Genomic DNA, 54,436 nt, shown 5'->3' with positions numbered 1-54,436 from the left:
GTCGACCGTCAGTGCGCTGTGGCTGTTTGCGTTCAGCGATACCGAAACCTCGACCTCTCCCTTCGGCAGGTCGGGGATGTGTATCCAGTTGCCGTAAAGACGGGCCAATTTCTCGCCATTGATGTAAACATGCGCGTGGCCTTCGCCGTTTACGTCGGCTGTTGACGCGTTTTCCGGGGCAAATCGGAAATTCTGCGGCATGACGTGCAGGTTCCACCCGGCCATCGGGTCCTGGGTCAGTGCGATTGCAACGCTGGGGGCGTCCGCCCCTGCGGGCAGGTTTACCGTGGTCGAATGGTCATGGGCCATTGCTTCGGCATGCGCGCCGCCGTGATGGGACGGATCGCCATGATCGTGGCCGTCAAACGTGACGCCATTGGCCGCCGCCAGCACAAAACCAGCACCACCACCGAACACAAGGCCGATTGCAAAAAGGGCAAGTGAGCGTGCCATTTTTTCTTTCCTTAAGGGCAAAAAGAAACGCGCCGGGCAGAACCCGGCGCGTCATTATGTGAGAGAATCAGGCCGCTGCTTCGACGCGTTTGCCTTCGCTTTGCCAGAAATACCCGGCAAAGGCACCGACCAGAACCCAGGCCACCAGACCGATGCCCAAGGCACGGGCGGCGAACAGGGCGCCGATCTCGGTTGGGACGGGGCCGGTGAACACATCCGGTTCGGGCGCGCCGATCAGATGCGGTGCCATCAACAGAACCGCTGCGATCACATAGCTGATCAAGTTGCCGCCAAAGGCGATCAACCACAGCGCAACAAGTGCGGCACCAACCGTGGCGAACCACCAGACCTGACGGGCATAGACGTCAGCGGCCGCAACACCAGGCACCTCAGGCGCCAGAGTAAAGCCGGGCGCCAGATGAAAGGCTATAAAACCAGCTAGACCCCACAAAACACCGATACGGCCATCAATCGTGTGGCCTTGGCCTTCGGCCACGGACATCAGCGCGACCATCAGCAGCGCATAGCCGGTGTAGGTCAGCATGGTGAAGATGACGCTCAGCGCGTCACGGGTCAGTTCCGAGAACATGCCCGGCAATTCGGGATGCGCCGAGACGGCCTCGGCTCCGAAATGCACCAGCTCACCGGATTCGTAAAGCTCTGCGTGCAGCAAAACAGGTTGCACAAAGACCAACTGCAGCAAGGCGGCAATCAGCCCCGCTGCAGCACCAGCGAACAACGCGCTGGTCAGTATACGACTGAACATGGTCTTAGTGGCAGGGGAAGCCGGTCGCGTGGCGCACGTCGTGTGCTGCGTCGTGCAGCGCCGCGGCCTGTACGTGACCGGTCAGGGTGATGATACCCAGACCCAGAACCACCGCGAACATGACCGGAAGGATACCAGCGCGCGAGGCGGATACTGTTTGCGTTTGTGTTGCCATCTTTAATTCTCCTTTGCCGTCGCACCCGACGGCCGGTGTTACAATTGTCGCCTGGCAGGTCTCCTGGCTTGCGGGTCTATGCCTCTGTTCGCCTTCCCCCTGAGAACAGGAGTGGCTGGTTGAACAGGGGCTCTCCGCTTACAGTCGCGGGGGCGGCTATGGAATTGACTGCCACGGCAGTCGCACCACATTCCCTCTTAGCATCCGGATGTCTCCGGCAGGACCAGACGCCTTCATTTAGCCTCTATGGTGCCGCTGGTGCAATCGTCATTTGCGACCTTTTAGGTCAGATCACGCGCTTTTTCAGCAAATAGATATCCATGATCCAACCATGATCGGCGCGTGCCTTGGCGCGGGTGTCCAGAATCTCCTGCGCCACATCGGTCAAAGCGCCTTTGATCAGGATTTCCTCTTTCATGCCGACATAGGCACCCCACCAGATGTCATAATCGGTCATGTCCAGGGTTTGAAATGAACACTCGCCATCCAACATTACCGCCACTTTCGAGGCATTTGCTGGCCAGCCTTCATCCCTGATCCGCCGTCCAGTGGTCACAACATAAGGCGCGCCCAGATCATTGATCGGGATGGCGTGGGCGGCCGTCAATGCCTGCAGCGCAGTGATGCCGGGGATCACCCGTGTCGTGGGCTGAGGGTCCAGCCGCGACGCGATTCGCAGCGAGCTGTCATAAAGCGACGGGTCGCCCCAGATCAGCAGCGCCACATGCCGCGCATTAGGGTGGGCCGCAATCGCCTCGTGCCAGCGCAGGGCAATGGCATCATGCCAGTCGTCGACCCCGCGCAGATAACCATCGTCGGCCCGGCGCTTGGGAATATCGAAATAGGTGATCTGCGGCGGAGTGTCAGACACAGCTGCAATGATCTCTTCACGCAGCCCAGCCAGATCGGCCTTGTTCTCGCCCTTGCGCGGGATCAGAATCAGGTCGGCATCGCGAATGGCTTTTGCACCCTGAAACGTAACGTGATCCGGGTTGCCGGTGCCAATTCCGATCAGCGTCAGGTCAATCATCATCGAACTCTGCCAGCGGGCCATACAGGATCAGGGCCGGGGCTGTACCGATCTCGGCCTCCAGCTTTTCCGACAGCGCGCCGATGGTTGCACGATGCAGGCTCTGGTCGGGAGTCGATACGGATTCGGCCATTAGGGCAGGTGTCTCCAGCGGCAGGCCATGCTCATGCAGCGCATTTACCAACAGGGGAAAGGTCCGTTTGCCCATGAACACCACAGTCGTTGCATCCGGATCGGCCAGCGCGGGCAGGTTTAGATCTTCGGGCAGTTTGCCACTGACATCGTGGCCAGTGACAAATTGCACCCGCCGCGCGGTCAGGCGTCGTGTCAGGGGGATTCCCGCCGCTGCCGCAGCTGCAACCGCCGAAGGGATGCCAGGGATGATTTCATATTCGATCCCTGCAGCACGCAGGGCAACCAACTCTTCTTCCAGCCGCCCGAACAGCCCGCCGTCGCCGGATTTCAACCGCACCACGCGGGCACCGGTTTTGGCGTAATCCACCAATAGGCGGCTCACGTGATCCTGCTTGGGTGAAGGCCGCCCGGCCCGTTTGCCCACGCCCACCAGATCTGCATCGTCATGCGCATGGCTCAGGATGGGACCACTGCTGAGATCGTCAAACAGCACCGCATCTGCCTTCTGCATCCGGTCGACCGCCTTCAGGGTCAAAAGCTCGGGATCACCGGGGCCGGAACCTATGAAGGATACGAAACCGCTCATGCCGTAGCCTCGGCAATAAGGTGAAAGAACGTGCCAGTGACGTTCTCGCGTACCGATCCTGTTTGCGGCCCTTCAGCACCTTCGGCATCAAACACCCGCGCCAGCGGTGCGTCAGGCTGTTCTATGATAGAGGAATAGTGGAACTCATGCCCCCGCAAAGCCGTCTCAATTGCAAAACCGGGCATCGGGGCCAGCAACTCCGCGCGCCGATATCCCAAATTAAACTTGCGCTTTTCATACGAGGTCACCAGCCCCAACAGACCCGCCATCTGGTGCCGTTCGCCCTCTTTGTCGATCAAGGCCTGGCCCAGCGCCATGTACCCCCCGCATTCCCCATGCACGGGTTTGGATTCGGCGTGCGTGCGCAGTCCCGTCTGGAACGTGTCGGCGGCGGCCAGTGTGCCGGCATGCAATTCCGGATAGCCACCGGGCAGCCAGACCAGATCGGCATCGGCAGCGGGTGCCTCGTTCGCCAGAGGTGAAAACGGCACAATTTCTGCACCCGCCGCGCGCCAGCCTTCCAGCAAATGCGGATAGGTAAAGGAAAACGCGGCATCGCGGGCCAACGCAATCCGTTGCGCCGGAGGGCGCGGCAGCGCGGCTGACGATGGCCCATTGGGGCCTGAGGAAGCCGCCACCTTGATCGCCTCAAGGTCCACATGTTCGCGCAAAAACGCGGCATAACCTACAATCGCGCTTTCCAGATCAGGATGCTCAACCGCCTGTATCAGGCCCAGATGGCGTTCCGGCAGGGTCAGATCACCGCGCCGGGGTAAAACGCCCAGAACCGGCAGACCCGCGCGCTCCATGCCCAGACGGGTCAGACGCTCGTGCCGGGGGCTGGCGCAACGGTTCAGGATCACACCCGCGAAAGGCAGGTCGGGGTTATACATCCGAAACCCCAGCGCCGTTGCCGCCGCTGATTGCGCCTGACCGCCCACATCCAGCACCAGCACCACAGGCCAGCCCATGCGTTGGGCGGTTTCGGCGCTGGACCCGTGCCCCAGCTCGCCCGGCTTGGCGACGCCGTCAAACAGCCCCATCGATCCCTCGGCCACCACGATATCTGCACCCTCAGCCTGTGCCGAAATCGCACTCAGCAACGGGTCACCCATCGCCCAACTGTCCAAATTGAACGAGGAGCGCCCGGCAGCAGCCCTATGAAAAGCAGGGTCGATATAGTCCGGGCCGCTTTTGAACGGTTGCACGGTCAGCCCATCCTCGGCCAAGGCCCGCAGCAGACCCAGCATGACCGTTGTCTTGCCTGTTCCCGAGGACGGGGCAGAAATCAGAAGACCCGGGGGGTTAGTCATCACCGTGGCTCCAGCTTGACCACGGGCTATCGGCACTTTGTGGGCGATAGCGGCGGTCGTAATCCTTTGAATACAGGCAGCTTTCATCGAACCCTTCGCCTGCCAGCGCCGGACCCACCATGATCAGTGCGGTGCGCGAGATGCTTTCATCCAGCGCCTCTTTCAAGGTGTCCAGCGTTGCGCGGATGATCCTCTCATCCGGCCAACTGGCGCGATACACCACGGCCACTGGGCAGTCCGCACCATAGGCTGGGGTCAGGTCGGCAATCACGTTATCCAGATTGCCGATCGACAGGTGAATGGCCAGAGTCGCACCGGTGCGGGCAAAATTCTCCAGCGTCTCACCTTCGGGCATCGAGGATGCACGGCCCGGCGTCCGGGTCAGCACCACGGATTGTGCCAGTCCAGGCAGGGTCAGCTCGGTTCCCAGTGAAGCCGCTGCAGCAGCAAAAGACGGCACGCCGGGGGTGACGCTGACTGGTATGCCCATTTCCTTCAGCCGTCGGATTTGTTCACCCATCGCCGACCAGACCGAAAGGTCGCCAGAGTGCAGGCGCGCCACATCCTGACCAGCCTGATGTGCGGTCTCGATCTCGGCCATGATTTGATCCAGATCCATCGACGCGGTGTTTATGATCTTTGCGTCCTCGGGACAGTGACCAAGGATTTCCTCGGGCACCAGCGACCCGGCATAAAGGCACACTGGGCAAGACGCGATGATATCACGTCCGCGCAGGGTCAGCAGGTCGGCAGCGCCCGGTCCGGCGCCAATGAAATGAACGGTCATGTTTGTCCTCCGATGGCTATGGCGCAGGTGGCCAGCCGGTCGTCTGAGATTTGTCTGGGTGAGGTCAGCCGCGCACCGGAACCGGCGGCGGCAAGGGCGGATGCTTCGGCCACGCTGCCGGTGCCATACGTGGCGCGGCTGCGGTTCGAGCAGGTAAGCGTGCGCTGCCCGGCCAGATCGGCCGGGGCGACGAAATGCAAGGGTAAGGCGGTGGTCGAGGCGAATTCGATCAGCGCAGGATGTCCGTCTTTGTCCGCCACCGTGGCTAGCGCATCCACACGCTGCCCGCCGCTGGCTCGATCAAAGGCTGCGCGCAGGCTGTCCAACGTCGCCGTGGACGAAAATCCCAATCCTGCGACGATCATAGGGTGACGCTCCACTGTACCACCGGATAAGCGGATTTCCAGCCGCGCCGGGGGCCAAGCGCCGAGGCTTGCGCCAACTCGATGCGCAAAAGCTCTCCGCCCAGCTTGTCCTGCCAGTGCGCCAGCAAAGCTTCGCTTTCCAAGGTCACCGCGTTGGCGACCAACCTTGTGCCTTTGGGCAGGGCGGCTTGCAGCCATTCCATCAGTTCGGTGCTGAGACCGCCGCCGATGAAAACCACGTCCGGCAAAGTCAAACCACCCAGTGAGCCCGGGGCCGTGCCATGCACAACGTTCAGCCGGTCCTGACCCAGCGTATCAGCGTTGCGGCGAATGCGTTCAGCGCGATCTGCGCGGGGTTCGATAGTTGTGGCCGTCAGGGTCTGGTCACACATCAGCCATTCGATACTGATCGAACCCGTGCCGCCGCCGATATCCCAAAGGTGTTCGCCCCGCTGCGGAGCCAATGCCGACAGAGTTAACGCACGTACGGGACGCTTGGTGATTTGACCATCGGTTTCGAATATCTCATCCGGCTTGCCCGACGCCTTTGGAAAGGCGCGACCTTCACCTGCAACTTCAAGCCCGACGCAGACCGGATGGTCGAATCCGCCTAGCAGCGCTTCGGTCAGCGATACGCTGCGCGCCCGTTCGCGGGGGCCGCCCAAGGCCTCCATCACATGCAGTCGGGTGTCGGCAAAACCGGTTTCGGTCAAATAGGTCGCCAGTTCCGCCACCGCCTTGCCGTCCCGTAACAGCAGGATGGCGCGCACCCTCGGTGCCAGATCAGGACGCAACCGGGTCAGCGGGGCCGCGTGCAGGCCGAAGGTCAGCGTGGTCTCCAGCGGCCAGCCCAATCGCGCGGCGGCCAGTGAAAAAGTCGATTGGCCGGGCAGGGCCGTCCATTCGCCAGCCTCGAAATTGCGCGCGATAACTGAACCTGCACCAAACCAGAAGGGGTCGCCCGAGGCGAGAACCACAGTCGGACGGCCACGAAAGCCGGCCAGCATCGGAAGGCCATCGGAGAAAGGTATAGGCCACTCAACCCTTTGCGCATCGGTCTCGGGGATCAGCGACAGGTGCCGCGGTGGGCCCATGACGATTTCGGCGCGTTCCAGCACTTGACGGCTTGCCGGTGGCAGGCCATCCAGTCCATCTTCGCCCAAGCCCAGAACGGTCAGCCACGGAGCTTTACGCATGACACACCTCCTGATCCTTGGCGGTACGACCGAGGCCAACGCGCTGGCCAAGACCGTGGCCGAGCAGGGCATTCCGGCAACTTATTCTTATGCCGGACGGGTCGATAACCCCCGCCCGCAACCCTTGCCTGTGCGTGTCGGTGGTTTTGGCGGGACGCAGGGGTTGGTGGAATACCTTCGCAACCACGCGATAACTCACGTGGTCGACGCCACCCATCCCTTTGCCGCGCAGATGAGCCGGAACGTCATTGCCGCCTGCCGCGATACCGGGCTGCCACTGGCTGCGCTGACCCGTCCGGCCTGGACGGCGCAAGACGGGGACCGCTGGCTGCTCGTTCCTGACATCAACGGCGCAGTTGCCTCGCTGTCCGGCGCGCCGCAGCGTGTCTTTCTGGCCGTAGGGCGGATGCATCTCGAGGACTTCGCCGCCCAACCTCAGCATCATTACCTGCTGCGGCTGGTGGATGAACCCAGTGAATTGCCCTTGCCTAATTACGATGTGGTTGTCTCGCGCGGGCCGTTTACCGAAGCGGATGACCAAGCGCTGATGCAGCGCCATGGCATTGAATTGGTGGTGTCCAAGAACGCAGGCGGCACCGGTGCGCGCGCCAAACTGGATGCCGCGCGGGCGCTGGGCGTGCCAGTGCTGATGATCGACCGTCCAGCCCTGCCACAACGGCAAGAGCTGACGAGCGTGACGCAGGTTCTGGACTGGCTGGCTCATTCTTGATCCTTGGCAGGTGTGAACCTCGGGGTGTAGACGATCGGGTTGCTGTCCCGTTCGATCACACGGGTCAGGGATGACCCCACGATGACCACGGTCTGCATGTCTGCCATATCCGGCGTGGCCTCGGCCAGTGTCGATATTCTGATCGCCTCGTCCGCGCGAGATACTGCGCGGGCGAACAGGATCAGACGTTCGGGTTCACATTCCTCGCGCAGGATTTCCAGCGTCTTTACAAAGCCTTCAGGGCGGGATTTTGAGCGCGGATTATAAAACGCCATCGCGAAATCACCCTGCGCTGCAAGGCGCAGACGTTTTTCGATCAGCGACCAGGGTTTCAGATTGTCGCTGAGGTTGATGGCGCAGAAATCATGCCCCAAAGGTGCCCCAGCGCGTGCCGATGCCGCCAGCATCGCGGTGATCCCCGGTAACACGTCGATGGGAATCTCGCGCCACTCGGCAGGGCCATTTTCCAGCGCTTCAAACACGGCGGCTGCCATGGCAAACACGCCCGGATCGCCCGAGGATACAACGACCACGCGTTTACCTTCGGCCGCCATTTGCAGCGCGTGCTGCGACCGGTCAATCTCGACCCGGTTGTCGCTGGCGTGCAGCGTCAGGCCAGGGCGTTCAGCCACGCGGGCAACATACGGGATATAACCGACGATATCCGTGGCTTCGGCCAATGCCGCGGAAACCTCAGGCGTCACGAGGTCTTCGTTTCCGGGTCCAAGGCCCGCGATTTTAACCCAACCGCTCATGGCCGCCGCCCCTGACCATGCACGATGATGATCGAGAAGTAGGGGGTGACCTTGTCACAGGCCTCGGACAGTTTGGTCACGGTCTGGTTCGGCATCTGCGCGAACTCAACGATCCACGCGCGATCATAAAGGCCAGCCGTTTTCAGCGCCCGTTTTACCTTGTCGATGTTGCGCCCGATCTTCATCACCACCAAAGCATCGGTCTGTGCCATGCGTTCTGCCAGAGTATCTTCGGGGAGTGTGCCGACCAGAACAGTAAGGACGTCGTCGCCCCAGGTGATCGGGTCACCGGTTGCCGTCCACGCGCCAGACATACCGGTGATGGCGGGAACGACTTCGACATTAGCTTCGTCACGCAAGCGACTGTAAAGATGCATGAATGATCCGTAGAAAAACGGGTCACCTTCACACAAAACCACTACGTCCTCACCCTGTTCCGACAGGGTTTTCAAATGCGCGGCGCAGTCTTTGTAGAAGGCCGACAGCAGCTCGTTATAACGCGGATCAGTTACAGGGATTTCCGTGGTGACGGGATATTCCATCGGAAATTCCACAGCATCGCCGGGGATCATGCCATTGACGATCTTGCGTGCTTGACCGCTGCGGCCGGGCTTGCGGAAAAACGCCACGTGGCGCGCATTGCGCAGCAGACGGTCGGCCCGAACGCTCATCAGGTCCGGATCGCCGGGGCCAAGGCCGACGCCGTATATCTTGCCCGCGCTCATTCCACGCGGCTCGCGATGGCGTTGACGGCGGCGACGGTGATGGCACTGCCGCCCAGACGGCCTTTGACGATGCAGGATGGCACTGGTTGCGCCGCCCACAAAGCGTCCTTGGATTCGACTGCACCGACAAAGCCCACCGGGCAACCAATGATGGCAGCGGGGCGTGGGCAGTCGGGGTCTTCCAGCATATTCAGCAAGTGGAACAGGGCAGTTGGCGCGTTGCCGATCGCCACAACAGCGCCTTCAAGATGCGGGCGCCACAATTCCAGCGCAGCGGCTGAGCGCGTGTTGCTCATCTCAGCGGCCAGCGGGCGCACACGCTCGTCATGCAGGGTGCAGATCACCTCATTGTCGGAGGGCAGGCGGAACCGGGTCACGCCCTCGCTGACCATGCGCGCGTCGCACAGGATCGGCGCGCCGTTTTCCAAAGCGTTACGGGCAGCAGAGACGAAACCGGGCGAGAAATGCACGAATTCCTCCAGCCCGACCATCCCGGCGGCATGGATCATGCGGACGGCGACCTGTTCCTCGTCGGCGTCGAACCGGGCCAGATCGGCCTCGGACCGGATGGTGGCAAAGCTTTCCTTATAGATCGCCGCGCCATCGGTTTCATATTCATAGGGCATCAGGTCAGGTCCATGGTCATAAGTGTTTCGGGGGTCAGCCCGCGTTGGCAGGGCTCATCCCCTGCGCGGCCGTTTTTGACAAGGTCAAATCGCCCTTCGCGACCGACCAAAGTGACATCCGCTGGTCCTATTCGGGCGCATCCTTTTGAGCAGCCCGAGACATGCAGGCTGCCTTCCACATGCGGTGCCAGCGCTCGGGCGACACCACGGGTTTCCGCCTGCGCCTGCGGGCAGAACGGGGCGCCGGGGCAGGCGTCGGTGGTCATCAGCGGATCGGTGCCATCTGTGACAAAGGCCGGGGCCGGGATCGCCGCCCCGCCTTCCAACAGGAACAGCCGCCAGGGCGTTACACGCAGCGCTGATGCGCCAGTGTCCTCAATCAGGGTGAACAGTCGCCGCGCGGGCAGTTGTCCGAACGTTGCGCCATAGAGCGCGCCCAGTTCACAAATGCCGGGTTGCAGCGGTAAGCCTGCAACGCTGGGCAGGCTGCCTTGCCAGTCCTGAGGCAGGCTTTGGGCTGCGACCACGCGGGCCATGCGGCGGTTGTCCTGGGTCTGGTTTTCGGCAAACCAATCAGCCAGCAAGATAAGCTGGTCGATGGCTTCGGCCTCTGAGACGGCGCGCCCTGTCTCGCACCCATCGGCGCGCAGGATCAGGCCCTCCGCGCCGGTCTCCAGCCGGATATCCGCAGAATCCGCGGCCAGCAGACGGGCCGGGCCGGTGTCGATGGCAAAACCGAATTTTGCAGGCAAGGCGGGCAGATCTGCCAGTCGATGAATCAGGGCTTGCGTCAGCCGTGCGGTCAGATCGCCCGCTTCATAAAGCGGTGAAACCAGAATATTGCGCCGGACTTCAATGCCCGGCTCGGCGTCCAAAAGATCAAGCGCGGAAAGCTTGGCAAGCAACGATTGGTGATCGGCTTCTTTTACACCGCGCAATTGCAGATTGGCGCGGTTGGTCAGGTCGATGGTGCCATTGCCGAACCGCTCGGCCAGTTGGCACAGCCCCAGAGCCTGCGTTGCGTTCAAACGCGCCAACCGGGGGCGCACCCGCACCACCAGCCCGTCGCCTGACATCATTGGGCGATGTGCGCCGGGGCACCAGCCCTGAACAACAGGTTTAGATACGGGGGCGCTCATCCCAAACCCTCCAAATCGGCACGAATTGAGTTCCGCCTCGTGTTCCATAGCCCGGCCTCAAGTAAAGCGCGGAACCGGTCCTGCATGGCTTGATGCGCTTGCGGGTTGGCCTCTTGCAGGAAAGCGTCAACCTCAGCGTCGCCCAACGTGGCATCGTGGTACAGATCAAACAAATGCGGCGCGACCGTGCCGGACAGATGGGCGAATGAGGCCATGTGGTCCAGCGTCGCCGCGATCTCTGCGGCCCCGCGGAACCCGTGCCGTTGCATCCCTGCAATCCAGCCGGGATTTGCAGCGCGGGCATGGACCACGCGGCTGATTTCCTCGGGCAGGGTGCGGGCGCGGGGAGTGTCGGGGTTGGTGTTATCCAGATGGTACAATTGCGCGCTGCCGCCGGTGATGGTCTTGGCTGCGGCAAACCCGGCCTCATGCGTGGCATAGTCGTTGGCCAGCAGCAGGTCGGTCTCGGTCAGGTCTTGCAGGTGGACAAAACTGTCGGCGTTGGCGACGCGTTCGGTGATGCCGGTGACATCCTGAGCGATATGGTCGCCCTCTAATGCAAAGGAGCTTGCCTGCAGCCATGCCTCGCCCGCCTGTACGCGGGCTTCATCGGTATAGATTTCAGCCAGTTGCGTCATATTCACACCATAGCTGCCGGGGGCGGGGCCAAAGACCCGCGCGGCGGGGGCTTGCCCGGCATAGGGATTCCAGTCCGCCGCCTCATCACGGTCGGACAAGGCACGGACGGCCTGACCGAACAGTGCCGAAAGTGTCGGGAACACGTCGCGGAACAGGCCCGATACGCGCAGGGTCACGTCAAGGCGGGGGCGGCTAAGATCGGTGATCGGCAGCACTTCGATGCCTGACACTCGCTCGGACCCCTTGTCCCAGACTGGCTTGACGCCCAACAGGTGCAGCGCCATGGCGAATTCTTCGCCTGCCGTGCGCATGGTGGCCGAGCCCCACAGATCGACGATCAGCCCCTTGGGATAATCGCCTTCCTCTTGCAGATGCCGCCGCACCAGTTCTTCGGCCAATTTCACGCCTTGGGTATAGGCGGCGCGGGTGGGAACCGAACGTGGGTCGGTGGTATAGAGGTTCCGACCGGTAGGCAGCACATCCGACCGCCCACGATAAGGGGAACCAGACGGTCCGGCCTCGATCCGTTTTCCCGCCAGCGCGTCAAGCAGAGCCCTGCGTTCCGCAAGGGCGGAAGGGGCAGGGTCGAAATTACCGGTGACCTCAGGCGCGCGACCAAAGATGTGCAACCCGTCACCGAACTGGCTTTCCTTGATATCGCAGACAAAGCGGTCGATGCGGGTGATTGCCTCGGCGGTGCAGGTGGCCTGATCCAGACCCAGATCGCTTTCCAACCCGATGGCCTGCGCCTCGTCCCGGATATCTTCTTGCAGACGGTCGCGGCGCTTGGGGTCCAGCCCGTCGGCGTTCGAAAACTCGTCCAGCAGAGATTCCAGCCGCACCATTCGATCCGGCGTGCCGCTTTCCTTCATCGGGGGTGGGATGTGACCTAACGTGACCGCCCCGATCCGGCGCTTGGCCTGCGCAGCCTCGCCGGGGTCATTGACGATGAATGGATAGATCACTGGCAGATCGCGGATCAGCGCCTCGGGCCAGCAATTCGCCGACAGGGCGACCGACTTGCCAGGCAGCCATTCCAGCGTTCCATGCGCGCCGATATGGATCAGCGCGTCCGCACCCAACCCTTTGCGCAGCCACAGGTAGAAGGCCACATAGCCGTGGCGTGGGGTGCGTGAGAGGTCGTGGTAATCGTCCTCGCGCAACTCGGGCGTGCCGCGTTCGGGTTGCAGCGCGATCAGCGCGTTGCCGCGACGCAAAGCGGTGAACTGGAAAGCGCCGTCCGCGAACGTCGGGTCATTCTGTGGCTGTCCCCAAACGGTATTGAGGTCAGTACGCAGTTGTTCAGGCAAGTCTGCAAGCGCTGTCTGGTAGTCTTGGAGCGGCCACGTAATCCGCGCATCCATCAAGGTGTCGGCAATGGGGTGGGCAGGGGCGGTGCAGTACCCTTCGCCCTGCAGATCAGCCAACATCGCCTCGGCCGAGGCTAACGCGTCCAGTCCCACAGCATGGGCCATCTGCCAATCCTTGCCGGGGTAAGTGGACAGCACCAGCGCCGGGATTTGATCGGCTTTGGGCTTATCATGCAGGGCCAGCCAGCCGGTCACCCGGTCGATGATGGCCTCAATCCGTTCATCTTCGGACCGGTGGGCAAATCGCGAGTATTCCAGATGTGGATCTCGTTTTCCGGGTTCTTTGAATGAGGCGATGCCCGCCGAAATCCGCCCGTCCACCTCGGGCAGTACGACATGCATGGCGAGATCCGCGGGTGAGAGGCCACGTTCCGCCTCGGCCCAGACCTTGCGGCGTGCAGTTGACAAAGCGACCTGAAACACAGGGACATTTGCCGCGTCTAACGGAGATGTGCCAGACGCACCCTTGCCCGAGAATGAGGTGGCGTTGATGATGGCCGACGGCTGCATTGCTACGATATTTCCGCGCAACCACTCGGCGGCGTTTGGGGCTTTCAGCGATGGCGCGAACAGGCCCACGGCCTCAAACCCGCGCGCGCGCAGGCTGCGGATCAGTGTCGTGACCGGGGCGGTGTCCGCCGAGGTCAGGTACGCGCGGTAGAAACTCACGAGAATGCGCTTCGCATCGCTTGTGAACGCCTTATCCACCGGGATCACGCCACGGTCAGGGCACCAGGCTCCGCATTCGGGGATGGTTTTGGCGCCCATCACCGGCCCGGCATAAAGCCCCGCTGCTAGCGCCATCTGCGCCAGCGCGGCCTGCGCCGCAACCTCGCCGCCGGTATCGCACAGATGCGCAAGCCGCCGCAGAGTGGAAACGGGCAGGGTGGAGTAGTCATCCAACCGCGTGTCTTCGCGCCCGTCTGCGGGCAATACGGCCAATGCGATCCCTTTGGTCTGCGCGAGAGTCAGAACCTGTTGCAGACCATAAGACCAGTAGGGCACACCACCGATCAGACGGATCAGGATACCTTTGGAACCTTCCAACGTCTGTTCAACATAGGTGTCAACGGACAGGGGGTGTTTCAACGCCGTCAGATTGGCCAACCGCATCGTCGGCATCCGCCCCTCAGCCCCGCCACCGCGATGCCAGCCTGCCGCGAAAGCGCCAAGGTCGCTGTCCGAAAAGGACAGCACCACCAGATCCGCCGGACTTTGGCCCAGATCGGTCGGGGTCTCAGTTTCTTCGAGCCCGTGGCTTTCGCGGAAGACGACGTGCATGGCTTACTCGGCAGCCTCGGTCACTCCCACGAGGATATCGCGGATTTCAGCCTCTTTGATGTCGTCATGCTCGGCGATCACCACCAGACGCGAGCGGCGCTCTTCGCCGGATTCCCAAGGGCGGTCGTATTGATGACGAACGCGGGCGCCAACAGCCTGAACCAACAGACGCATCGGCTTGCCTTGAACAGCGGCATAGCCCTTGACGCGCAGGATGTTCAGCTCATTGGCAAGACGTTCGATATTGGCGACCAGTTGGGCCGGGTCTGTCTGTTCCGGCAGCTCGATGATGATGCTTTCGAAATCGTCATGTTCGTGATCATGGTGACCATCGTGATGGCTTGGCCGCGCGTCCATGTCATCCTCGGCGGCTGCCTCAAGACCCAGCACAACGCGCACGTCAACGGCACCTTCGGCGACTTCGACGACGGGCAGCGGGCGTGGAGCCTCGGCTGCGATCACTTCTTTGGCCTTCGCCACACCTTCCGGGCCGGCTAGGTCAGGCTTGGTTAGCAGGATGATGTCGGCGCACGAAATCTGATCCTCGAACACCTCGGACAGGGGCGTTTCATGGTCGATCGAATCGTCAGCCAGGCGCTGGGCGTCGACGGCTTCGACATTCGGGGCAAAACGCCCGGCGGCCACGGCCTCGGCATCGGCCAGCGCGATCACGCCGTCCACGGTGATTTTCGAGCGGATATCGGGCCAGTCAAACGCTTTCAGCAACGGTTTGGGCAGGGCCAGGCCCGAAGTTTCGATCAGGATATGATCGGGGCGCGGTTCCAGCGCCATCAGCGCCTCGATAGTCGGAATGAAATCATCGGCCACGGTGCAGCAGATGCAGCCATTGGCCAGTTCCATGATGTTTTCCGCCGGGCAATCCGGAATGGCGCAGGATTTCAGGATGTCGCCATCGACACCCACATCGCCGAATTCGTTGACGACAACGGCCAGACGCTTGCCCTGCGGGTTCTGCATCAGGTGCTTGACCAGCGTGGTTTTGCCCGAGCCCAGAAAGCCGGTGATCACAGTGACAGGGAGTTTTTCGAGATTGCTCATTTCAGGGCTCCAATCGGGGGAATGCGGGCCGCACAGTTTTTGCGGAAATGTTCGGGACGTTCGCGCCATTTGACCAGACCGTCTTCGGCGGCGAGGTACTTAGTGACGCCTTCGACGATGGTGTCGACATGGTCGGTTTCGTTCAGGTTTTCGTACACAAAGGTCCAGCGGGTCGGACCGCCGCGCAGCACGATGGAACACCCTTGATCGCAGTTCGACAGGCATTCGACCGGTTTCAGCTCGATCCCGTCGGGCAAACCGGCGTCTTCCAGTGCCTTGTGCAGCAGGGTGCCCGGACGCTGTGCATCGTCCTCAATCGGCAGCCCACGACGACAGGTGGTGCAGACCAGCAGCTCGACTGGTGCAGTCTCGGTCACGTCTCTCATCCCCCCAAATCCTCTTCGCAGGGGACGGGGTTTCATGCGGGCCACGTCTGCACATGGACCCGACACCGGATCACCCCGTCCGGTTTCAACTTCGGGCGCTGGCAGGTCTCCCGGCTTGCGGATGTCGAGGCGTTTGCCCCGGCGGATGTCCCGCCTTCCCGGCCTTTCGGGCCAGTGGCATTTGGGCACCCTCTCCGGTCACGGTCGCGGGGGCGGCTGCGTTTGACGGTCACCCGCTGACGCATTCCCTTTTCATCCATCCTAAGATGGACACCAACGCAAGCGACATGCGGCACGGGCAGGGGGCTTGTCAAGCACGAGGCGCGTGGTGAAATCGCTCAAGCCAAAAAAGCGACCAGCCTATGTCAATCCGCGGCATCAGCGGCCAGCCTTTCCCGCAGCCAGGCGCAAAACAACCCTGCCGCAGCGGTCGGTTGGGCAGCGCCTTGTGTACTGATCAGGTAATGCGACTGGGCAAAGGGAATCGCAGGGCCTGCAATTGCAATCGGCGCAGCCTGCCGGATCGCATTCCGGGCGAACCGTTCCAGTACCGTTGCATAGCCCGCGCCGGCCATCACAAGCTGCAGTGCTGCGACCGAGGTGTCCACCGAATGTCGGGGCGGCTGGTCCGGAAGCGCGAGCCCGTTGGCCTGAAAGTACCGCGCCCAGTTGTCTTCGTATCCAAGGATATGAATCAGAGGGCCTTGCCGCAGTACGTTCAGGGTCGCGGGCGAGTCCCCGGCCCGGCATACCGGTACCAGCTTTTCGTCTGTCAGCTTTTCGGACTGAACGCCGGGCCAATCGCCATAACCCAGCCGGATTTCCACATCCACATCGCCGGGGGCCACGCTGTCATTCCAGATGTGCGAGACAAGGCGTACTGGGATCTCGGGGTGGCGAGCGGTAAAGTCGGGCAGTTCCGCCGCGACCCAATAGGTGGCCGTCGATATCGCCGCACGGATTGTCAGGGTCTGGCGCGAGGCAGGGCCGAACAGGCTGTTGGTGGACAGGGCGATGTCGCCAAGCGCACGCCGCACAGTCAACGAATAAGACTGCCCCAGCTCAGTCAGTTCCAACCGGCGGGCATTCCGGGTGAACAGCTTTTGCCCAAGCTCGGCCTCAAGCGACCGGATGTGCAACGAGACCGCCGTCTGCGTCAGGCCCAGCTCTTTTGCTGTGGTGGTAAAATTCAGATGCCGCGCGGCGGTTTCAAAGCTGCGCAACCATGTGGGGTTTGGAAGGCGATCCATATATCACCAAATTATTTTGACCATAATTGGCATTATTAATCATTTTCGTTTCTGGCAGACAACACGGATACTCGGCCCGAATACGACCGTCAGGAGGGAAACATGAAAGTCGGATTTATCGGTTTAGGAAATGTGGGCGGCAAACTGTCCGGCTCGCTTCTGCGCAACGGGATTGACCTGACGGTTCACGACCTTAACCCCGATTTGGTGGCCGAGTTTGTGGCCAAAGGGGCCGAAGCCGCCGAGAGCCCGGCGCAGATGATGCGGGATTGTGATGCTGTTATAACCTGCCTGCCGTCCCCGGCGGCCTCGGACGCAGTGATGCATGATATGCTGCCCGAGGTCGGGCCAGGCAAGATCTGGATGGAGATGTCGACCACCGACGAGGCCGAGGTCAAACGATTGGGGGCCATGGTGATCGAGCGTGGAGGCGCGGCGGTGGATTGCCCGGTTTCGGGCGGGTGCCACCGGGCGGCCACTGGCAATATCTCGATTTTCGCCGGATGTGATCGCGAAACCTTTGAGCGGATTCTGCCGTTTTTAACCACGATGGGGCGGCGCGTGCTGCACACGGGGGAGTTGGGTTCAGCCTCGGTCCTAAAAGTTCTGACCAACTATCTAGCGACCGCAAACCTGATCACCTGTGCCGAAGCGCTGGTAACGGCCAAAGCGGCCGGGATGGATTTGAACACCACTTATGAGGCGATAAAGATTTCGTCGGGCACTTCATTCGTGCATGAAACGGAAAGCCAGGTCATTCTAAACGGGTCCCGCGATATCTCGTTCACCATGGACCTTGTCAAAAAGGATATTGGACTGTTCCAAGACGTCGCCGACCGCGCCGGAGTGCCCTTGGAAATCAACCCGGTGATGATCCGTATTTTCGAAGACGGTATCGCCCGCTATGGTGAACGCGAACTGTCACCGAATATTATCAAGCGGTTGGAGGACGCGACCGGGCTGGATATCACGGCGCCCGGTTTCCCGACCGAGATGCACGATGACGAACCGGAAGAGCCGGGCTATGAAGTTATCCCACAGAGAGGTCAGGCCGAATAGCGCAGACTGCGCGCATTTGAAAACTCGTTAGATAATCAAAGGAGTGGAGGCGAGTACCGGAATCGAACCGGTGTACACGGATTTGCAATCCGCTGCGTCACCACTCCGCCAACTCGCCTTTTCAAGTAAAATCAAATACTTGCCGTGGTGTGGCAGGCGTTTTAACACCTTTCGTCAGGGGCGTCCAGTGGGTTGATTGCAAAAATCCGCTTCCATGTGTTGCGGCATGGCGCGGCGCGACACCAAGTCTCTGCGATCTGGTGTAACTTTCGACGTTGCAGCCGTTGCCGGTTTCTTCTGGATGTGGCAAAAGCCGGACGTACTAGGGAAAAACATGGGCGATCCAATGACAGATTTCGCAACCCGGCGCCGCACGATGGTCGATACGCAGATCCGACCCTCGGATGTAACGAAATTCCCCATCATTGACGCGATGCTGACCGTCCAGAGAGAGAATTTTGTTCCTGACGCTCAGCGTGAAGCGGCCTATGCCGAAGGCGTGATCGACCTGGGGGGCGACCGTTGTCTGCCCGAACCGCGGACGCTGGCCAAAATGCTGGATGCGCTGAATATCTCGAATGACGAGGCTGTATTGGATATCGCCCCGGCGCTGGGCTATTCCACCGCGGTTGCCGCGCGCATGGCGCAGCTGGTGGTTGCCGTGGAAGAAGATGAAGATATGGCCACCGAAGCGCAAACGATCTTGATGGAAGCAGACGCCGACAACGCGATTGTACATGTTGGACCGCTGGCGCAGGGCGCGACCGAACACGGCCCCTATGACGTCATCATGATACAAGGCGGGGTTGAGCAGGTTCCCGAGGCATTGATCGCCCAGTTGAAGGATCACGGACGCATTGCCTGCCTGTTCGTCGAAGGAGAGCTTGGAACCGTTCGGATCGGGCATAAATCCGGCGGTCGGGTGACGTGGCGTCATGCATTCAACGCCAATGCCCCGGTTTTGCAGGCATTTTCCGCCGAGTGTGCATTTTCGCTATAATTTCATCGCTTATTTTTCTGCTACCTTGATTAGTTGAAAACATCGGCGCAAACTACGCCCAGGGCAGCGTAATTTTGATTTGAGAAGGATTTCGACATGCGTTCAAGGACAGGGGGAAAGCTAATAAAGGCGATGGCACTGACCGCGGGGCTCGCGCTCAGTGTCGTACCAGGGCGTGCGGTATGGGCTGATAACCTGACCGACGCGTTTATCGGGGCCTACAATACAAGTGGCCTGCTGGAACAGAACCGTGCCTTGTTGCGCGCGGCTGATGAAGACGTTGCAATCGCGCTGTCGGCGCTGCGCCCGATCATCAACTGGGCGGTTGAGGTCAGTCAGAATTACAATCGCAACAGCACGAGCGCTGGTGTTGTGCGGGATGAGCCAGCCAACTTTTTCACCGGCCTCACCCTGAGCCAGCTGATCTATGATGGCGGCTTCTCGGTTCTGGGCAAGCAATCGGCGCAGGAAACGGTGCTGGCCACACGGCAAACCTTGCTGGATGTTGAACAGGACGTCCTGTTTCGCGGCTTGAACGCGTATTTGGGTGTTCTGCTGCAAGAAGAAACTGTGCAGATTCGCCTGAACAACGTGGATGTGTCAGCCGAAGAATTGCGCGCCTCTCAGGACCGCTTTGATGTGGGGGAGGTGACCCGGACGGACGTCGCGCTGTCTGAAGCACAGCTGGCTAGCTCGCAAGCGGATCTGGCGGTTGCGCGCGGTAACCTGAGCATTGCGCAGGCCGAATATGTGAACGCCGTGGGCAAGGCGCCGGGCCGCACTGCCGGTCAACCAAGCCTGCCGAACCTGCCGCGATCCGAAGGTGAGGCCGTTAGCCTTGCACAGCGCAACCATCCGGCTATTCAGTCAGCGCAACATCAGGTGCGGGCGCTGGATTTGTTCGTTCAACAGCAGCGTGCCAACCTTGGTCCGAATGTCAGGCTGAATGCTGACGCGGGCCTGCGCGAAAGCTATGACAACGATGACAGCCTCGAAGATGCGACTGTCGCGTTGCGCTTTGAACAGCCGATCTATGCCGGTGGCCGTCTGGCCGCCACGGTCCGTCGGGCAATGGCAACACGCGACGCGTCGCGCGCCAATTTGCTGAACGTGCAAAAGGATATCACCCAGGGGGTCGCGGACGCCTATGCCGCCTACCAGGCCGCCAGCGCCAGCCTAAGGGCATCGACAGAGCGGGTGCGGGCCTCGCAGGTGGCCTTTGACGGTATCCGCGAAGAAGCGACCTTGGGCGCGCGGACTACGTTGGACGTGCTGAACGCACAGCAGGATCTACTGGACGCACAACTGGCTGAGGTTGCATCGCGCACCGAAAGATCGCGTGCCGCTTATCAGCTTCTGGATGCGCAAGGTTTGCTGACGGCTGAACGTCTGGGTCTGGCTGTCCAGATTTATGATCCAACCCTATATTACAACTTGGTTAAAAAGGCTCCGGCGCAAGTTAGTAGGCAAAGCCGGGACCTGGATCGCGTCCTCAAAGCCTTGCGTCGCGACTAAGGGCCAATACTACCTGTTGTTAGGACCGGTTTGTTTAGCTACACTCGATCCCGAGGATAGAGCGGTAGAGAACAATGACGGATAAAGTCGTAAAAGCGGGAATCGAGGACGTCTTGTCCTCGATTAAGCGTCTGGTCACTGAAGAAGATCGTAAAATTCCGGGTGTTATGGCGTCATCCAACACGCGAAAGCCCGGCAGGCTGGTTCTGACCGACGCATTGCGAGTCGGTGAAGTGGCCGTGAAAGAGAAGCCTCAGCCAGAAAAAGCGGAACCGGTTTACAAGGCCGAAGATTCTGTCAAACCAATGCTTCTGCGGGCTTGCGATATCGTGAAACATGCCGAACCCGCGGTCGAACAGCAAACCACGACTGAGCCAGAGGACGGCCTGACCGGCAGTCTGAGCGCCAAGATCGAAGCGTTGGAAACCGCAATTGCCCGAACCGAAGATCAGTGGGAGCCGGACGGCGACAGCGAAGATGCTTATTCCGGCACGCCGACGAAGCCACTTGAGTGGGCTGCGGAGGCCGAGACACCGGCAAAACCGCTGGAGTGGGCCGCAGAAGATGAGTTCAACATCACCTACTCGGCAAAGATCAGCCAAGCTGAAAGGATACACGAGGACGTTGACACTGCCACAAAGGCGACCTTTGTCCGCGACCCTGCGGTCGCAGCGTCTGCGCAGGCAGTGAAGTCAGCATCAAAAGAATTGCATGTGCGACCCACTGGCAAAGATGCGCAGATTGCAGGCAAAAACTCGCTGTTGATGGACACAGATCCACTGGCTACGGGACTGGACGCGTTGACCATGGACGAAGACGCGCTGCGCGGTCTGATCGCGCAGGTCGTTCGGGAAGAGCTGCAAGGCGTTCTGGGCCAGCGTATCACCCGCAATGTCCGCAAAATGGTGCGACGTGAGATTTACCGCGCACTGGCCGAGCGCGAAGTTGATTAAACCTTAGGGCCGCTTCGGCGGCCGTGCCATACCCAGCAGGCGATCGAGGTCCATATGCTGTTCCAGATGATCCGCCAGCGCGTCCAGCGTATCCTCGACCCCATCCTCATAAGACAAATCTGATGCCGCGCCCAATTTCTCTAGGTAACGGGCGCGGAAGGTGTCGGATGAAAAGATGCCGTGCAGATAACTGCCACGAATGCGGCCCGTTTTGTCTGTGGCGCCTTCCGGTCGTCCGCCAATCTCAAGCCAGGCGTGGCCGCAATCGGGACCTTCGGTTTGGCCCATGTGAATCTCATACCCGGTGACCGGCTCGTGGCACGGAATAGTGCGTGCCGTGCGCAGGGTAACCTGCTTTTGACCTGCCATGATGGTGGTCACGTCCAACAAGCCCAGCCCGTCAACCGTGCCGGGCCGGCCATCGACGCCATCGGGATCGGCGATGGTCTTGCCCAGCATCTGGTACCCGCCGCACAGACCCAGCACATGGCCACCCCGACGAACATGGGCATATAGGTCGATATCCCAGCCCTGCGCCCGGAAGTAGGCCAGATCACCGATGGTGGATTTGCTGCCGGGTAACAGCACCAGATCGGCATCACCGGGCAGGGGACGACCAGCCGGGATGATCTCAACGGTGACACCCGGTTCGGCGGACAAAGGATCCAGGTCGTCGAAATTCGCCATGCGTTCCAGTTGCGGCACAACCACCTTGCAGGCCCCGCCGCTGTACGAGCGGATGTCCATCATATCCTCTGCAGGTAACCTCCAAGCGTCATGAAACCACGGAACTACGCCCATGCATGGCCATCCTGTGCGGGTGGCGATGTCGTCACGCCCCTCATCAAACAGGGAGACGTCGCCCTTGAACCGGTTGACGGCGAAACCTGTGATCATCTCAAGATCACCGGCATCCAGAACCGCCTGCGTGCCGACGATTTGCGCAATGACTCCGCCTCGGTGGATATCGCCCACCAGAACGACCGGTATGTCAGCGGCACAGGCAAAGCCCATATTGGCGATGTCGCCCTTGCGCAGGTTGGTTTCAGCCGGGCTGCCGGCACCTTCGATCAGCACCAGATCGGCATCGCTGCACAGCCGGTAAAAGCTTTCCAGCGCGGCACCCAGCAGTTTGGATTTGTCTTTACGATAGTCACCCGCCTTCATCGTACCCGAACGCTGGCCTTGAACTATGATTTGAGCGCCAGTGTCCGTTTCCGGTTTCAACAGAATCGGGTTCATATCCGTATGGGTCGGGCGCTTGGCTGCACGCGCCTGCAAGGCCTGCGCGCGGCCAATCTCGCCACCATTCTCGGTCACGGCGGCATTGTTGGACATGTTCTGTGGCTTGAACGGAGCTACCCTCAGCCCGCGCCGCGTATAAGCGCGCGCTAGCCCGGCCACCAAAACTGATTTTCCGACATTGCTGCCGGTGCCCTGAATCATGATGGCGCGAACCATGGTCGTCTCCTATACGTTAGGGCGCAGATGACCTGATTTGACACCAAAGGGAAAGCCCCGGATGAACACGCCCGCGCATCTTTTGATCGGCGCTGCCGCTTTTGCGCGGCCTGCGCGGGGGGCAATTCTGTGGGCTGCGGTGCTGGGATCTGTTCTGCCCGATCTGTCGCTGTATGTCATGGCTGGGGTGTCCTTGCACGTCTTGAACATCCCGCCGCAGATCGTTTTTGACGAGCTATACTTCTCACCGGCCTGGCAGACAGTGTTTGCCATTGACAACTCGTTCATCTTGTGGGGTCTGGCGCTGATGCTTGGGCTCTGGCGTGGATGGCGTTTTTTGACAGTCACAGCGTCCGCAGGGCTGTTGCATCTGTCGATGGATTTTCTGCTGCATGCCGGTGACGGTCGCCCGCAATTTTGGCCGTTGAGCGAATGGGTCTTTCACAGCCCGGTCAGCTATTGGGACAGTTCGCATCACGCCCTTTGGGTGGCACCTGTTTCTGTCGTCATATGTGCAACGTCTTATGTGGTGCTATGGAACAGGGGGCTGTCAGCGCCCGCAAAGCTGTTCTTTGCCGTATTACTGGGGGCCGAGATTTGGGTTGCCCGCCAATGGCTGCTGTTTTTCTGACCGCCAAAAAGAAAAACGCGCCCCAGAAAGCGGGCGCGTTTTTTCCTGCAGATGTCGCCTTGGTTTAAGCGGCTTCTGCCTGCTGAGCGGCATTGCGACGCTCGCTTTCTTCACGCGACAGCGCGACCGAGGTACGCACGCCACGACCAACGAACTCCATCAGTCCGCCGACAACCCGTTCGTTGGGGTCGATACCTGCGCAGGACAGCACCTCGCGACCGTCGCGCGAGCGGGCCCAACGGGCGATCTGTTCCGGGCCATTGCCGTATTTCTTGTCATCGGCAATAGCGTCATCCAGTGCAGCCAGCACAACGGCTGCGAAAAGTTTGCGTGCACGATTGCCTTGCTCATTGTTAAAGGCAGTGCCGTCAACGAAATCTCTCATCTCGTCTTCCTTGTTGTTCTTGCTCTTGCATTTTCGGCGTGACGGTCCTTATGACCTATTAGATGTGATTCGGATACAGCTAAAATGCATAGTTGCGTTGCGTCATTTGCATAGCTTGCTGCAAGTGCAGCACTAGGTCTCGTTGTCTTGTCAGGTGTGGTTACGCCAGATATAGGGACGGGAACTGACGCATCAACCGTTTGTGAAGGATTTATGTCATGCCCAAGATAAATGGGAACGAAATTCGCCCCGGCAACGTGCTTGAGCATAACGACGGGCTGTGGGCTGCTGTTAAGGTCGACCATGTAAAGCCCGGTAAAGGCGGTGCTTTTGCGCAGGTCGAACTGCGCAACCTGCGCAATGGTTCGAAATTGAACGAACGTTTCCGTTCGGCGGACAAGGTCGAGCGCGTGCGCCTGGAACAGAAAGATCAGCAGTTCCTGTACGAATCTGACGGCATGCTGGTGTTCATGGATTCCGAGACCTATGAGCAGATTGAGCTGCCCGCCGAACTGTTGGGTGAACGTCGCCCGTTTCTGCAGGACGGCATGACCATCGTGGTCGAATTCTATGAAAGCGAGGCGCTGAACGCTACGCTGCCCCAAAAAGTGACCTGCAAGATCGTCGAGACCGAGCCGGTGGTCAAAGGTCAGACCGCTGCGAACTCGTTCAAACCGGCGATTCTGGACAATGGCGTGAAGGTCATGGTGCCGCCGTTCATCGGTCAGGATGAGATGATCGTGGTGAACACCGAAAGCATGGAATACTCCGAACGCGCGTAAATCGGCGCTTTGGCGAAACACGAAAAGACCGCGACGGTAGGGGCCGCGCGGTCTTTTTTAGTGCAGTTTTCTGGGTCGGCGATACCGTTCGGGATTGGGGCCGAACAATTCCAGCATCAGTTCGTATTTAATGCGGTTGGCACTGACTTGTCGGTAAAAGGCGATCAAAAAGGCCGTGGGGCCCTGAATGCGGCCAAGACCGCTGGTGGCGGCAACCACGGTGCCCACATCCGTTTTGCCATTCAGAACCAGATACCCGCCCAGCATCAGAACACCGACTGTGCCTGCGCCATTAATGACACTCAGCAGAAATTTGGCCGACAGCTTCCACAAGAACATGCGGCGGCGCGTGTTGTAGATATCGTCGAACTGGGCCTCAATATCGCGCGCCACGGCGTCAATGTCTTCGGTGGTCAGCCTGTCGGTAGAGCTGCGCAATATGCGGACCCGCTCCGCCACAAAGACGTTCACCTTTCGCTGCGAGACCAGCACAATCACGATCTGCGGCACGATCATTGAAAAGGCGATCATGCCCAGCCCGGGTTGCGTGGACGAGATGTAGCCAATGACGCTGATCAGCGTGCCGATCTGCACAACCGGGTCTGAAAAGGCGCCGCCGGCGAACTTTCCCAACTCCTCGGCCTCGGCCGAGATGGCCGTGGTCATGGTTCCTGAGCGCATTTTCTCACCGGTTTCACTCAGGTCGGACGAACGCACCAAAAGCCGCTGGCGGATCATGCGGATCAGATCCTCGCCTAGCGTCCCGGCGCGATAGCCCAGCAACCATTTCAAGGCCAGACTCAGCAGGATGACTGACATCATGCCTGTGCCAAGGTAAAGCAATCGCTCGGTGCTGATATCGTTCGAGGTCAGATGGTTAACGATATCGCGCTGAAACTCCAGCGGCACCGCGGCAAGGCCTGCGATGGCGATGGACAGGAGAATAAGAATGATTTGCCGTCCGGCGCTGGCACGCCAGATCGCAGCGTATAACTTAAGCATATGCGCATCCGTTCAATGGACTGACCACACTGTGGCAGCGCCCCGAATATGTTCAAAGGGTGTCGGGCCGCGCTACGGTTCAGCCGTGCCGGAATGGCAACATGTTAGGTGTCAAGCGTGACGGTGGCCTCGGCGGCCTGCATATCGTCGCTGGCGCGGTCAAACCTCAGATAGGCGATCCCCTGACCGTTCGATTGGGTGAACAAGGTACCGGCCGGTTTGCCGCCAGATGTAATCTCGGTCCCTACCGGTGCCGCGCCATTGACCCGGACACGACGCAGCCCTTTGCGCAACTCAGTCTTGTGTTTCATGCGGGCGGTGACTTCCTGCCCGACATAACATCCCTTTTTGAAGTCGACACCGTTCAGACCTTCGAACCCGGATTCTAGGATATAGCTGTCTGGGGTCAGCTCGATACCGGTTTCCGGAATGCAGTGTCGCACGCGGATGGCGTCCCAATCGGTACCATCGACGCCTTCGGCCTCGGCCGTATACGCCCGCCACCCCATATCTGGATGGCGCGGATCGGGCAGGGCGCCTGCGGGCGCGGTGCGAGTACCGCGTTGCAGGTTAAGGCCGCTATCTTCGATCGAAACATCGGCGCGTAGCTTGTACATGCCCAGCCGCTTGACGAACCCATCGGCGATATCTTCGGCGACATCCAGAAGAACCGTATCGCCGTCGCGTTTCAGAAAGAAGTCCGCCAGATACTTGCCCTGCGGGGTCAGCAGCGCGGCATAGACCAACCCCTGATCCAGTCCGGAAATATCATTGGTAACCAGCCCCTGAAGAAAGCTGTCAGTGTCCGACCCGCTAAGGCGCAGAATACGGCGATTGGGCATGGGGTGGTCCTCGTCTTTTCCCTTGGCCCCGTGATATAGGAGATCGCGCCGCCATGACCAGAGGATATCCGCCTTGCCAGCACCAATCAGCATCGTCATCCCGACCCTGAACGCGGCTGAGGCCTTGTTGGAATCCCTGCCTGCTTTGATGGAGGGTTTGCACACGGGGTTGGTCCGAGAGCTGATTGTTACCGATGGTGGATCGACCGACCAGACCCTTGAAATTGCAGAAGAGGCAGGGGGCGAGATCGTGACCGGGCCATCCTCACGCGGGGGGCAGTTGCGGCGGGGCTGCTCGGCAGCCAAAGGCGAATGGCTTTTGGTCCTGCACGCCGATACAATCTTGCAAGAAGGGTGGAGCAAGGACGTGGCAGAGCATTTGCCCACGGGCAACCCCGCGGCGTTTCGTCTGACCTTTCAGGCCAGTGGGTTTTGGCCAGCTTGGGTTGCGGGCTGGGCTAACATGCGCAGCCGGGTGTTCAGCCTACCTTATGGTGATCAGGGGTTGCTTGTGTCGCGTCGCGCCTATGACAAAGCCTCAGGTTACCCGGACCAACCGTTGATGGAGGACGTGGCGCTGGCGCGCGCCTTGCCACATATCACCCTGTTGAACACCCGCGCGGTTACGAGCGCGGACCGCTATGCACGGGCGGGGTGGATGCGTCGGGGGGCGCGGAATCTGTGGACTCTGGCACGATACTTTCTTGGGGCTGATCCAGAGCGTCTGGCTCAGGCGTATCGGCGATGAGCGTTGTGCGCAGTTCGACAATGGATTTGCCCAATCGGAAAGGCGCGGCAAAGCTGACCAGACATAGGGCGACGATCTGCAACACCAGAATATGCGCGTTTTCCTGTAGGTATTCCCATTCGTCCTTTAGCTTTCCGACCTGATCGACCAGATCATCATAGCTTTGGGCGAGGATCAGATAGTCCCCGGCAATAGCAGGCACTTTCCGGCGCATGTTGTCGATCGCGACCTGTGTTGCATCGTCCAGGGTGGTGAAAACCAGAAACTGGTCAATGCTGAACGCATCGGCCTTGGCGGCCATAGCGCGTATTTCCTCCTGCTCGTCTCTTGCTTGTCCGCCTAACAGGAAATGCAATCCTTGCAAGGGCGCGACCTCATTGGTCACGGCGATGAACAATGGCAGGTCAGCATTACTGGCGGTTGAGGCCGAAAGGAATTCAACCTTATCGCACAAAACGGCGGTGTCCGGGTCATAGGCCGGATCGCAGAACCGCAGTCGGAACCGCGCGGCGTCGCGGTCAAAAGCAAGCGTCGCGGCATAGGCCACATCGATTTGCCGGTCCAACCGCGAACTGTCCGAGGTGTAGAGCCCGGCCAGAACCGCCACCAGCGCGCCGATGCCGCCCAGAACGACCCAGACCAGGTCGGCCAGCTTCCATGCCCGGTGCCCGGCCGGTTTGCGAAATAGAAACGCGGTGCCAACCGAGCCAATAATAAAGAACAAGATCAGCAGGGGCAGTTGATTATCGGTCACAAATGTCATGACACCAAAGTGACCGCGTGCCAGCGCGCTGGCAACACTCCTCACGTTCAGTTGTAGAGATTTCGCATCAACAGGGCTTGGCCTGCAGGGCAGCTATCTTGCGCTGGTCAAAGGCACAATCACCGCTCCCTCCTGCGGTGGAAACCCAAACAGCCTCACCGAAAACATTCTCAAAACACTGATCGAAGCTGCGTTGTGATTGGCCTCAACCTGTGCAAATAACTTAGCCGGTCCGCTTTGCAGGACAGTTTCTTCCTTTACGAAAGGTTCGGATGTGACCCTGTTTGTCATTGCCATCATTTTGACGGCGGCAGTGTTGCACGCGGTATGGAATGCGATTGTCAAAACCGCAGCTGATCGGACCACCACTTTAGGTCTGGTGGCATTGGGGCATGTCATTCCAGCAACGGTAATGATCCTGTTGCTGCCACTGCCCAGTGCCGAAAGCTTTCCATACATCCTGATCTCAACCGTGGTGCATTTCGGCTATTATTTCATGCTGGGCAAAGCCTATCAGCACGGAGACTTAAGCGTCGTATATCCAATTGCCCGGGGTATCGTTCCTGCGCTTGTATCGCTGTGGGCCATGCTGTTGGTGGGCGAGGTGCTGCCGCTGCAAGCCTGGGGTGGGATCGCCCTGATTGCCGTTGGTATCCAGCTCAGCAGTTGGAAGGCATTGCGCTCTGGCGTGGGGCGTTGGGCCCTTGGATTTGCACTGGGCACGGGCTTTTGCATCTCGATTTATTCGGTCGTGGACGGTATTGGCGTGCGCTTGTCCGGCAATACGCTTAGCTACTGGGCCTGGGGCGCGTTTCTGCACCTGTTTATCGCGGGGTTTGTCGGTATCCGTCGACGGAAAACTCTGGCTGAACTGCCTGCCAAAGTCTGGATGATCGGTATTCTGGGCGGGCTTGTTTCGATGACAGCCTATGGTCTGGTGCTTTATGCCAAAAACTTCGCTCCGCTTGGTGCAGTTTCGGCGTTGCGGGAAACCTCGGTTATATTCGCGGCGCTGATCGGGTTTGTTTTCTTGAAAGAGGGCAACTGGATGCGGCGACTTGGTGCCGCGGTTCTAATGGCTGTTGGAGTGGCGCTGATAGGCCTGTCCGTCTGATACGCCTGCGACACAGCCTTGCTGAAGCCGCCCCCGATCTCTCATAGTAACGTGAGAAAAGGGAGCGTTTTCATGACCAAAGAGATTGTTCTGATCCACGGTGCCTTTGCCGGGCCATGGTGTATGCAGGATTACGCCGGGTTTTTTCGCGACCGGGGCTGGACTGTACACACCCCCGCGCTGCGCTATCACGGCGGGGACTCAAAGGCCGAACCCGACCCGCGCCTGACCGATACCAGCGTGATGGACTATGCCAACGACATAGCAGAGTTCGTGCAGGGGTTAGACAGCAAACCGGTTCTGTTGGGCCACGCCATCGCCGGAGTTGTAGCACAGCAGGTGGCCTCACGCGGGTTGGCCAGCGCTATTGTCCTGATCAACCCGAACGCGCCGTGGGGCACCTTGCCCGAAACCGATGACGAACGCGCCATCCCGCGTGCGTTGATGGAGGGCGGGGCGTTCTGGAAACAGCCCATGCGGGTCGAGTTCGACCTGATGGCCCCCTTCGCGCTGAACAAAATACCCGAGGCGCAGCAGCATGCGGTGTTCGACCGTTTAGGCGCCGAAAGCGGGCGGGTGATGTTTGAGATGTTCTTTTGGATGTTCGACGATCACCACGCGATGAAGGTCGATATCGACAAGGTCGATTGCCCGGTGCTGGTCGTTTCAGGAACCGAGGACCGGGCCGTGAACCCCAACACCTGCCGCGCTCTGGCGCAGCTTTACGGCGACCATGCGACTTTCCTGCCTGTCGAGAACCACGCGCATTTCCTTTTCATGGAGCCCGGCTGGGAAAAGCCCGCCGCGCAGATCGCGGACTGGTTAGAGGAGAAGGTGGGCTAGCCCGCCCACCTTAAGTGTTCAGTTATTGGTCGAGAACGTGCTCTGCGGTTTCCACTTCATCGTGCCGTCGTCCTCACGGTGACAACGCAGCAGGCGTTCCTGGATCGTGCTGACCGTCTGGGTAACGGTGTTGTCGCCGACCAGCAGGACAAACGCGTCCTGCGAATAGGCCATGCCGTTATAGTAGCAGAACTTGGTCTCGGCCCCGTCCGGAATTGGGGATGCGGTGGTCAATGTCTGCTGCGCACTCGCTTGGCTGGCCAGTAGCGCCAAGGCCAGCCCAAGGGTTAGTGTTTTCATGTCGTCCTCCCGTTCGAAAATCTGTTGTTGGTTTCATTGCGTCTTGGACGCTCGGAACCTCAATTGTCGCTCTTGAATGACGGTTTGAAGTAAGTGTGAACGAGATCAACGGGTTAGGCAAGGGGAGTGTTTAGTGGCGGCTGGCGGAGACGATCCGCGCTTGCCACCTAAAGCCTGATGCAAAGCATTAAGCACACACTCGACTCGCCCCCATAGGCCGACGCGAAATCGTGTTCTTGCCTAGCAAAACTTATTAATAGACTGTCGCGCTACCTCTCTTGTTCGAGCGCGACTCTGCCCATTCACCATCTCATCAAGATAAACCAACTGCATAGCGATTAGCGCCCTACCATCGAAATTCTGAAAAATTGGCGGGCCAAAAATCTCGCTTGAGAATGTGTCTTTCGAAATGAGTGAATCCAATCCAATCGGATCTCCGGGCACACCACTTGCGTTGAAAATTTCTTCTTTCACACAATTTGCGAACATCTCAGGGGAAATAGACGTTTTTATCCAAACCTCTGAATATTCAATCTCTGCGTTTGGCCAGTCAAAGTTTGTCACTAGGCAGGTTAGCTTTTCAGATTTCAAGAATTTTGAAAAAAACTCTGGTTCGAAAGAAGTTAGATTTGTTTCTGCAACGTCGCCAACTAATAGGATATGGATGATACCTGTTACAGTTTCCGGGTGTTCATCAAGGTAGAATTTAAGGCCGGATAATTGGCGCACTATGTTGACTGTATATGCCAAATTAGCATCAAATATTTTTCTGATTGCTTCAGAACTACCGTTATCTAACGTGATTTGTATAGGGCCAGTTCTTTTCTTCAAACCATTGTCGCAGCCATCAGGTGAGTGGCAATACTCAACGTCATGCGCCATATGTGCGACCAAGTCCGGGAAGGAACCCTCGCCTTTTATACTTTCGTACAATTCGATGTAGTCGCATGCATTTTTTGACAACTCTGTATTTGCGGCAGTAGTGAAAGCGAGAAATACTGTGCCTGCTGCGAGAGTGAGTTTGAATTTGATCACTAGTTTAATAGCTTTCTTTTAGATTTTGATGGGATAAACCCTTCAAGCTATTGCTTCATTTAGACTGGCGCTGCCCAATCTCTAAAGGTTGACACTTGTAGTAAGAAATCAAACATCCAACTCCTCCACAAACCGCGCGTTCTCCTGAATGTACTGGAACCGCAGTTCGGGTTTTTTGCCCATCAGACGCTCGACTAGATCGCCGGTCTCGCCGGGTTCGTCCTCGTCGATGGTGACGCGGATCAGTTTGCGCGAAGCCGGGTCCATCGTGGTCTCTTTCAGGTCCTTGGCGTCCATCTCGCCCAGACCCTTGAAGCGGGACACGTCTATCTTGCCCTTGCCGCCCAGACCTTTCTCAAGCCACTCGTCACGCTCAGCCTCGTCCAGACAATAGACGCGTTTCGCGCCTTGGGTCAGGCGGTACAAAGGCGGGCAGGCGAGGTACAGGTGGCCGGCTTCGATCATCGGGCGCATCTGGGTGAAGAAGAACGTCATCAGCAGCGCCGCGATATGCGCCCCGTCCACATCCGCGTCGGTCATGATGATGATCTTGTCATAGCGCAGGTCGTCGACGTTGAACTTGGTGCCAAGGCCGACACCCAGCGCTTGGGTCAGGTCGTTGATCTCGGCATTGGTACCCAGTTTCGAACTGGCCGCGCCCAGCACGTTCAGGATTTTACCTCGCAGGGGCAGCAGCGCCTGCGTTTTGCGGTTGCGGCCCATTTTCGCGGAACCACCGGCCGAGTCACCCTCGACGATGAATAATTCCGTGCCATCGCGTGTTGAACTAGAGCAGTCCACCAACTTGCCGGGAAGACGAAGTTTCTTAGTGGCGGATTTGCGTTGTGTTTCCTTCTCGGCCCGTCGGCGCAGGCGTTCTTCGGATCGCAGGATGAGGAAGTCCAAAATGGCGCCGGCGGATTTCGTGTCCGCGGCCAGCCAGTTATCAAAATGGTCGCGGACAGAGTTTTCGACCAGCCGCTGTGCCTCGACCGTGGCCAGACGGTCTTTGGTCTGACCGACGAATTCGGGTTCGCTGATGAAACACGACACCAGAGCGCAGCCGCCAGTGATCAGGTCGTCACGGGTGATCTGTCCGGCCTTTTTGTTGTTGATCAACTCGCCATAGGCTTTGATCCCCTTGAGGACCGCAGCCCAGAAGCCTGCCACATGGGTGCCGCCTTCGGGCGTGGGAACGGTGTTACAGTAGGACTGGATGAACCCGTCACGCGATGGCGTCCAGTTGATTGCCCATTCGACCTTGCCGGGGGTGCCGAATTTCTCGTTAAAGTCCACGGTGCCAGCAAAGGGTTGCTCGGCATAGGTGGACGAGCCATTCATCGTCTCTTTCAGATAATCCGACAGACCACCGGGAAAGTGGAAACTCGCCTCGGTCGGGGTCTCGCCATCGTCGATGGCGGACTTCCAACGGATTTCAACGCCCGAGAAAAGATAGGCTTTGGAGCGGATGGATTTGAACAGCCGCGCCGGTTTGAACTTGTGATGGCCGAAGATCTCAGCATCGGCGTGGAAGGTGACTGTGGTGCCCCGCCGGTTGGGGGCTGCACCGACCTTTTCTACTGGTCCCAGCGGGATACCGCGTGAGAACCGCTGTTCGAACAGCGTTTTATCCCGCGCCACCTGCACGACCATCGAATCCGACAATGCGTTTACCACAGATGCGCCCACGCCGTGCAGGCCCCCCGAAGTCTGGTACGCCTTGCCCGAGAATTTGCCACCCGCGTGCAGGGTGCACAGGATTACCTCTAGCGCCGATTTGTCAGGGAATTTCGGATGCGGATCAATCGGAATACCGCGCCCGTTGTCGCGCACGGTCAGAGCGTAATCGGCGTGCAGTTCAACCTCGATCCGGTTGGCGTGGCCCGCGACCGCTTCGTCCATCGAGTTGTCGAGGATTTCGGCCACCATATGGTGCAAAGCGCGCTCATCAGTGCCGCCGATATACATACCGGGGCGTTTTCGGACCGGCTCAAGACCTTCCAGAACCTCAATCGAAGAGGCGTCGTAAGTGGTGGTCGCGCTTGGCGTCAACAGATCGTCGGGCATCGGGGCTGCTCTTGTTTTTAGGTTGAGACCCATTATGGCAGGTGATGTGGTCCGGGGGAAGAGGGGCGCGAGGTGTTGTGGGCGATTGGCTGTGATCTTGCTGGGCGATACCCACGCACGCAACCGAAGTTATTGAGGTTTTTCCGCCGTCAAGCGCACCCCACCGATCCGCCTTTGCTTCACGTCGCTGACAAATTGCGCGTACATTTTCAGGAAGGTATCGCCTTTGGACGGGTTGCCCGCGCGTTCGGCCTCGGCATCCAGGGTTTGATACATGCTGAGACGCCGCGCCAGGATTTCACCCCAGGACGCTGTTACATCGTCGGCAGATACAATGGTAAATCCAGCTTTGGCCAACTGGGCTTCGTATTCGGGAATGCTCAGCAGGGACTGGCAAGCAAATCGTTGGTGGTACAGCTCCATCTCATCGTCGGGCAGGGGCGTATGCATCACCCAATCGGTAAAGGCGAACCGTCCGCCGGGGCGCAGAACGCGAATGACTTCGGACAGAGCTTTGAGCTTGTCGGGGATATGCAAGAAGGATTCCTGACTGACTGCCGCGTCGAAATGCGCCCCGTCAAACGGTATTTCCATCGCGCTGCCCAGAATTGGATGAACCTGATACTGTAACCCGACAAGGGCGTTCAGTTCCTTGGCACCGTCAACGCGGTTGGGGCTGATATCAAGGCCAGTGACGTCAACGTTGCGCTCAGCGGCGTACCAGCGCGCAGGCCCGCAAAGCCCGGCACATACATCCAGAATGCTGTCGCCGGATTTCATCCTGGCCTTGTCCGCCAAACGGGCGTTGGCATTCAGGCCGTCATAGTGATCCTGATCATAAGGGTAGAGCGCTTGCGGGGTCACATCCTCAAGCGATCCGCGAAGGCTTGTCAGCTTGGTCAGGATATGCGGCGCGGAAATTGGGTGGTTGGCATAGAATTCAGTGACAGTTTTCTCCGCCATTTCCATGAGATACTCCCTTACTTGCGTTTCGTCAGCTTAGCCTGACATGGTGGGGCGATCCAGTTTTGTCTCAGAGGGATACGAGTGCGAAACTTGGAGGCGAAGACGCGACACGACAACAGGATGAGGACCACATGAGCTGGATTAAGACTGTTCCATTTGACGAAGCCACTGGCAAGCTGAGGAAGCTTTACGAGCGGGTCACCGGGCCGGACAACAACGTGGACAACATCATGATGGTGCATTCTTTGCGACCGCATTCGATGGAAGGTCACATGGCGCTGTACAAGAACGTCCTGCATCATTCTGGCAATAAGGTCCCGAAATGGTTTCTTGAGGTGCTGGGGGTCTGGGTCAGTTCCCTGAACCAGTGCAGCTATTGCGTCGAGCATCATTTTAGCGGGTTGCAACGATTGTTGGGGGAAATAAGTCGGGGTGATGCCATCCGCGCGGCGATTGAGGCGGGAACACCGGAATCCGCGCCACTGGACAATGCCCAGATTGCTGCCATGTGCTATGCGCGCAAGCTGACCGAAGCGCCTGCGGAGATGGTTCAGGCTGATGTTCGCGCCTTGCGGGATGTCGGGTGGGATGATGGCGAGATTCTCGAGATCAACCAGGTCTGCGCCTATTTCTCATATGCGAACCGGACGGTTCTTGGGCTTGGATGCTCGACCACAGGCGATGTGCTGGGCCTGTCGCCCAACAACTCGGACGACCCGGCGGATTGGGGGCACAGCTAGATAGCCGCAGCGGTGTATTGAACATTTGTAGCAGACAATTTCCTTCGCTTGAGACCTCAAAATTTGACCCGTATCAAGGCGAAATCCCGCGCTTTTTGCTAGACGTTTCGACGGATAGCGAAAAAGGAAAAATTGAATGGAATCTGCGGCACAAATTGAACAAAAACAACCCTCTGTCAAAATCGTTCCACCCCCCAAGCCCGAGCCATCGCAACCCAGCCCCGAGCGTATTCGGCAGGCGTTTGAAAGCGGCAAATACCCCTATGACCGCAAGATGGCGCGCGGCAAGTATGAGGCGGAGAAAGCGCAGCTGCAGGCCGAATTACTCAAGGTGCAGCTATGGGCGCAAGAGACAGGGCAGCGCTTTGTTTTGCTGTTCGAAGGGCGTGATGCCGCCGGCAAGGGCGGCACGATCAAGCGGTTCATGGAACACCTGAACCCACGGCAAGCCCGCGTTGTTGCATTGAACAAGCCGACCTGGGAAGAGAAGGGTCAGTGGTACTATCAACGCTATATTCAGGAACTGCCGACGGTAGGCGAAATGGTGTTCTATGACCGCTCTTGGTACAACCGCGCGGGCGTTGAGCGGGTCATGGGGTTTTGTTCGCCCAACGAGTACCTTGAGTTCATGCGGCAGACGCCCGAGTTGGAACGGATGTTGGTGCGCTCGGGTATTCAGCTCTACAAATATTGGTTCTCGGTCACGCAGCCGGAACAACAGCGCCGCTTCAAAAGCCGGGAAACCGATCCGTTGAAGCAATGGAAGCTGTCGCCCATCGACAAGGCGAGCCTTGATAAATGGGACGACTATACCGAAGCGAAAGAGGCGATGTTCTTCTATACCGACACCGCCGACGCGCCATGGACCATCGTCAAGTCGAACGACAAGAAGCGCGCGCGCCTGAACTGTATGCGCCACTTTTTGTCGACGCTGGATTACCCGGACAAGGACCACAATATCGTGGGCCAGCCCGATCCCATGATCGTAGGGCAGGCGCATCACGTCATTCATCAGTCCGAGCATATTCTGGGCACTTCCCTGCATCCTGACGCGCGATGAACCAAGCGGCCAGTTGCCGGCAGCACTAGTCTCACCTTGAAATTTCACTGATCACCTCTTGTCCCGGCCTTTGGCCGGGCATAAGGCTGGTGAAATGAATAAGGTAATGACATATCGCGCCCACTTCCGGGCCATTGCAGTTCTGGGCCTGCCGCTGGTCGGCGGGCATCTGGCGCAGTTTGCCATTGGATTGACCGACACGATCATGCTGGGCTGGTACGGGGTCGAGGCATTGGCCGCCGTGACGCTGGCCAGTAGCTATTATTTCGTGCTGTTCCTGTTTGGCGGCGGTTTCGGACTGGCGGTGATGCCCATGGTGGCGACTGCGGCCGCCGAAGAGGATGAAACCAGCATTCGCCGCTCGACCCGTATGGGGGTGTGGCTGTCCTTGTTATACGCCGTGCTGGTAATGCCATTGCTGTGGTGGTCCCACCCGATTTTGATTGCTGCAGGGCAGGACCCGCAAGTGGCCGAGACCGCGTCGCAGTATCTGCGTGTCGCAGGATGGGGCCTGTTCCCGGCGCTGGTGGTTATGGTACTGAAATCTTATCTGGCCGCTTTGGAGCGCACGCAGATCGTCTTGTGGATCACCGTGACGGCCGCTGTCGTCAACGCGCTGACCAACTATGCACTGATCTTCGGCAATTGGGGCGCGCCGGAACTGGGCGTGATGGGGGCGGCGATTGCCTCGGTGGTGACGCAGATGGTGTCGCTGGTTGCGGTCGTGGTCTACGCCGTGCGCGTATTGCCCGAACATAACCTGTTCCAACGGTTCTGGCGCCCGGATTGGGAGATGCTGTACAGCGTGCTGCGTCTTGGCATTCCCATTGGATTTACATTGCTTGCCGAGGTGTCGCTGTTCGCCATGTCGGCCTTTATGATGGGGTGGATCGGGCCGGTGCCGCTGGCAGCGCATGGGATCGCGTTGAACCTGGCCTCGGCCACGTTCATGGTGCATCTGGGGCTGTCTAATGCGGCCACGATCCGTGCGGGGAACGCGCTGGGGCGCAAGGATCGACCACATCTGGAAAAAGGCGCAAAGGCGGTGACCGTGATGTCTTTGTTGGTGTCTGTTCTGACGATTATCTTGTTTGTGACCTGCGCCGAGCCTCTGATTTCCGTATTTGTCGAACCCGACGATCCGCAGCGCCCGCAAATCCTGGCCATCGGAACGGGCCTGCTGGCCATGGCCGCCTTGTTCCAGCTGGTCGACGGGGCACAGGTGATCGCGCTGGGTCTGCTGCGTGGATTGCAGGATGCCAAAGTGCCGATGGTAATGGCCGGGCTGAGCTATTGGGTGATTGGGATTCCGGCGTCGTACTACTTTGGCTTTATACAGGGGATGGAGGGTATCGGCATCTGGCTGGGCCTTGTGCTGGGGCTTGCCTGTGCGGCTGTCCTGCTGATGGCCCGTTTCTGGATGCGCTCGGTTCAGACCGTAGGGGTGCCTGCGGAATAGCCGCGCCTTCAGCCTTTGTTCAGCCGATCCGCCTTTTTGCGCACCAGAACGGAGCGCAGATCGTGCATCGCCAGCAACAACCGGTCGGTGACATCTTCAAGCTGTTCGTCCGACGCCTTGGATTGTGCCCATTGCGTGGTCAGATTCAGATAGTCGACCGCGCGGTGGATGTCGTCGATATCCCGTTGCGCCAGCAGGGCTTTGCGCGCGTCCATCCAACGTGCGATTTCCGCCTGATCCGCTGCTGTCAGGGGGCGCTGGCCCTGTGGCTTGACCTCGCCATTGCGGATGTTGATGACCGCGATCTGATCCATCTCGATCCGCCGTTGACGGTTCTCGGTATCGATCCGAAAAACCGCCGCGCCATTCTCGCGGACACGAAAGTAGTATTCAGGCAGTTCTGCGGTCATCAGAGCCTCCGGATCAGGTCAGGGACGCGCAAAAGCGCTGGATGCGGGTGCAGGCCTCGGTCAGCGCCTCGTCCGAGGTCGCATAGCTGACCCGGAAGTTCGGTGACAGGCCAAAGGCTGCACCAAAAACGACTGCCACGTCGGCCTCTTCCAACAAGGCGGTGGCGAAAGCCTCATCCGATTCGATCCTGGAGCCCGCCGGAGTGGTTTTGCCGATCAGACCCGCGATCGACGGATAGACATAGAACGCGCCTTCGGGCGTCGGGCATGTGACGCCGTCAATCTGGTTGAGCATGTCGACCACCAAGTTGCGGCGGCGTTTGAATGTTTCGTTGTTGGGGGCCAGAAACGCCTGCGTGCCGTTCAGTGCCTCGACCGCTGCCCATTGGCTGACCGAGCAGGGGTTCGAGGTCGATTGCGACTGTATCTTGCGCATGGCAGCGATGATCTCGACCGGGCCCGCCGCGTAGCCAATGCGCCAGCCGGTCATAGCATAAGCTTTGGACACACCGTTGCAGGTCAGCGTGCGCTCATAGAGGCCCGGTTCCACTTCGGCAGGGGTGCAGAATTCGAACCCGTCATAGGCCAGATGTTCATACATATCATCTGACATGATCCACACATGCGGGTGGCGCATCAGCACATCGGTCAGGGCCTTCAATTCCGAACGGCTATAGCCCGCCCCCGTAGGGTTCGACGGAGAGTTGAAGATGAACCACTTAGTCTTGGGCGTGATTGCCGCCTCAAGCTGTTCGGCAGTCAGTTTGAAGCTGTTTTCCAGCGTCGTTTCCACTACAATCGGCGTACCACCGGCCAGCAGAACCATATCCGGATAGCTGACCCAATAGGGCGCGGGGATGACGACCTCATCCCCATCGTTCATGGTCGCCATCAGCGCGTTATACAGCGTCTGCTTGCCACCGGTTCCGACCGAGATCTGTGCGGGTGTGTAATCCAGCCCATGATCACGCTTCATCTTTGCGCAGGCGGCTTGTTTCAGCTCGGGGATGCCATCGGGTGCGGTGTATTTGGTCTTGCCGGCGGCAATGGCTGCAACGGCTGCGTCCTTGATGTTCTGGGGGGTGTCGAAGTCAGGCTCCCCCGCGCTCAGACCGATCACGTCCCGTCCGGCGGCCTTCAACTCGGCCGCTTTGGCCGTCATCGCGATGGTTGGTGATGGTTTTACGCGTGACAGTGTCGCAGACAGGAAAGTCATGATGGCCTCAGTTTGTATGTTCAACCTGTCTGTCATAGGGTGCGCCCGAATGACGATCAAGCAGTATGAGGCCGAGACATGGAGACCCTGATGACCGACGAAAACGACTGGTATAGCCCAGAGGCAGCGACATTCGGGGACCGGCTGGCAGGCGCGCGCGAGGCCGCAGGTATGACCCAGACCCAACTGGCGCGTCGGCTGGGTGTCAAAAAGGCGACTATTGTGGCCTGGGAAAACGATCTTTCCGAACCACGTGCCAACCGGCTGTCGATGATGGCGGGTATGATCAACGTTTCGATCATGTGGTTGCTGACTGGCGAAGGCGAAGGTATGGACGCCCCCGTCGAAGACGGCGAGGCCAATATCGAACTGGCGGATGCGGTGGCCGAGCTGCGCGCAATCCGGGGCGAGATGCGCGCCAGCGCCGAACGGGCCGCGCGGCTTGAGAAGAAGCTGCGCTTGATGTCGGAGCAGGGAAAGTGACCGAAACACGGGAAGTCAGGATCAAACGCATGAAAATGCGGTCCATGCGACGCGGGATCAAAGAGATGGATTTGATCCTGTCGGCCTATGCCGATCGTAATCTTGACGCGATGGATACTGCGGGCCTGGATCAGTTCGATGCGCTGCTACACGAAAATGATCAGGATCTATATCAGTGGGTCACCGGGCAGGCCCAGCCGCCCGAGGGGTTTGTCCATCTAGTTGCGGATATCGCGCAGACCTTTCAACAATAAAGAAAATCCAGCTTAACCGATTCTTGGTGATTTCGATTCATGCTGCCTGAAACAGCGCGACTGAATCGGAGGATCGGATGAGTATGGAAATGCAGGTCTCCGCGCCGGAAACCAAGGGTTTCATGACCAGCTATCTTGAGGCGCTCGCACTGGTCGAGCGGCTGCACCGTCTGCTGCTGGACGTCATCAAGGATGAGTTCGAGCGGGTGGGCGTGTTGGAAATCAACGCCGTTCAGGCCTTGCTTCTGTTCAATATCGGCGATCATGAGGTGACGGCGGGCGAGTTGAAAAGCCGTGGCTATTATCAGGGCAGTAACGTCAGCTACAACCTCAAGAAGCTGGTCGAAATGGGCTATATGCACCACCAAAGGTGCGAAATCGACAGACGCTCGGTCCGGGTTCGGCTGACGCCGCGTGGACGCGAGATTCGGGATATCGTGACCGAGCTGTTCTCGCGCCATGCCGAGGGGCTGCAAACCCGTGGTGTGCTTGGGTTGGAGGGGATCGACGACATCACAACCTCTCTGCGCCGGGTAGAACGGTATTGGACGGACCAGATTCGGTATATCTATTGATCAAGGGCGCGCATCGGACAGGATCAGCCCTTCAAGCTCTCGGGTCAGTTTTCGGGTCATAGCGTCCTCATAGGCGTCAAACCCCAGGGCAACCTCGACAAAGGCATCTGGCCCCAGGATGACCCAGGCGGTGTAATAGGCAGACAGCTCTCCGACCTGCACATAGCGTTTGTCGCCGTGGCTGGGGTCATCCGCGCCGATGACCAGGCCGTTGATGGTGATCCCCGAAGCTTCAAGCGCGCTTTTAGCTTCGCGCGGGTGAGTGCCCAGATTGTGTTTGCCGTCGCCGGACAGATCGAGTGTGCGTTTCCAGCAATTTGTTTGGTTGGACAGCAGATCAGCCCCGAACAGCATCGCTGAGCCAACAGCCGTACCTTGCGGGGCGGCACTGCGTTTGGTTCGGTTCATTAATGAGGCGATCCGGTCAAGATCGCTGACAGAACGTATGGCGATCCAGTCTTGCAACAGACGTTGATGGCCCGGCTCGCTCCACTCGAAAATCGCCAGCCGCACAGGGGCAGCAGGGTTTGACAGCAATAGCTGCACCACTTCAGGACGTTGCAAAGCGGCTGCCAGACCGTCAATTTGCAGCCGGTATTCGTGACTGTCCACCGAACCAGAAACATCCAGCCCCAGCGCCAGAGCTTGCCGGCATTCTGCCGTGGCCGAACCAGCGATCAAACTAATAACAAATGCCAAAAGCCGCGTCATCTGGGCGCGATGTCCTGCAGCACGCCGATTTGCAAGCTTGTCAGTTCGCGTTCAAGTTTCCGCCGCATGGCGCGTTCGAAATCCTCGAACCCCTGTGCGACTTCTAGAAATGCGCCGGGCCCGTACAGAACATTGTTTTCGAAGTAGGGAATCAGATGAACTTCACCCTCGAAATCGGCAGCATTGATAACCAGCCCATTGACCACAATGCCTTCGAACGGAAAGTGGCGATAAGCGGAAGCAGGTTGGAAACCGTCATTATTTGCACCGTCCCCAGACAGGTCGATGGTCTGAAACAAACATGGTGGTGCTTGCTGCATCAGGGTCGCACCAAAAGCCAAAGCTTGTCCCATGGCCGTGGCCGAGTCACCGTCAGATCGGACTGAACGCTGTATGGTCTCTGCCGCCGTCAGCAAGTCAGCTTGCGTGTTGATTATCGTCCAGTTCACGATCATACGCTGGGTCGAGCGGCTGCCCCACTCATACACAGCCAATGCCACGGGCATCGGAGAGGAAAAGAACGCCTCAGTCACTTCAGGGGCGATCAGGGCAGCAGCCAGGCCCTGCCGCTGCAGGGTATCCTCGGTTGCATCCACCGAGCTTGAGATATCCATAGCCAATGCCAGGGCCAGGCGACAGGTTTCGGCCCGAAGCGGGCTGGCCAATCCGGCCAGTCCCAGTGCTGTCAGCCAGCGGATCACCAGTGTCCGGTGCTTTCCATGCTGGCCCAGGGTTCGGCGGCTTCCAGTGCTTCACCGTTCTGCAGCAGCTCGACCGAGATATTGTCGGGCGACCGCACAAATGCCATGCGGCCATCGCGAGGTGGGCGGTTGATCACCACACCATTGTCCTGCAAGTGCTGGCAGACCTCGTAAATATTGTCGACGCCATACGCTAAATGCCCGAAATGCCGACTGTCGCTGGGCAGCGCATCGTCCCCATCCCAATTGTGGGTCAACTCAATTGGTCGGTCCTCTTGCCCCGGAGGCGCCATGAAGATCAGCGAAAACCGCCCCGCCTCGCTGTCATAGCGGCGGGTTTCCTTCAGGCCCAGCAACTCAAAAAACGCCATCGACTTTTCCAGATCCTTCACGCGGATCATGGTGTGAAGATATCTCAGCCCCATTGTGGCTTCCTTTCCGTTCAGGTGATGGGCTGCAGCTTAGCGCGCGGAAAATGCGTGTCGAGGGGCAGGGCGGACACAATTTTGAAAATGCGCCGCTGGGTGTACATGTCGCGGTTCCGGTCGGGGAACTGCCGATATATAGTGGTGGGCGACTCATTGCTGGAAAGGAACTTTTATGCCGCTGTCCTCTGACCAACTGGCCGAGATCGAAGCGCAACGGGCGCAATCGCATCCAACACGCCGCGTTGTGGCTGCGGGTATGGAAGATCATCTTTATACCGCTCATCAGGTGCTGGACCACGGTTTTGTGCGCGTGATCGACTATATGGGTGACGACGCGGCGATCTGTCAGGCGGCGCGAGTGTCGTATGGCAAAGGCACAAAATCGGTGCAGAACGATGAGGGTCTGATCCGCTATCTGATGCGTCACTGGCATTCGACCCCGTTCGAGATGTGCGAGATCAAGCTGCACGTCAAGCTACCTGTCTTTGTCGCCCGGCAGTGGATTCGTCACCGCACGGCAAATGTGAACGAGTATTCCGCGCGCTATTCGATCCTGGACCGCGAGTTCTATATCCCCGCACCCGATCATGTTGCCGCGCAGTCCGAGGTAAACAACCAAGGCCGGGGTGACGCCCTGCAAGGGGAAGAGGCCGCACGGGTTCTGGATATCCTCAAGGCCGATAGCGCCCGGTGCTATGACAATTATGAATCGATGATCAACCAAGACGGCCAACAGGGTCTGGCGCGTGAATTGGCGCGGATGAACCTGCCCGCGAATATCTATACGCAGTGGTATTGGAAGGTGGATCTGCACAACCTGTTCCACTTCCTGCGTCTACGTGCCGACCCGCATGCGCAGTACGAGATCCGGGTCTATGCGGATACCATGTGCAAGATCGTCGCCGACTGGGTGCCCTTCGCCTACAAAGCGTTCGAGGATTACCGGCTGGGTGCGGTGAACCTTTCGGCTCAGATGGTCGACAGCCTGCGCCGGATGTTGGCCGGGGAAAATGTCACGCAGGAAAACTCCGGCATGACCGCTCGGGAATGGCGCGAGTTCGAAGCGGTCATTCGCAAAAGCTGATCTCGCGTATTGCGAAGTATTGTGACGGAAAAAGCTAGTCCTCTCGCGCCTAAGTCGACCCGGCGCGACGGTAAGGTTTCTAACCTTTGAGTATTGGTCAACGGCCGGAAATTGGCCGTTGGCCTGTTTTGATCACCCGCAGCATGCGGGACTGTTTTACAGTGGCTTTAAATCAGATGCCATTTGTCGGCCGTCGCGTCCGTCTTCCAACTCATACGAGACTTTCTGATTGTCAGCGAGCCCGGTCAGTCCGGACCGTTCAACGGCCGAGATATGAACAAATACGTCCTTGCCGCCTTCATCGGGGGCAATAAACCCGTAGCCTTTCGTGGTATTAAACCATTTCACGGTGCCAGTTGGCATTTCCCGTGTCTCCTTCTACTTACGCGTTGTCCCACATAATTGGTGGGGGCAGTGGTTGACGTCTCCGCAATCCATCACCGTATCGCCGTAACGATACAGCCCGAATTGCATGTTTCGTCTTTTTCAACATTGCACGGTGAAGTAAAAAATCAAGAATTACTGAAACGAGCAGGCAAATTTGCTGAAAATTGAACCAGATACAGGAGACACCCGAAATGCGCCTTTATGGTCTGAAAAACTGTGATACGTGCCGCAAGGCTTTGAAATCACTTCCAGATACTGAGTTTGTTGACGTTCGGGCCGATGGTGTGCCCAAAGCGGTTCTGATGCAGGCGCTGGATCGTTTCGGCGAGGCTTTGCTCAATACCCGTTCGACAACCTGGCGTGGATTAGACGATGCGCAACGCGCGCGGCCTCCGCTGGAACTGTTGACAGATCACCCGACCCTGATGAAACGCCCCCTGATCGAACAAGACGGGACCCTTTATCTGGGATGGACGGAGGAAACGAAGGCAGGGCTTGGCGTTGCGTGACCGGATGACTATCTGAATTGACGCGAGTTAGAGGATTTTGAATGCGTAACGCTGCTATGATTTTGGGTGTCATCGCTGGTTTGATCGGGATGATTGTTGGATTTTTCGGCTATGGCTATGTCGAACTGATTGATCGGTTTGGTGAGATCGACGGACTGGCCGAGCAGGTGGACAACGCGCAACTCATACAATTCGCGTCGATCATTGCGCCGCTGTTGGCGATTGCTGGCGGTGCAATGGCCCATGCACGGGCCCTGATCGGTGGGGTCTTGTTGCTGATCTCAGCGGCCGGGATGTATTACGCCTTTGGCTTTAACGTGTTTACCATGTTCCCGGTGGCATTTGCGGGCGTTGCGGGCCTCCTTGGGCTGGCCGCGGGTAAACCGGACGAGCCCAAGGCGCATTTCTAGATCACTTGATGTTCAGGATACGATCAACGGACAGCGGCCCTGCGCCGTTAATCACGATCACTGCCAGCAGGAAGGACCAGAGAGTCCGATCGTCCAGCAGGCTTACGGCGTTGGTGAAGTAGCTGCCCAATTCTGTACCGTGGCCCGCGACATCTACGATCGTCTGAACCCAGACAAATGCCAGCATACCCAATGCCGCGAACCGCGACAGAAGGCCGATCACGATCAGCGCAGGCAGAAGAAACTCAGCCCAGGTCCCCGCAACAGCAATGGCCCAATGCATGATCCCCAATTGCGAGCTGTCATAGCTGACGGCTTCCATGGCTTTGGGGAAGATCTGCACATAGGCACCGTCGGACGGGAACAGGAACCCAAAGAATCCGCTGCCCAATTTGGTGGTTGCCGAATTCCAATAATACACCAGCAATGTTGCCGCAAAGACCAGCCGGGCCAAGGTCGGTGTCAACCAGCCAGAGGTCATCTCTAACCGTCCCAGGGTGTTATTGTGCAATGAGATCAGGGCAGTCATGTTGCCAGCCTTTCGATAGTCACAGAGGTTATTGCGCCACCTTGTAAAAGCAGCGCCAGAGTGGCCCCAAGGTCAAATTCGGGGAAATGGTTTGCAGTTTCTTCAAACGCACCGCCGATGGTTTGCCCGGCCTGAAGGCCCGCAATCCAGTGCGCACCACCTGCGGGCAGCAGATGTGGAACCGGGTCATACTCGGCCCGGGTGATGAGAACGTCTTCGGCGGTGGGGTCGGGTTTGGGTGCGCCGTCTTCGGTGTTGAAGCGCCAGATCGAATAAACCGGCCAGTCCGAGTGCAGAACCCGCATCGACGGGGCAAATTCCAGTCGTGCCCGCATGATATCTTCCGGTGGAACTGCCAGTGCGTCAGCCGGGGCAGGTTCGCTGTCGGCCGCGTGGTAGGATCGGCGCAGGGCAAGCTCAAGTCGCGCCACGTCGGGCAAGTAACCAATATGCGAGAGCTGCTCCATACCGGCCAGAAATTCGGGGAATTCTTCGCCGTAAAACATCATCAACGGCGATGAGGGGGGATGTTTGCGCAGGAAAATACCCGACAGCCCATCCATGTTCTGTGCCCCCAGCAGTTTGGTGATGACCGGAAATGCCTGATGCATCGCTTCGGTCAGCGACACCGCCACGTTGTTGCGATACACACTGAACCGCCGCCCGGCAGGTTGTGCGACCGCGTCCAGCAGCCCTTTGGGGATGGCGGCTGACGGGTTCATCAGCGCGGCGTGAAAACTTGCTTGCGAAACGCTCATGCCGGGACGCGGTCCAGGGCCGCTTGGGCACGGTCTGCTTCGGCCCGCAGCACGGGCCATTCGGGAACGTCCGTGTCCCACTCGACCAACACGGGTTTGGGGCCAGATCGCTCTAGAACGTAGTCCAGCAGCGCCCAAACCGGATCAACGACCTCGCGCCCATGGCTGTCAATCAGCAGGGGGCGACCATGGTCGTCCTCATCCTCATCATGCCCGCCCAGGTGGATTTCCCCCACCTTCTCAAGAGGGTAGGCATCGATATAGCCCTGCGGTGAGAATTCCAGATTGGTGGCTGAGACAAAGACGTTGTTCACGTCCAGCAGCAGGCCGCACCCTGTGCGTCGTGCGACTTCGCGTAGGAAATCGGGTTCGGACCAAGTGCTTTCTTCGAACGCTAGGTAGCTGGATGGATTTTCCAACAGCATTTGTCGCCCGACGGTTTCCTGTACCTGATCGATATGCTCGCAAATGCGTGCCAGCGTGGCATTGGTATAGGGCAGGGGCAGCAGGTCGTTCAGAAAATGGCTGTCATGGGTCGACCATGCCAGATGTTCCGAGAAACTGGCCGGGTTCAGCCAGCCAACCAGGTGTTTCAATCGTGCCAGATGGTCGGCATCCAACGGGCCTTCGCTGCCGATGGACAGACCAACCCCATGGACCGAGATCGGAAACTTTTCCGAAAGGTGGCGCAATTGCGCCAGCGGGCGGCCGCCGTCACCCATGTAGTTTTCGGCGTGAATTTCCAGCCAGGCAACTGGCTGTGCGTGTTCAAGGATCTGTGCGAAATGCTGCGGCTTGTACCCGACGCCCGGTGCCAGAGGCAGGCGGTTCGAACGGAGTGTGTCATCCAACATTTGGCAGCTCCTTGTTCTAGAAGTAAGGGGCGGGCGAAGTCGCCCGCCCCCTGACTAGCTTAGGCCAGACTTATGCCGGCAGATCGCGGTCCTGAGCTTCCAGCGAGCCTTTGCGCGGTGTGCCGTCAGCCTCGGCTGGCAGTTCGATATCGGCGCATGTGCCGGCATCGACCAGAGTCCAGGCGTTGCCTTGATAGTCTACGGTCGAGGTGCCCGCGCAGGTTGTGCCGGGGCCCGCGGCGCAGTCGTTCTGACCGGCCAGCGAAATGCCATAGCATTTCTCTTTGGCTTGTGCGGTGGCAGTTGTGGCTGCGCCCGAAACGGCGGCTGCGACTGCGGTTGCGATAACCAGTGATTTTGCGGTGTTCGACATCTCGGTAATCCCTTTTGATGACTGCGTATGTCTGCTTGTGACAATGACAAAGGTAGTGGCTTGCGGCCCAGAGTTGAATTCACGAGCCCGTGTCTCACAAGCCCGTCAGGGCGCACACTGCCCCCTTGTAAGTTAATATACTGTTTTTGATGAAGAAAAGAGAAAATATTTCAATCCGGCCCCAATTGCGGGGCCGGATTCACGGCGATTAGATGCCGAATGTTACAACAGGTCCGGCGGAGTCGCGGCCTGTGAAAGCTCATTTGTTACAGCTTCAAGCGATTGAACCTGCGTTTGTTTTTCGCCCAGACGGCGAACGCTGACCGTACGTTCGTCAACTTCGCGGTGACCGACGGCCAATATGACCGGAACTTTACCGACCGAATGTTCGCGGACCTTGTAGTTGATCTTTTCGTTGCGGATGTCAGCCTCGGCACGGACACCGGCGGCTTTAAGTGTCTCAACCACTTCGGCCACATAGTCATCCGCATCGGACGTGATCGAGGCGACGACGACCTGACGCGGGGCCAGCCAGAACGGCAGCTTGCCCGCGTGTTCCTCGATCAGGATACCGATGAAGCGTTCGAACGAACCCAGAGTTGCACGATGCAGCATGAACGGGCGGTGCTTGGCGCCGTCGGCACCGATAAAGCTGGCATCCAGTCGCTCGGGAAGGTTTGGGTCCACCTGCAGGGTGCCGCATTGCCATGTCCGGCCGATCGCGTCGGTCAAAGTGAATTCCAGCTTGGGTCCGTAAAACGCGCCTTCGCCTTCTAGCAGCTCATATTCATATCCGGCGGCCTTACATGCATCGCCCAGCGCCTTTTCGACCAGATCCCAGCTTTCATCCGACCCGATCCGCTTTTCCGGGCGTGTGGACAGTTTGATTGTCCAATCATGGAAGCCCAGATCGGCATAGACCTTGGACAGGAAGGCAATGAACTTGGCGGTTTCGGATTCGATCTGGTCCTCGGCGCAGAAGATGTGGCCATCATCCTGCGTGAAGCCGCGCACCCGCATGATACCATGCAGCGCACCCGAAGGTTCGTACCGCGCGCACGATCCGAATTCAGCCATCCGCAGCGGCAGATCGCGATAGGATTTCAGACCCTGATTGAACACCTGCACATGGCAGGGGCAGTTCATGGGCTTCAGCGCGTTGATCGCCTTTTCGCGGGCATGTTCCTCGTCGACTTCGACGATGAACATGTTTTCCTGATACTTGTCCCAGTGGCCCGAGGCTTCCCACAGTTTGCGGTCGACCACTTGCGGGGTGTTCACCTCGACATAGCCGTCGCGTTCCTGCATCCGGCGCATATAGTCCTGCAGGGTGGTGTAGATTTTCCAACCGTTCGGATGCCAGAAGATCTGACCGGGGGCTTCTTCCTGCATGTGGAACAGGTTCATTTCGCGGCCCAGTTTGCGGTGGTCGCGCTTGGCGGCCTCTTCCAGCATGTGCAAGTGAGCTTTCAGCTTTTCCTTGCCGGTGAAGGCAACGCCATAGATACGCTGCAGCATCGCGCGGTCGCTGTCGCCGCGCCAATAGGCACCTGCGATGGACATCAGTTTGAACGCATCGCCCGGTACCTGCCCGGTGTGCTGCAGATGCGGCCCGCGGCACAGGTCTTGCCAATCGCCGTGCCAATACATGCGCAGTGGCTCGTCGCCGGGGATGGCTTCGATCAGCTCGACCTTATAGGGCTCGTTATTCTGCGTGTAGAAATCAATCGCGCGCTGACGGTCCCAGACCTCGGTAGTGACGGGGTCACGCTTGTTGATGATTTCTTTCATCTTTTTTTCGATCAAGCCGAGGTCTTCGGGCGTGAACGGTTCTGCCCGGTCAAAATCGTAATACCAGCCGTTTTCGATGACGGGGCCGATGGTGACCTTGGTGTCGGGCCAAATCTCTTGCACAGCGCGCGCCATGATGTGCGCCAGGTCGTGGCGGATCAGTTCATTGGCCTGAACCTCATCCTTCATAGTGTGGATGGCGATATCTGAATCGGATTCGATGGGCCATTGCAGGTCCCAGTGCTGACCATTCACCGTGGCCGAGATGGCCTTTTTCGCCAGCGAGGTCGAGATATCGGCAGCCACCTGCGCGGGCGTTACGCCTGCGTCATAAGAACGTGCATTGCCATCGGGAAAGGTGAGTGAGACGGATTTTGCATCCAGGGCCATATCGGCTCTCCTCGTCGGTTTGGCGCCCACTGAACGCCCGGTTGCGGGTTATGTGTGTGCGGCTCATGTGGCAGGGGTTCGCGATTGTGTCAAGGGTCAGAGCGAGGGGCCAGCCCCTCGCGCACCCCGAGGTATTTGTGGCCAGATGAAGAGCGATCGGGGAATTGCACTTGGAGGTGGGGCATGCATGATGCTGCAAACAGTAAGAGGGTTTCATGGCAGCAACAGAATTTCTGATCACCGCACAGGACCGGCGGTTGGCCTATCACAAGAGCGAGGGCCATGGCCCGACCGTCGTTTTTCTGGGCGGGCTTAAATCTGACATGGAAGGCACCAAGGCGGTGCATCTGGAAGACTGGGCGCAGGCGCGCGGGCAGGCGTTTTTGCGGTTCGATTATTCTGGGCACGGTGAAAGTTCCGAAGCCTTTACGGATGGCTGTATCGGCGATTGGCACGAAGATACGATTGAGGCTGTGGCAGCCTTGACCGAAGGGCCGTTAATCGTTGTCGGATCATCGATGGGCGGGTGGCAGGCGTTGTTGCTTGCCAGAACGATGCCAGAACGGATCGCTGGTATGGTGACCGTTGCCGCCGCGCCGGATTTCACCGAGGACGGCTATTGGGCGTCGTTCAGCGCCGAACAAAAGGCTGCGTTGGATAGTGTTGGGCATGTGGAACTGCCGTCGGATTACATGGAACCCTATATCATCACCAAGCGGATGATCGAAGACGGGCGGCAACGGTTGGTGCTGCGCGATGTGTTGGAATTGCCGTTCCCGGTACGCTTTTTACAGGGCACGGCGGATACGGCGGTCTCCACTGAAACGGCCGTGCGGTTGCTAGAACACGCCAGCGGGCCTGACATGAGGTTGTTGCTTGTCAAAGACGCAGATCACCGGTTCTCGGACGGCCCCTGTCTGGGGTTGATCGAAAACGCAGTGCTTGAGGTAATGGAGGCCAGTTGATGCAGCGCTTTGGGTGGTTTCTGGGGCGTTTGCTGCTTGCGCTGATTGTTATCGGCGGGCTGATTTATTGGTTTGGGCCGCGCGAACAGGTCGACCTGCATCCTCGTTTTGATCCACGCAAATTCGGCGAAGGGGTTCAGGTCTACTTTGAAAGCATCGAATCCGCCTATGACGATATCGTGCCCGGCGTGGAAAAACGCGTGATCTGGCAGGACGGGTTCAGAGAACAACGCACGCCTGTTTCGGTTCTCTATTTACATGGCTTTTCAGCCTCGTCCGAGGAAATCCGTCCAGTGCCGGATGGGGTGGCTGATGCGCTGGGGGCTAACTTGGTTTACACGCGCCTGCAAGGGCATGGTCGCGATGGTCCGGCTATGGCCGAAGGGACGGCTACGGGCTGGATGCAGGATATGGCCGAGGGGTTGGCTGCGGCGCGGGCCGTTGGCGACAAAGTTGTTGTCATCTCAACCTCGACCGGCGGAACGTTGGCCGCAGCCGCAGCGCTGGATGAAGAATTGAGCAAAGACGTGGCAGCTTTGGTCTTTGTGTCTCCGAATTTCGGGGTGAACACACCGGGCGCGTGGATTCCCGGCTTGCCCTGGGCGCGGAAGTGGCTGCCCTTGGTGATGGGGGAGGAACGGGATGTCTCTGGCCCAGACCCGGAAGTAAACACCTATTGGACCTCGGTTTACCCTTGGGAGGCTGTGGTGCCGATGACCGTGCTGGTCGAGGCTGTCTATGCGTTGGACTTCTCGAGCGCGCAGATTCCGGCGCTGTTCTGGTTTTCGGATGACGATCAAGTCGTGCGTCCTGACCTGACGCATAAAGTGGCCGAAAGATGGGGTGGACCGAAGACGGTCAATCTGGTGACAATGGGGCCAGGGGATGATCCGGCGTCGCATGTCATCGCGGGTCGGCTGATGTCCCCGGGGCAGACGGACGCGACTGTTGCAGGTATTCTGAACTGGCTGAGTGAGCAGGGGATCGAATAGTGGACCAGCGAGTAAGCTTGATCACGATTGGGGTAGATGACCCCGAGGCCGCCGCCAAGTTCTATGAAGACATGGGTTGGAAACGGGTCAGCAGCCCCGACGGGGTAATTGCCTTTGACCTTATCGGTCAGACTTTGGGCTTATACCCGCTGTCGGCTTTGGCAGAAGAGATCGGAGTTGACGTTGACTCTCTGGGCCATGGTGCGCTGACGCTCAGCTACAATTGCCGGTCAAAGGACAAGGTTGCGCAGGTGTTGGACAAGGCCGGGGAAGCCGGAGCCGAGATATTGAAACCGGCATCTGATGTTTTCTGGGGCGGGCATCATGGGTATTTCCGCGCCCCTGAAGGGACGATCTGGGAAGTGGCCTTTAATCCATTCTCCGCGCTTGCACCGGATGGCGCCTTTTGCTGGAACGGGTACGGGTGATGCGCAAGCCGGGCAGCATGTGGAGCCTTGAAACGCTTGGGCGTGTACGTCTGTCCCGGTATTTCTTCATGCGGGATTTCCTGTATTCTGAGATTGGAAATTTCCATGAAAAGCAGAACCTTCCAGACAATCCTGACCTTGCCATCGAAACGGGGCGCGCCTTTTGCCAGACCCTGCTGGACCCGCTTGAGGAAACCTTTGGGCGCGTCGCGGTCCGGTCCGGGTATAGGTCACCCTCGTTGAATCAATTCGGGAATGAGAACCGGCTGAACTGCGCCCGCAACGACAACCCGCTGGAATGCCATATCTGGGACAGAGGCGAAGGGGATGCCCGGATCGCCGGGGCGTCAATTGTTATCCCTTGGTTCGCCGACCAATACGATGCGGGACGTGATTGGCGTGATCTGGCGTGGTGGATGCACGATCATCTGGATTATTCCGAAATCTGGTTCTTTCCCAAGCTCTGCGCCTTTAATCTGGTGTGGAGGCCCCACCCCCATCGCCGGATCGACAGCTATATTGCGCCGCGCGGGTGTTTGCTGCGCGCCGGGGCTGGGCCGGGCGAAGACCTGATAACCCGTCGCAACCGATATGCAGATTTCCCGCCTTTTCGAGACATCAAATATCCCTGAAGTTTAACTTGCCCGAGCCTGCAAAACCCCTCATCCTGAGTGCAAAGAACATCGCTTATAAAGTTGAAGTGTTGCGAGGCCCCGCGTGATCGAGCCGCTGGTTTTACTGCCTGAAATGATGTGCGACGCACGGTTGTTTGAACCCCAGATCAACAGCTTGTCGCGGCAGCGCGCGGTTACGGTTGCACCGATTTCACTAGGCGAACGTATCGAAGAGATTGCGTCGTCCCTTCTGGACCAACTGCCGCGTCGGTTTGCGCTGGCTGGGTCGGGTATGGGGGGCGTGGTTGCGCTGGAGCTGGTTCGGCGTGCACCGGATCGGGTGTCGCGTCTTTGCCTGATGGCGACGGATGCGCAGGCCGATACACCTCAGACCGCGGCGGCGCGTGAAGAGTTGTTGGTCGCTGCGAAAATGGGTCGTCTGGAAGAGGTGATGCGTCGGATTATCAGCTCGAACACGTTGGCACCGGGACCGCGGCGCATACCCATTCTGAACGATTTGGTCGCAATGGCGCTGGATCTGGGGCCCGAGGTGTTCGAACGTCAGATTCGCGCTCTGCAACGGCGTCCCGATCAGCAAGGTGAGTTGCGGCGCATCAAGGTGCCAACACTGGTTCTGTGCGGTGCGCATGACACCCTTACACCGCTACGCAAACATACCTTTATGTCGGAACTGATACCGGGCGCCGATTTGAAAGTTTTGGACGAGGCCGGGCACCTGCCGACGCTCGAGGCGCCTGATTTTGTGAATGACGTGCTGACCGACTGGCTAAGCGCACCCGCTCGTGCAGCTTACGTGTAGAACTTCGCGCGCTCAGTCTTGCTGAGTATCGTCGGTGCGACCACAGGTTTGCCGTCGCCTGCGTTAAAAAACGGCGTGTTTCTCCAGCTTCCGGACAGCCACGATTTGCTGAGGCGCGTCAGCAAGCCAACCGCCGCATAGCGCAGTTTTTCATGCGATTGCTTTCCGTTGGGCTGCGAAACAAATCCTCGGGTTGTGATCGGACCAAGCCCGCTGGGGTCAGTAACGCGTTTGACATCGAACCCGGCAAAGGGAAATTTCGCAGTCCGTGCTGTTGTCGCCAGCGGCGCATTGCAGCAACTGGCATACCACCGCAACATCCCTTTGGGGCTGAATTGCATCAGCGCAAGTTTTTCCACGCCACCATCGAAGCAGATTTCTTCCGGGCTCATGTGCAGGACGTTGACAGGGCCGGGGGATGGATCGGGTTGCCCGAAATACAGCTGTGCCGCGCGGCAATCGTGGCAAAAGCAACCGACATGTGTGCTGGAACGCACTCCGGCTGCAGTTATATGGCCGTGCAGCGTACTGCAATTGCAGGAGAATGGCATCTGGTGGGCCGCTCTCCCGCTCATTTTGTCAGGCGATCTTGTTCTTATTGGCGGCCCGGCGTTGTGGTTTGCGGGCGTTGGCGGTCATGAAATCGATCACCAGTGGCCGGATATTGTCGCGCCAACTACGCCCGGCGAAAATGCCATAGTGCCCGGCTGCTGGTTCAACATGGCTGGCCTTCTTCGACGCGGGCAAACCGGTGCAAAGATCCAGCGCTGCGATACATTGGCCAGGGGCCGAGATATCATCATTCGCGCCTTCAACCGTCTTGACCGCAACATTGGTGATTTTGCCGATGTCCACCTTGTGGCCCGCGACGACGAATTCGTTCCGGGCAATTTCGCGGTTCTTGAATACACGCTCAACCGTCGACAGATAGAATTCGGCCGTCATGTCCATAACGGCCAGATATTCATCGTAAAAACGGTTATGCGCATCATGGTCCGAAGCTTCGTCTTGCATAACGCGCTGAATCTGTTCCGAGAACGCTTTGGAATGACGTTCTGCGTTCATCGACATAAACGACGCCAGCTGCAACAGGCCGGGATAGACCATGCGGCCAACGCCTTTGTATTTAAAGCCGACACGCTGGATCATGGTCTCTTCCAGCTGCCCCATGGTGACGCGACGGCCAAAATCGGTCACATCGGTCGGGGTGGCATCGGGGTCCACGGGGCCGCCGATCAGGGTCAGCGTGCTGGGTTGTGCTTC

62 protein-coding genes, 1 tRNA gene and 2 riboswitches (2 of these 65 only partly in view) are annotated in these 54,436 nt (G+C 58.9%); of the genes, 24 read left to right on the top strand and 39 right to left on the bottom strand.

Translation table 11 applies throughout. The features are described 5' to 3' along the window. From AB1A64_RS06865 to cbiE, 9 genes are all read right to left on the bottom strand, one after another. Positions 1-453 carry the 5' portion of a hypothetical protein gene (locus tag AB1A64_RS06865; protein WP_366550717.1) on the bottom strand. The gene continues 42 nt to the left of window position 1, outside the view, so the window shows 453 of its 495 coding nt (coding positions 1-453); its start codon is at positions 451-453; the stop codon falls past the left edge of the window. Positions 454-520: 67 nt separating this feature from the next. Continuing rightward, positions 521-1,219, bottom strand: coding sequence for a CbtA family protein (locus AB1A64_RS06860; RefSeq protein ID WP_366550716.1), 699 nt, complete (start codon positions 1,217-1,219; stop codon positions 521-523). 4 nt (positions 1,220-1,223) lie between these two features. Beyond that, the gene (locus AB1A64_RS06855) at positions 1,224-1,394 is read right to left on the bottom strand and encodes a CbtB domain-containing protein (protein ID WP_082643659.1); all 171 of its coding nucleotides are present in this window, start codon (positions 1,392-1,394) and stop codon (positions 1,224-1,226) included. 35 nt (positions 1,395-1,429) lie between these two features. Next, positions 1,430-1,637: riboswitch (cobalamin riboswitch) on the bottom strand. A gap of 43 nt (positions 1,638-1,680) precedes the next feature. Further along, positions 1,681-2,424 carry a precorrin-6A synthase (deacetylating) gene (cobF, locus tag AB1A64_RS06850; RefSeq protein WP_366550772.1) on the bottom strand — a complete coding sequence of 248 codons (744 nt, stop codon included), beginning with the start codon at positions 2,422-2,424 and terminating at the stop codon, positions 1,681-1,683. Continuing rightward, on the bottom strand, positions 2,417-3,145 hold the full coding sequence (cobA, locus tag AB1A64_RS06845; RefSeq protein ID WP_366550715.1) for a uroporphyrinogen-III C-methyltransferase: 729 nt from the start codon (positions 3,143-3,145) through the stop codon (positions 2,417-2,419). The genes cobF and cobA overlap by 8 nt, the downstream gene beginning before the upstream one ends. Beyond that, on the bottom strand, positions 3,142-4,458 hold the full coding sequence (locus AB1A64_RS06840) for a cobyrinate a,c-diamide synthase (protein ID WP_366550714.1): 1,317 nt from the start codon (positions 4,456-4,458) through the stop codon (positions 3,142-3,144). Before AB1A64_RS06840 ends, cobA begins: the two co-directional genes overlap by 4 nt. Beyond that, entirely contained in the window at positions 4,451-5,245 is a 795-nt protein-coding gene (cobM, locus tag AB1A64_RS06835; protein ID WP_366550713.1) for a precorrin-4 C(11)-methyltransferase, read from the bottom strand. Before cobM ends, AB1A64_RS06840 begins: the two co-directional genes overlap by 8 nt. Beyond that, a complete protein-coding gene (locus AB1A64_RS06830; RefSeq protein WP_366550712.1) occupies positions 5,242-5,610 on the bottom strand; it encodes a cobalamin biosynthesis protein in 369 nt (122 codons plus the stop codon). The genes cobM and AB1A64_RS06830 overlap by 4 nt, the downstream gene beginning before the upstream one ends. Then, complete coding sequence (cbiE, locus tag AB1A64_RS06825) at positions 5,607-6,806, bottom strand: precorrin-6y C5,15-methyltransferase (decarboxylating) subunit CbiE (protein ID WP_366550711.1); 1,200 nt, start codon at positions 6,804-6,806, stop codon at positions 5,607-5,609. The genes AB1A64_RS06830 and cbiE overlap by 4 nt, the downstream gene beginning before the upstream one ends. On the opposite strand from cbiE, the gene AB1A64_RS06820 reads away from it, so the two are divergent. Then, complete coding sequence (locus AB1A64_RS06820) at positions 6,805-7,536, top strand: cobalt-precorrin-6A reductase (protein WP_366550710.1); 732 nt, start codon at positions 6,805-6,807, stop codon at positions 7,534-7,536. The two genes, cbiE and AB1A64_RS06820, sit on opposite strands and share 2 nt — an antisense overlap. Here AB1A64_RS06820 and cobJ read toward each other — a convergent pair. The 8 genes from cobJ to AB1A64_RS06780 all read right to left on the bottom strand — a co-directional run bounded on the left by cobJ (position 7,527) and on the right by AB1A64_RS06780 (position 16,766). Beyond that, complete coding sequence (gene cobJ, locus AB1A64_RS06815; RefSeq protein ID WP_366550709.1) at positions 7,527-8,291, bottom strand: precorrin-3B C(17)-methyltransferase; 765 nt, start codon at positions 8,289-8,291, stop codon at positions 7,527-7,529. The genes AB1A64_RS06820 and cobJ overlap by 10 nt on opposite strands. Continuing rightward, entirely contained in the window at positions 8,288-9,016 is a 729-nt protein-coding gene (locus tag AB1A64_RS06810) for a precorrin-2 C(20)-methyltransferase (RefSeq protein ID WP_366550708.1), read from the bottom strand. The genes cobJ and AB1A64_RS06810 overlap by 4 nt, the downstream gene beginning before the upstream one ends. Next, positions 9,013-9,642 (bottom strand): precorrin-8X methylmutase, encoded by a 630-nt coding sequence (locus AB1A64_RS06805; protein ID WP_366550707.1) that lies wholly within the window; start codon positions 9,640-9,642, stop codon positions 9,013-9,015. Before AB1A64_RS06805 ends, AB1A64_RS06810 begins: the two co-directional genes overlap by 4 nt. After that, positions 9,642-10,781 (bottom strand): cobalamin biosynthesis protein CobG, encoded by a 1,140-nt coding sequence (locus AB1A64_RS06800; RefSeq protein ID WP_366550706.1) that lies wholly within the window; start codon positions 10,779-10,781, stop codon positions 9,642-9,644. The genes AB1A64_RS06805 and AB1A64_RS06800 overlap by 1 nt, the downstream gene beginning before the upstream one ends. After that, entirely contained in the window at positions 10,778-14,071 is a 3,294-nt protein-coding gene (gene cobN, locus AB1A64_RS06795) for a cobaltochelatase subunit CobN (RefSeq protein WP_366550705.1), read from the bottom strand. The genes AB1A64_RS06800 and cobN overlap by 4 nt, the downstream gene beginning before the upstream one ends. Before the next feature lie 3 nt (positions 14,072-14,074). Beyond that, entirely contained in the window at positions 14,075-15,130 is a 1,056-nt protein-coding gene (gene cobW, locus AB1A64_RS06790) for a cobalamin biosynthesis protein CobW (protein WP_366550704.1), read from the bottom strand. After that, positions 15,127-15,516, bottom strand: a complete 390-nt coding sequence (locus tag AB1A64_RS06785) for a DUF1636 domain-containing protein (protein ID WP_366550703.1) — start codon at positions 15,514-15,516, stop codon at positions 15,127-15,129. The genes cobW and AB1A64_RS06785 overlap by 4 nt, the downstream gene beginning before the upstream one ends. Before the next feature lie 82 nt (positions 15,517-15,598). Further along, a riboswitch (cobalamin riboswitch) is annotated at positions 15,599-15,809 on the bottom strand. Positions 15,810-15,881: 72 nt separating this feature from the next. Then, complete coding sequence (locus AB1A64_RS06780) at positions 15,882-16,766, bottom strand: LysR substrate-binding domain-containing protein (RefSeq protein WP_366550702.1); 885 nt, start codon at positions 16,764-16,766, stop codon at positions 15,882-15,884. A gap of 102 nt (positions 16,767-16,868) precedes the next feature. Between AB1A64_RS06780 and AB1A64_RS06775 the strand changes: the two genes are divergently transcribed. Then, positions 16,869-17,825: an NAD(P)-dependent oxidoreductase gene (locus tag AB1A64_RS06775; protein ID WP_366550701.1), complete on the top strand. Its 957-nt coding sequence runs from the start codon at positions 16,869-16,871 to the stop codon at positions 17,823-17,825. A 44-nt stretch (positions 17,826-17,869) separates the two neighbouring features. Here the strand turns inward: AB1A64_RS06775 and AB1A64_RS06770 are convergent. After that, positions 17,870-17,943 (bottom strand) — tRNA-Cys (locus AB1A64_RS06770). A 228-nt stretch (positions 17,944-18,171) separates the two neighbouring features. Here AB1A64_RS06770 and AB1A64_RS06765 point away from each other — a divergent pair. The 3 genes from AB1A64_RS06765 to AB1A64_RS06755 all read left to right on the top strand — a co-directional run bounded on the left by AB1A64_RS06765 (position 18,172) and on the right by AB1A64_RS06755 (position 21,293). Then, the gene (locus tag AB1A64_RS06765) at positions 18,172-18,825 is read left to right on the top strand and encodes a protein-L-isoaspartate O-methyltransferase (protein WP_366550771.1); all 654 of its coding nucleotides are present in this window, start codon (positions 18,172-18,174) and stop codon (positions 18,823-18,825) included. A 96-nt stretch (positions 18,826-18,921) separates the two neighbouring features. Beyond that, positions 18,922-20,340, top strand: coding sequence for a TolC family outer membrane protein (locus tag AB1A64_RS06760; RefSeq protein WP_366550700.1), 1,419 nt, complete (start codon positions 18,922-18,924; stop codon positions 20,338-20,340). 74 nt (positions 20,341-20,414) lie between these two features. Then, the gene (locus tag AB1A64_RS06755) at positions 20,415-21,293 is read left to right on the top strand and encodes a hypothetical protein (RefSeq protein WP_366550699.1); all 879 of its coding nucleotides are present in this window, start codon (positions 20,415-20,417) and stop codon (positions 21,291-21,293) included. 3 nt (positions 21,294-21,296) lie between these two features. Here the strand turns inward: AB1A64_RS06755 and AB1A64_RS06750 are convergent, their stop codons facing one another. Continuing rightward, entirely contained in the window at positions 21,297-22,754 is a 1,458-nt protein-coding gene (locus tag AB1A64_RS06750; protein WP_366550698.1) for a cobyric acid synthase, read from the bottom strand. A 61-nt stretch (positions 22,755-22,815) separates the two neighbouring features. On the opposite strand from AB1A64_RS06750, the gene AB1A64_RS06745 reads away from it, so the two are divergent. After that, positions 22,816-23,385: a cobalamin biosynthesis protein CobQ gene (locus tag AB1A64_RS06745; protein ID WP_366550697.1), complete on the top strand. Its 570-nt coding sequence runs from the start codon at positions 22,816-22,818 to the stop codon at positions 23,383-23,385. 64 nt (positions 23,386-23,449) lie between these two features. Here the strand turns inward: AB1A64_RS06745 and AB1A64_RS06740 are convergent, their stop codons facing one another. Beyond that, positions 23,450-23,770 carry a DUF6280 family protein gene (locus tag AB1A64_RS06740; RefSeq protein WP_008757056.1) on the bottom strand — a complete coding sequence of 107 codons (321 nt, stop codon included), beginning with the start codon at positions 23,768-23,770 and terminating at the stop codon, positions 23,450-23,452. Between the two features lie 218 nt (positions 23,771-23,988). Here AB1A64_RS06740 and efp point away from each other — a divergent pair, with 218 nt between their 5' ends. Then, on the top strand, positions 23,989-24,552 hold the full coding sequence (gene efp / locus AB1A64_RS06735) for an elongation factor P (protein ID WP_170349189.1): 564 nt from the start codon (positions 23,989-23,991) through the stop codon (positions 24,550-24,552). 57 nt (positions 24,553-24,609) lie between these two features. On the opposite strand, the gene AB1A64_RS06730 is transcribed toward efp, so the two are convergent. Next, a complete protein-coding gene (locus AB1A64_RS06730) occupies positions 24,610-25,554 on the bottom strand; it encodes an ABC transporter transmembrane domain-containing protein (protein WP_366550696.1) in 945 nt (314 codons plus the stop codon). Between the two features lie 104 nt (positions 25,555-25,658). Then, the gene (locus tag AB1A64_RS06725; protein ID WP_366550695.1) at positions 25,659-26,396 is read right to left on the bottom strand and encodes a folate-binding protein; all 738 of its coding nucleotides are present in this window, start codon (positions 26,394-26,396) and stop codon (positions 25,659-25,661) included. Positions 26,397-26,469: 73 nt separating this feature from the next. Here AB1A64_RS06725 and AB1A64_RS06720 point away from each other — a divergent pair, with 73 nt between their 5' ends. The 3 genes from AB1A64_RS06720 to AB1A64_RS06710 all read left to right on the top strand — a co-directional run bounded on the left by AB1A64_RS06720 (position 26,470) and on the right by AB1A64_RS06710 (position 29,864). Further along, a complete protein-coding gene (locus tag AB1A64_RS06720) occupies positions 26,470-27,144 on the top strand; it encodes a TIGR04283 family arsenosugar biosynthesis glycosyltransferase (protein WP_366550694.1) in 675 nt (224 codons plus the stop codon). Positions 27,145-28,181: 1,037 nt separating this feature from the next. Beyond that, positions 28,182-29,021 carry a DMT family transporter gene (locus AB1A64_RS06715; RefSeq protein ID WP_170349185.1) on the top strand — a complete coding sequence of 280 codons (840 nt, stop codon included), beginning with the start codon at positions 28,182-28,184 and terminating at the stop codon, positions 29,019-29,021. A gap of 72 nt (positions 29,022-29,093) precedes the next feature. Further along, positions 29,094-29,864, top strand: a complete 771-nt coding sequence (locus AB1A64_RS06710) for an alpha/beta hydrolase (RefSeq protein ID WP_366550693.1) — start codon at positions 29,094-29,096, stop codon at positions 29,862-29,864. A gap of 18 nt (positions 29,865-29,882) precedes the next feature. Here the strand turns inward: AB1A64_RS06710 and AB1A64_RS06705 are convergent, their stop codons facing one another. The 4 genes from AB1A64_RS06705 to AB1A64_RS06690 all read right to left on the bottom strand — a co-directional run bounded on the left by AB1A64_RS06705 (position 29,883) and on the right by AB1A64_RS06690 (position 34,229). Beyond that, positions 29,883-30,164 (bottom strand): hypothetical protein, encoded by a 282-nt coding sequence (locus AB1A64_RS06705; RefSeq protein WP_366550692.1) that lies wholly within the window; start codon positions 30,162-30,164, stop codon positions 29,883-29,885. Positions 30,165-30,404: 240 nt separating this feature from the next. Beyond that, positions 30,405-31,199, bottom strand: a complete 795-nt coding sequence (locus AB1A64_RS06700; protein WP_366550691.1) for a hypothetical protein — start codon at positions 31,197-31,199, stop codon at positions 30,405-30,407. A 108-nt stretch (positions 31,200-31,307) separates the two neighbouring features. Then, positions 31,308-33,266: a DNA topoisomerase IV subunit B gene (gene parE / locus AB1A64_RS06695; RefSeq protein WP_366550690.1), complete on the bottom strand. Its 1,959-nt coding sequence runs from the start codon at positions 33,264-33,266 to the stop codon at positions 31,308-31,310. 129 nt (positions 33,267-33,395) lie between these two features. Continuing rightward, positions 33,396-34,229 (bottom strand): methyltransferase domain-containing protein, encoded by an 834-nt coding sequence (locus AB1A64_RS06690; RefSeq protein WP_366550689.1) that lies wholly within the window; start codon positions 34,227-34,229, stop codon positions 33,396-33,398. Positions 34,230-34,363: 134 nt separating this feature from the next. Here AB1A64_RS06690 and AB1A64_RS06685 point away from each other — a divergent pair, with 134 nt between their 5' ends. From AB1A64_RS06685 to AB1A64_RS06675, 3 genes are all read left to right on the top strand, one after another. After that, positions 34,364-34,972 (top strand): peroxidase-related enzyme, encoded by a 609-nt coding sequence (locus tag AB1A64_RS06685; RefSeq protein WP_366550688.1) that lies wholly within the window; start codon positions 34,364-34,366, stop codon positions 34,970-34,972. A gap of 136 nt (positions 34,973-35,108) precedes the next feature. Then, on the top strand, positions 35,109-36,032 hold the full coding sequence (ppk2, locus tag AB1A64_RS06680) for a polyphosphate kinase 2 (protein WP_366550687.1): 924 nt from the start codon (positions 35,109-35,111) through the stop codon (positions 36,030-36,032). Positions 36,033-36,138: 106 nt separating this feature from the next. Next, complete coding sequence (locus tag AB1A64_RS06675) at positions 36,139-37,491, top strand: MATE family efflux transporter (RefSeq protein WP_366550686.1); 1,353 nt, start codon at positions 36,139-36,141, stop codon at positions 37,489-37,491. An 8-nt stretch (positions 37,492-37,499) separates the two neighbouring features. On the opposite strand, the gene AB1A64_RS06670 is transcribed toward AB1A64_RS06675, so the two are convergent. Continuing rightward, positions 37,500-37,901, bottom strand: a complete 402-nt coding sequence (locus AB1A64_RS06670) for a hypothetical protein (RefSeq protein WP_366550685.1) — start codon at positions 37,899-37,901, stop codon at positions 37,500-37,502. A gap of 13 nt (positions 37,902-37,914) precedes the next feature. Next, positions 37,915-39,117, bottom strand: coding sequence for a pyridoxal phosphate-dependent aminotransferase (locus AB1A64_RS06665; protein ID WP_366550684.1), 1,203 nt, complete (start codon positions 39,115-39,117; stop codon positions 37,915-37,917). 90 nt (positions 39,118-39,207) lie between these two features. Between AB1A64_RS06665 and AB1A64_RS06660 the strand changes: the two genes are divergently transcribed. From AB1A64_RS06660 to AB1A64_RS06650, 3 genes are all read left to right on the top strand, one after another. Next, on the top strand, positions 39,208-39,600 hold the full coding sequence (locus AB1A64_RS06660; RefSeq protein WP_170359165.1) for a helix-turn-helix transcriptional regulator: 393 nt from the start codon (positions 39,208-39,210) through the stop codon (positions 39,598-39,600). Further along, positions 39,597-39,854, top strand: a complete 258-nt coding sequence (locus AB1A64_RS06655) for a succinate dehydrogenase assembly factor 2 (RefSeq protein ID WP_366550683.1) — start codon at positions 39,597-39,599, stop codon at positions 39,852-39,854. The genes AB1A64_RS06660 and AB1A64_RS06655 overlap by 4 nt, the downstream gene beginning before the upstream one ends. 83 nt (positions 39,855-39,937) lie before the next feature. Continuing rightward, positions 39,938-40,429, top strand: coding sequence for a winged helix DNA-binding protein (locus AB1A64_RS06650; protein ID WP_170349436.1), 492 nt, complete (start codon positions 39,938-39,940; stop codon positions 40,427-40,429). On the opposite strand, the gene AB1A64_RS06645 is transcribed toward AB1A64_RS06650, so the two are convergent. The 3 genes from AB1A64_RS06645 to AB1A64_RS06635 are packed head-to-tail and all read right to left on the bottom strand — an operon-like array spanning position 40,430 to position 42,266. Further along, positions 40,430-41,140 (bottom strand): DUF1194 domain-containing protein, encoded by a 711-nt coding sequence (locus tag AB1A64_RS06645; protein WP_366550682.1) that lies wholly within the window; start codon positions 41,138-41,140, stop codon positions 40,430-40,432. Then, positions 41,137-41,841, bottom strand: a complete 705-nt coding sequence (locus AB1A64_RS06640; protein WP_366550681.1) for a DUF1194 domain-containing protein — start codon at positions 41,839-41,841, stop codon at positions 41,137-41,139. Before AB1A64_RS06640 ends, AB1A64_RS06645 begins: the two co-directional genes overlap by 4 nt. Beyond that, positions 41,838-42,266, bottom strand: a complete 429-nt coding sequence (locus AB1A64_RS06635) for a VOC family protein (protein WP_366550680.1) — start codon at positions 42,264-42,266, stop codon at positions 41,838-41,840. Before AB1A64_RS06635 ends, AB1A64_RS06640 begins: the two co-directional genes overlap by 4 nt. 175 nt (positions 42,267-42,441) lie before the next feature. Between AB1A64_RS06635 and thyX the strand changes: the two genes are divergently transcribed. Beyond that, positions 42,442-43,353 (top strand): FAD-dependent thymidylate synthase, encoded by a 912-nt coding sequence (thyX, locus tag AB1A64_RS06630; RefSeq protein ID WP_170375946.1) that lies wholly within the window; start codon positions 42,442-42,444, stop codon positions 43,351-43,353. A gap of 156 nt (positions 43,354-43,509) precedes the next feature. Here the strand turns inward: thyX and AB1A64_RS06625 are convergent, their stop codons facing one another. Beyond that, the gene (locus AB1A64_RS06625) at positions 43,510-43,716 is read right to left on the bottom strand and encodes a cold-shock protein (RefSeq protein ID WP_010439113.1); all 207 of its coding nucleotides are present in this window, start codon (positions 43,714-43,716) and stop codon (positions 43,510-43,512) included. A gap of 215 nt (positions 43,717-43,931) precedes the next feature. On the opposite strand from AB1A64_RS06625, the gene AB1A64_RS06620 reads away from it, so the two are divergent. Both AB1A64_RS06620 and AB1A64_RS06615 read left to right on the top strand, forming a co-directional pair. Further along, complete coding sequence (locus tag AB1A64_RS06620) at positions 43,932-44,249, top strand: ArsC/Spx/MgsR family protein (RefSeq protein WP_366550679.1); 318 nt, start codon at positions 43,932-43,934, stop codon at positions 44,247-44,249. A gap of 41 nt (positions 44,250-44,290) precedes the next feature. Next, positions 44,291-44,659 (top strand): hypothetical protein, encoded by a 369-nt coding sequence (locus AB1A64_RS06615; protein WP_170349165.1) that lies wholly within the window; start codon positions 44,291-44,293, stop codon positions 44,657-44,659. A gap of 1 nt (position 44,660) precedes the next feature. Here the strand turns inward: AB1A64_RS06615 and AB1A64_RS06610 are convergent, their stop codons facing one another. The 5 genes from AB1A64_RS06610 to thrS all read right to left on the bottom strand — a co-directional run bounded on the left by AB1A64_RS06610 (position 44,661) and on the right by thrS (position 49,354). Continuing rightward, positions 44,661-45,188 carry a DoxX family membrane protein gene (locus tag AB1A64_RS06610; protein ID WP_170515069.1) on the bottom strand — a complete coding sequence of 176 codons (528 nt, stop codon included), beginning with the start codon at positions 45,186-45,188 and terminating at the stop codon, positions 44,661-44,663. Beyond that, positions 45,185-45,946, bottom strand: a complete 762-nt coding sequence (locus AB1A64_RS06605) for a DNA-binding domain-containing protein (protein ID WP_366550678.1) — start codon at positions 45,944-45,946, stop codon at positions 45,185-45,187. Before AB1A64_RS06605 ends, AB1A64_RS06610 begins: the two co-directional genes overlap by 4 nt. After that, entirely contained in the window at positions 45,943-46,800 is an 858-nt protein-coding gene (locus AB1A64_RS06600) for a DUF692 domain-containing protein (RefSeq protein ID WP_366550677.1), read from the bottom strand. The genes AB1A64_RS06605 and AB1A64_RS06600 overlap by 4 nt, the downstream gene beginning before the upstream one ends. A gap of 70 nt (positions 46,801-46,870) precedes the next feature. Continuing rightward, positions 46,871-47,173, bottom strand: a complete 303-nt coding sequence (locus AB1A64_RS06595) for a DUF2282 domain-containing protein (protein ID WP_170349161.1) — start codon at positions 47,171-47,173, stop codon at positions 46,871-46,873. Positions 47,174-47,395: 222 nt separating this feature from the next. Then, positions 47,396-49,354: a threonine--tRNA ligase gene (thrS, locus tag AB1A64_RS06590; protein WP_366550676.1), complete on the bottom strand. Its 1,959-nt coding sequence runs from the start codon at positions 49,352-49,354 to the stop codon at positions 47,396-47,398. A 215-nt stretch (positions 49,355-49,569) separates the two neighbouring features. Between thrS and AB1A64_RS06585 the strand changes: the two genes are divergently transcribed. The 5 genes from AB1A64_RS06585 to AB1A64_RS06565 all read left to right on the top strand — a co-directional run bounded on the left by AB1A64_RS06585 (position 49,570) and on the right by AB1A64_RS06565 (position 53,173). Next, positions 49,570-50,319, top strand: a complete 750-nt coding sequence (locus tag AB1A64_RS06585; protein ID WP_366550675.1) for an alpha/beta hydrolase — start codon at positions 49,570-49,572, stop codon at positions 50,317-50,319. After that, positions 50,319-51,311 carry an alpha/beta hydrolase gene (locus AB1A64_RS06580; RefSeq protein WP_366550674.1) on the top strand — a complete coding sequence of 331 codons (993 nt, stop codon included), beginning with the start codon at positions 50,319-50,321 and terminating at the stop codon, positions 51,309-51,311. The genes AB1A64_RS06585 and AB1A64_RS06580 overlap by 1 nt, the downstream gene beginning before the upstream one ends. After that, positions 51,311-51,739 carry a VOC family protein gene (locus AB1A64_RS06575; RefSeq protein WP_366550673.1) on the top strand — a complete coding sequence of 143 codons (429 nt, stop codon included), beginning with the start codon at positions 51,311-51,313 and terminating at the stop codon, positions 51,737-51,739. The genes AB1A64_RS06580 and AB1A64_RS06575 overlap by 1 nt, the downstream gene beginning before the upstream one ends. Positions 51,740-51,756: 17 nt before the next feature. Continuing rightward, complete coding sequence (locus tag AB1A64_RS06570) at positions 51,757-52,371, top strand: hypothetical protein (RefSeq protein WP_366550770.1); 615 nt, start codon at positions 51,757-51,759, stop codon at positions 52,369-52,371. Positions 52,372-52,456: 85 nt separating this feature from the next. Continuing rightward, on the top strand, positions 52,457-53,173 hold the full coding sequence (locus AB1A64_RS06565) for an alpha/beta fold hydrolase (RefSeq protein ID WP_366550672.1): 717 nt from the start codon (positions 52,457-52,459) through the stop codon (positions 53,171-53,173). Here AB1A64_RS06565 and AB1A64_RS06560 read toward each other — a convergent pair. Then, positions 53,164-53,724, bottom strand: coding sequence for a DUF6151 family protein (locus tag AB1A64_RS06560; RefSeq protein WP_366550671.1), 561 nt, complete (start codon positions 53,722-53,724; stop codon positions 53,164-53,166). The genes AB1A64_RS06565 and AB1A64_RS06560 overlap by 10 nt on opposite strands. A gap of 28 nt (positions 53,725-53,752) precedes the next feature. Continuing rightward, positions 53,753-54,436: the 3' portion of a polyhydroxyalkanoate depolymerase gene (gene phaZ, locus AB1A64_RS06555; protein ID WP_366550670.1), read on the bottom strand. 588 nt of this gene lie beyond the right edge of the window; only the last 684 of its 1,272 coding nucleotides appear in the window; its start codon lies beyond the right edge, outside the window; the stop codon is at positions 53,753-53,755.

This window comes from Ruegeria sp. ANG10 (assembly GCF_040705255.1).
In the GTDB taxonomy this organism is placed as follows: Bacteria; Pseudomonadota; Alphaproteobacteria; order Rhodobacterales; family Rhodobacteraceae; genus Ruegeria.
This window is presented reverse-complemented; position numbering and strand designations above follow the sequence as displayed.

Bases quoted from the DNA above. Each gene is read 5' to 3' on its own strand.
- AB1A64_RS06860 (WP_366550716.1), bottom strand. From the start codon at position 1,219: ATGTTCAGTCGTATACTGACCAGCGCGTTGTTCGCTGGTGCTGCAGCG.
- AB1A64_RS06855 (WP_082643659.1), bottom strand. From the start codon at position 1,394: ATGGCAACACAAACGCAAACAGTATCCGCCTCGCGCGCTGGTATCCTT.
- cobF (WP_366550772.1), bottom strand. From the start codon at position 2,424: ATGATTGACCTGACGCTGATCGGAATTGGCACCGGCAACCCGGATCAC.
- cobA (WP_366550715.1), bottom strand. From the start codon at position 3,145: ATGAGCGGTTTCGTATCCTTCATAGGTTCCGGCCCCGGTGATCCCGAG.
- AB1A64_RS06840 (WP_366550714.1), bottom strand. From the start codon at position 4,458: ATGACTAACCCCCCGGGTCTTCTGATTTCTGCCCCGTCCTCGGGAACA.
- cobM (WP_366550713.1), bottom strand. From the start codon at position 5,245: ATGACCGTTCATTTCATTGGCGCCGGACCGGGCGCTGCCGACCTGCTG.
- AB1A64_RS06830 (WP_366550712.1), bottom strand. From the start codon at position 5,610: ATGATCGTCGCAGGATTGGGATTTTCGTCCACGGCGACGTTGGACAGC.
- AB1A64_RS06820 (WP_366550710.1), top strand. From the start codon at position 6,805: ATGACACACCTCCTGATCCTTGGCGGTACGACCGAGGCCAACGCGCTG.
- cbiE (WP_366550711.1), bottom strand. From the start codon at position 6,806: ATGCGTAAAGCTCCGTGGCTGACCGTTCTGGGCTTGGGCGAAGATGGA.
- cobJ (WP_366550709.1), bottom strand. From the start codon at position 8,291: ATGAGCGGTTGGGTTAAAATCGCGGGCCTTGGACCCGGAAACGAAGAC.
- AB1A64_RS06810 (WP_366550708.1), bottom strand. From the start codon at position 9,016: ATGAGCGCGGGCAAGATATACGGCGTCGGCCTTGGCCCCGGCGATCCG.
- AB1A64_RS06805 (WP_366550707.1), bottom strand. From the start codon at position 9,642: ATGCCCTATGAATATGAAACCGATGGCGCGGCGATCTATAAGGAAAGC.
- AB1A64_RS06800 (WP_366550706.1), bottom strand. From the start codon at position 10,781: ATGAGCGCCCCCGTATCTAAACCTGTTGTTCAGGGCTGGTGCCCCGGC.
- cobN (WP_366550705.1), bottom strand. From the start codon at position 14,071: ATGCACGTCGTCTTCCGCGAAAGCCACGGGCTCGAAGAAACTGAGACC.
- cobW (WP_366550704.1), bottom strand. From the start codon at position 15,130: ATGAGCAATCTCGAAAAACTCCCTGTCACTGTGATCACCGGCTTTCTG.
- AB1A64_RS06785 (WP_366550703.1), bottom strand. From the start codon at position 15,516: ATGAGAGACGTGACCGAGACTGCACCAGTCGAGCTGCTGGTCTGCACC.
- AB1A64_RS06780 (WP_366550702.1), bottom strand. From the start codon at position 16,766: ATGGATCGCCTTCCAAACCCCACATGGTTGCGCAGCTTTGAAACCGCC.
- AB1A64_RS06775 (WP_366550701.1), top strand. From the start codon at position 16,869: ATGAAAGTCGGATTTATCGGTTTAGGAAATGTGGGCGGCAAACTGTCC.
- AB1A64_RS06765 (WP_366550771.1), top strand. From the start codon at position 18,172: ATGACAGATTTCGCAACCCGGCGCCGCACGATGGTCGATACGCAGATC.
- AB1A64_RS06760 (WP_366550700.1), top strand. From the start codon at position 18,922: ATGCGTTCAAGGACAGGGGGAAAGCTAATAAAGGCGATGGCACTGACC.
- AB1A64_RS06755 (WP_366550699.1), top strand. From the start codon at position 20,415: ATGACGGATAAAGTCGTAAAAGCGGGAATCGAGGACGTCTTGTCCTCG.
- AB1A64_RS06750 (WP_366550698.1), bottom strand. From the start codon at position 22,754: ATGGTTCGCGCCATCATGATTCAGGGCACCGGCAGCAATGTCGGAAAA.
- AB1A64_RS06745 (WP_366550697.1), top strand. From the start codon at position 22,816: ATGAACACGCCCGCGCATCTTTTGATCGGCGCTGCCGCTTTTGCGCGG.
- AB1A64_RS06740 (WP_008757056.1), bottom strand. From the start codon at position 23,770: ATGAGAGATTTCGTTGACGGCACTGCCTTTAACAATGAGCAAGGCAAT.
- efp (WP_170349189.1), top strand. From the start codon at position 23,989: ATGCCCAAGATAAATGGGAACGAAATTCGCCCCGGCAACGTGCTTGAG.
- AB1A64_RS06730 (WP_366550696.1), bottom strand. From the start codon at position 25,554: ATGCTTAAGTTATACGCTGCGATCTGGCGTGCCAGCGCCGGACGGCAA.
- AB1A64_RS06725 (WP_366550695.1), bottom strand. From the start codon at position 26,396: ATGCCCAATCGCCGTATTCTGCGCCTTAGCGGGTCGGACACTGACAGC.
- AB1A64_RS06710 (WP_366550693.1), top strand. From the start codon at position 29,094: ATGACCAAAGAGATTGTTCTGATCCACGGTGCCTTTGCCGGGCCATGG.
- AB1A64_RS06705 (WP_366550692.1), bottom strand. From the start codon at position 30,164: ATGAAAACACTAACCCTTGGGCTGGCCTTGGCGCTACTGGCCAGCCAA.
- parE (WP_366550690.1), bottom strand. From the start codon at position 33,266: ATGCCCGACGATCTGTTGACGCCAAGCGCGACCACCACTTACGACGCC.
- AB1A64_RS06690 (WP_366550689.1), bottom strand. From the start codon at position 34,229: ATGGCGGAGAAAACTGTCACTGAATTCTATGCCAACCACCCAATTTCC.
- AB1A64_RS06685 (WP_366550688.1), top strand. From the start codon at position 34,364: ATGAGCTGGATTAAGACTGTTCCATTTGACGAAGCCACTGGCAAGCTG.
- ppk2 (WP_366550687.1), top strand. From the start codon at position 35,109: ATGGAATCTGCGGCACAAATTGAACAAAAACAACCCTCTGTCAAAATC.
- AB1A64_RS06675 (WP_366550686.1), top strand. From the start codon at position 36,139: ATGACATATCGCGCCCACTTCCGGGCCATTGCAGTTCTGGGCCTGCCG.
- AB1A64_RS06670 (WP_366550685.1), bottom strand. From the start codon at position 37,901: ATGACCGCAGAACTGCCTGAATACTACTTTCGTGTCCGCGAGAATGGC.
- AB1A64_RS06665 (WP_366550684.1), bottom strand. From the start codon at position 39,117: ATGACTTTCCTGTCTGCGACACTGTCACGCGTAAAACCATCACCAACC.
- AB1A64_RS06660 (WP_170359165.1), top strand. From the start codon at position 39,208: ATGACCGACGAAAACGACTGGTATAGCCCAGAGGCAGCGACATTCGGG.
- AB1A64_RS06650 (WP_170349436.1), top strand. From the start codon at position 39,938: ATGGAAATGCAGGTCTCCGCGCCGGAAACCAAGGGTTTCATGACCAGC.
- AB1A64_RS06645 (WP_366550682.1), bottom strand. From the start codon at position 41,140: ATGACGCGGCTTTTGGCATTTGTTATTAGTTTGATCGCTGGTTCGGCC.
- AB1A64_RS06635 (WP_366550680.1), bottom strand. From the start codon at position 42,266: ATGGGGCTGAGATATCTTCACACCATGATCCGCGTGAAGGATCTGGAA.
- thyX (WP_170375946.1), top strand. From the start codon at position 42,442: ATGCCGCTGTCCTCTGACCAACTGGCCGAGATCGAAGCGCAACGGGCG.
- AB1A64_RS06625 (WP_010439113.1), bottom strand. From the start codon at position 43,716: ATGCCAACTGGCACCGTGAAATGGTTTAATACCACGAAAGGCTACGGG.
- AB1A64_RS06620 (WP_366550679.1), top strand. From the start codon at position 43,932: ATGCGCCTTTATGGTCTGAAAAACTGTGATACGTGCCGCAAGGCTTTG.
- AB1A64_RS06615 (WP_170349165.1), top strand. From the start codon at position 44,291: ATGCGTAACGCTGCTATGATTTTGGGTGTCATCGCTGGTTTGATCGGG.
- AB1A64_RS06610 (WP_170515069.1), bottom strand. From the start codon at position 45,188: ATGACTGCCCTGATCTCATTGCACAATAACACCCTGGGACGGTTAGAG.
- AB1A64_RS06605 (WP_366550678.1), bottom strand. From the start codon at position 45,946: ATGAGCGTTTCGCAAGCAAGTTTTCACGCCGCGCTGATGAACCCGTCA.
- AB1A64_RS06600 (WP_366550677.1), bottom strand. From the start codon at position 46,800: ATGTTGGATGACACACTCCGTTCGAACCGCCTGCCTCTGGCACCGGGC.
- AB1A64_RS06595 (WP_170349161.1), bottom strand. From the start codon at position 47,173: ATGTCGAACACCGCAAAATCACTGGTTATCGCAACCGCAGTCGCAGCC.
- thrS (WP_366550676.1), bottom strand. From the start codon at position 49,354: ATGGCCCTGGATGCAAAATCCGTCTCACTCACCTTTCCCGATGGCAAT.
- AB1A64_RS06585 (WP_366550675.1), top strand. From the start codon at position 49,570: ATGGCAGCAACAGAATTTCTGATCACCGCACAGGACCGGCGGTTGGCC.
- AB1A64_RS06580 (WP_366550674.1), top strand. From the start codon at position 50,319: ATGCAGCGCTTTGGGTGGTTTCTGGGGCGTTTGCTGCTTGCGCTGATT.
- AB1A64_RS06570 (WP_366550770.1), top strand. From the start codon at position 51,757: ATGTGGAGCCTTGAAACGCTTGGGCGTGTACGTCTGTCCCGGTATTTC.
- AB1A64_RS06560 (WP_366550671.1), bottom strand. From the start codon at position 53,724: ATGCCATTCTCCTGCAATTGCAGTACGCTGCACGGCCATATAACTGCA.